The following is a 57,671-nucleotide window of genomic DNA, read 5'->3' on the forward strand; positions in this document are numbered from 1 at the left end:
ATGGAAGCGCAATGAAGCGAGAGCTTCACGTTGCGTTTTACGAGAATCTCAGGCTGAAATGCCTGGGTTTACTTACCAATGCCAGTTATATAGTATAGCATTTGTTCTTTGTTTGGGTTACTTAAAGATACCCGCCAGGGCACGGCAGCCCGGCGGGATATCTTTTTTCAAGATTAACGTGAGATGAGAAATACTTTTATAATAAAGTTGTTGACGGCGCTTATCCTGTGCTGTTCGTTTACATCAGAGGATGCCCCGCGCATCTTCCTGATCGGCGATTCCACCATGGCCAACAAGCCTGAGTCTGTGGCGCCCGAAACAGGGTGGGGCATGATCTTTCCCGACTATATCCGACTTCACGTCGAAAACCATGCAGTGAATGGCCGCAGTACAAAAAGCTTTCGCACGCTGGGACACTGGCGCACGGTATATGAAAAGCTGCGTCCCGGTGACTGGGTGTTTATACAGTTTGGACACAACGACTCGAAAGAGTCTGACACCACCCGTTATGCCCCTGCGCGCACCGACTACCGTAAGAACCTGGAGCGGTATATTGCCGAGATCCGGAGTAAGGGCGCAAACCCACTGTTGATCACACCCGTGATGCGGCGCAAGTTTGACGAGAAAGGCAACTTTGTGGACCAACACGGCGATTACCCGGCAGTAGTAAAAGAAGTCGGTAAAGCTCAGCGCGTGCCGGTACTCGACCTGCACGCCAGCAGCCGCGATGTGATCGTACAACAGGGGGTAGAGGAATCCCGGAAGATGTTTCTGAACGTGCCACCGCGTGTGTGGGAGCATTACCCCGAAGGCAAAGAAGACAATACACATTTCACCCGCTACGGTGCTGCCTGCATGGCGTCGCTGGTAGCCGCCGGCCTGCGCACGCTAAACCCCGACCTGGCGAAAGAGCTGATTCAGCTGCCGACCGGGAACAAGTATGTATATGAACTACCCAAGATCATGCACGTGGCTTTCCGCAAGGATACATTCAACATTGAAAAATATGGCGCGCGCGGCGATGGTCTTACTTCTAATACAGACGCTATACGCCGTGCGGTGGAGGCCTGTACTGCTGCGGGTGGCGGCACCGTGTTAATTCCGCGAGGCCTGTGGTTAACGGGCCCGGTGGTATTAAAAAATAACGTAAACCTGCACGTCACTGCGGGTGCCGTACTGCAGTTTACGAATCGTACTGAAGAATATCCCCTGGTAAAGACGAATTGGGAAGGATTGGAAGCTATCCGGGCACAGTCACCGTTGTATGCAGCGGATGTAGAGAACATCGCCATCACCGGTGGGGGCGTGATCGATGGCGCCGGCGACGCCTGGCGTCCGGTAAAGAAAAGCAAACTGCCACCGCCGGAGTGGGAACACCTGGTAAAATCGGGCGGCGTGTTGAACGAAGGTGCCAACACCTGGTACCCTACCGCGCGTGCGCTAAAAGGCTCATTGGCGAAACGCCCGGGCGTCGTCGCCGCAGGGTATGATATAGCAAGGGCCGAAGAGATCAGGGAATTCCTGCGTCCTAACTTGCTCAGTATCGTACGGTGTAAGCGCGTGCTGCTGGAAGGTGTTACGTTTCAGAACTCACCGGCGTGGTGCCTTCATCCCTTGCTGACGCAACATCTTACGCTGCGTGGCTTGACGGTGCGCAATCCGTGGAATGCCCAAAATGGAGATGGCGTCGATATCGAATCATGTCGGAATGTCCTGGTAGACAAGTGTACTTTTGATGTCGGAGACGATGGCATTTGTATTAAATCCGGCCGCGATGAAGAAGGCCGAAAACGCGGTGTGCCGACCGAAGATGTGATCGTACAACATTGCACGGTCTTTCACGGCCACGGTGGTTTTGTCATTGGTAGTGAAATGAGCGGTGGTGCCCGCAATATTTTTGTGTCCGACTGCAACTTCCTGGGTACCGATGTAGGCTTGCGCTTTAAAACAACCCGGGGAAGGGGAGGAGTAGTAGAGAAGATTTATGTTGACAACATACGTATGAGTGGGATTGGCGGAGCGGCCATCTTATTTGATATGTACTATATGGCGAAAGATCCGCTGGCCATGTTTGCCGGTGAAGAAAAACCTTCCATTGCATTTGAGCCGGTCACAGAAGCTACACCGCAGTTCCGCGACTTTTACATTCGTAATGTGGTGTGCAAAGGTGCTGAAACAGCAATCTTCGTACGCGGCCTGCCCGAAATGAATATACAGTCGATATCGCTTAGCGATATTGCGATTCAAAGCAAGATCGGCTTTGTCTGCACCGAAGGCAGTCACGTTACGCTGCGCAATGCCACGTTGCAGTGCACTAGTGAAAGCGTGGTAGAAGTGCACGATAGCCAGGGCCTGGTGCTGGAAAATGTACGCTCGGGCAATAACGACGTGTTTGTACAGGTGAGCGGTAACCGCTCTAAAGACATACAACTTACCGGCGCCAGTGGCGCCGGTACTAAAAAAGATATAGCATTAACCAACGGCGCATCGGCCAAAGCTGTGCGGCGTAAATAAGAGAAAAGAACAGTATGATGAAACGAGGGAATAACCTCATGCGATCAGTTGGGATCGTATGTATTTGTTTGGTCAGTATTTGCTGTAAAGCACAGGAGAAAGGGTGGGGGCAGCGCATGGCGGCTACTATTATGGCTACCCATGCCGACACACTCACCGTGAAACCCTACGTTACACACGGGAAAGAGACAGTCGATCAGAAACCCCGCCGGCCTGCCAACTGGAATTATGAGCAAGGCGTTACCTTAAAGGGCTTTGACGACCTGTGGCGTTACACTGGCGACAAGGTGTATTTCGACTACATGAAAAAGATGATGGATGCGTTCGTCCGCGCTGACGGCACCATTCGCACTTACGACCTAGTTGAATACAACATTGACCATGTCACACCGGGTCGTATTCTACTGACGCTGTACCAGGAAACCCATGAGGAGAAATATAAAAAAGCCGTAGACCTGCTACGCGAGCAGTTGCAATGGCAACCCCGGACCAAGGAGGGTGGCTTTTGGCACAAACATCGTTACCCCTACCAGATGTGGCTCGACGGCCTCTACATGGGCGGGCCGTTCTACACTGAATACACCCAGGTATTTAAACGCGAGAAAGAGTTCGACGACGTCGCTAATCAATTCATCTGGATGGAGGCCCATACCCGCGATGCTAAGACCGGCCTGCTGTACCACGCCTGGGATGAAAGCAAAAAACAACGGTGGGCCAATCCCACCACCGGCCAGTCGCCCGAATTCTGGGGCCGCGCCATGGGCTGGTATATGATGGCCCTCGTCGACATGCTCGACTACCTTCCCGCTAACCATGCCAAACGAAAAGACATCATCGCTATTTTTCAGCGCCTGTCCAGCGCGTTGAAAAAATATCAGGATGACACCGGTGTATGGTATCAAATCATTGACAAACCTACGGTTGCCGGTAACTACCGTGAAGCTTCGGCCAGCTGCATGTTTGTCTATGCCATAGCGAAAGGAACACGCCTGGGCTACCTTGATAAGCATTTCAAGGCGGTCGCCCGGAAAGGCTATGATGGACTGTTGAAGAACTTCATCGAGAAAGATGCCGACGGCCTCATCCATCTAACAAAAACGTGCAGCGGCGCCGGTCTCGGCGGTACGCCGTATCGCGATGGATCCTTTGCTTATTATATAGGGGAGCCTTTGCGGGTCGACGACCTGAAAGGTGTGGGGCCGTTTATACAGGCTTCTATTGAGTTAGAGCGTATGGCACCTTAGACTTGTGCCGGCATGCACACAAAAAATAAAGAATTTTATGAAAAAGTTATTCATGCTCATGTTGGTGCTGACTGCGGCAGTGCTACACGCCCAGGATCTTAAAAAAGATTTTCCTCAGTCCTTCGCTATAAAGGTGACCAATCCCGGCGTCCTCGGTCGAGGTCAGGTTCTTGTCTTAGTTTCTCCGGCACAATTAAAACAAGCCGCTCCTAAATTCAACTTCAAAGCGTTTGTAGTAATAGACGGCGCAAAAGAAATTTCCAGTCAATATAACCACGCCGGTGCTGACGCCGGCATAGCCTTCGTCCTTGATACACTGGCTCCTTCTGCCAGTCGCACATTCACCATTCGTTTTCACCCCACCGCCACCATCGCGCATGATTATCCCAAGCGTACGCAAGCGGAATTATCACACAAAGTAGATGGGGCCTGGCAAGGTCGTGAATATATGGGGGGGAAGTTCCAGCCGGTGACGTCGCTGCGCGTGCCGCCCGAGCACAAGGACCATTCGTGGTTTATTCGTTACGAAGGCCCCGGTTGGGAGTCCGACAAAGTCGGCTATCGCTTTTATCTCGATCAACGTAATGCCACCGATGTATTTGGTAAGAAGACAAAGAATATGGTATTGCAGCAAGTAGGCCTTGACGGGTTTGAATCATACCACCACCTGCAGCCTTGGGGCATGGACGTCATGAAGGTTGGTAAGGCCGTGGGCCTTGGCTCGCCTGCCATACTTGCCAATGGTCAGGCTGTGCGAATTGAAAAGACGGATAGTGTTAGTTGCCGTATTTCAGAAAATGGTGTTGTGTACTCCGCTATTCAAACACATTATGCTGGCTGGCAAGTGGAGGGAAAGAAGTACGATGTGAACGCAGATCTATCGATCCACGCGGGTACACGGTTGAGCCATCTGCGGTTGACGTTTTCGCAGAAGCCTGAGCAGTTTTGTACGGGGATTGTAAAAGACAAGGCGGCGCCGCTGGTTACGAAGAAGGGTGATGATTCGCATTGGGGGTATATGGCTACGTTTGGTAAGCAAAGTTTGAATGATGATAATCTAGGGCTTGCCGTGTTCTTCAGGCCGAAGGATGAGGCGGGGTTTACGGCTGACCCCTATAGCCACCTTGTGCAACTTAAGCCGGCTAATACGTTGGTTGAATATTATTTCCTTGCGGCGTGGTCGGGGGAGCCGGGGGGGATACAAACAGAGCAACAGTTTTATGCTTACCTCAACGGTGTTGCGGCACAGTTGGCTGAGCCGATTAAAGTGACCATTGGAATGTGAGTGCACCGTGCCTTGTGCCAGCAAAGCGAATAGCACTTAAGCAGTGATAGAGATAAGTTATAAGGATGGCGATTAAGAAATACATAGTAGTATATGCTCTGATCATGACAAGCGGGCCAACAACAGCCCAAGTCTGGCTCGCGGATCAAGGTAACGGCACGTATCGTAATCCCATACTTCATGCCGACTACTCCGATCCGGACGCTTGCCGCGTCGGTGAAGATTATTACATGACTGCCTCCAGTTTTGACGCCGTTCCTGGTCTGCCGCTGTTGCATTCCAAAGATCTTGTCAACTGGTCGCTCGTGGGGCACGCGTTGCCACGTCAGCCGCCGTACGATCATTTTGCTAAAACACAACATGGCAATGGCGTTTGGGCGCCCGCCATCCGCCACCACGATGGCAAGTTTTATATCTACTATCCCGATCCAGACTTTGGTATATACGTGACTATCGCCACGCAGATTGGCGGCCCGTGGAGCGAGCCTGTGTTGGTGGAGGCAGGCAAAGGCCTGATCGACCCGTGCCCGCTCTGGGATGACGATGGAAAAGTATATTTGGCGTATGCTTACGCCGGCAGCCGTGCCGGTATAAAAAGCATTCTTGCTATCAAACGCCTCAGTCCCGATGGTACACACGCGCTCGACGTTGGTACGTTGGTATACGATGGCCATGGCATAGACCCCACCATCGAAGGGCCCAAGCTCTATAAGCGGAACGGTTACTATTACATTTTTGCACCGGCTGGAGGAGTATCCACCGGATGGCAGTTGGTGTTGCGTGCGCGAAATATTTACGGTCCTTATGAGCGGCGCGTGGTGATGGATCAGGGTACGACTACCATCAATGGTCCGCATCAGGGCGCGTGGGTGAATACGCCAACGGGCGAAGATTGGTTCCTGCATTTTCAAGACAAAGGTCCTTATGGTCGCGTCGTACACCTGCAGCCCATGCAGTGGCGCGACGACTGGCCAGTTATTGGCATAGATAAGGATGGCGACGGTAAGGGTGAACCGGTGTTGGCGTATAGAAAGCCCACTATCGGGAAAACTAAAGTATCTGTCACCGCGCCACCTGAAAGCGACAACTTCAATACTGCTGCCCTGGGACCGCAGTGGCAATGGCAAGCGAACCCCGAGGCTACGTGGTCATTCTTGTATCCTGCGAAAGGCGTGTTGCGCCTGTATGCTGCCTCCATACCAGCGGATGCCAGGAATTATTGGGACGTGCCCAATATTCTGTTACAGAAATTCCCCGCAGAAGAGTTTACGATCACCACGAAGCTCACCTTTTCGCCACATCCTACTTTACCCGGAGAAGCCACCGGGCTGGTTATCTACGGACAAGCCTATGCTGCTCTTGCGTTACGCAATACACCTGAGGGGGTATATTTGGTGCAGACACATTGCGCCGACGCGCCCAGCGGCAAGCCGGAGACAGAAAAGTCGATTGTGAAAATGAAAGACAATACGGTATACCTGCGCGTTAGCGTGGCCAAAGAAGCACGTTGTCGGTTTAGCTATAGCACCGACGGTACAACCTATACACCGGCCGGTGAAGTATTTCAGGCCGAGCCCGGCCGCTGGATTGGTGCCAAGGCCGGTATTTTCTGCACCCGTACCCGCTCAACAAACGACGCCGGATACGCTGACTTCGATTGGTTTACCGTAACACCTGTAAAACCCTGAAGCATGAGAAGTCGTATGGCCTGGACGTTTGCATTGGTATGGCTGACCCTGCACATTGAAGCACAGTCGACTACGCAAGCGCTAGAAAAGGTGTCTTACGATTTTGCCGTAGCCCAGGACGGCTCCGGCGATTTCCGTACACTACAAGAGGCCTTTAACGCTGTACCCGATTTTCGTAAGAAACAGACCCGTATTCTGCTTCGACGAGGAACTTACAAAGAGAAGCTCATACTGGCCACGTCCAAAATCAATGTTCGGCTTATCGGCGAGGATGTAACCCGGACAATCGTGACCTACGACGACTATGCTGCAAAGAAGAATCGTTTCGGCGAGGAGATGGGCACGACAGGATCTTCTTCTTTCTTTGTATTTGCAGACGACTTCTTAGCCGAAAACATCACCTTTGAAAACAGTGCCGGACCGGTGGGTCAGGCGGTAGCCGTGCGAATTGCAGGTGATCGCGTAATGTTTCATCATTGCCGGTTTCTGGGCAACCAGGACACGCTCTATCCCTTTGGCGAGAAGAGCCGCCAATACTATAAGGATTGTTATATCGAAGGGACTGTAGACTTTATCTTCGGCTGGTCTACCGCGGTCTTTGATCATTGTACCATATTTTGTAAAAAGCCGGGTGGTTATGTTACGGCGGCCTCTACGTTGGAGAGTACACCCCAGGGCTTTGTCTTCCTCGACTGCAAGATCACCGGTGATGCTCCTACGGAATCCTTTTACCTCGGCCGGCCTTGGCGCCCCTGGGCGAGAACAGTATTTATACGTTGTGACCTCGACAGACAGATAAAAAAGGAGGGCTGGCACAACTGGGACAAGCCCGATGCCGAGAAGACGGCCTATTATGCCGAGTACGCTTCGACCGGTCCCGGTGCTGGCGGCACCACTCGTGTACCCTGGGCGCATACGCTGACGGCCGCCGAAGCAGCTGCCTACACCGTTGAAACGATTTTAGGAGATTGGAAGATAAGCGTACCTTGAAGCAGATTTTAACACACGCCATGTATGCCCGTGATTCACGCTGACAAAGCTGCCGTAACGCAGGTCAAAAATGGGGTAACCCGGTACCTCATTCATGAACAACAACTGATGACAGTGGTTATCGATTTTAACAATGGCCCCTGGGAAGCTCCCGACCCGCCGCATAGTCATGTGCATGAACAAACGACGTATGTTGCCGCGGGTGAAATTATATTCTTTTGCGAGGGTGAGCCGGATGAGCGCCTGAAAGAGGGGGATATGTTTTGTGTTCCTTCTGGTAAACTACATACTATTCAGGTGCTGTCGACGCATGTGCGGCTGGTGGACAGTTTTACGCCGCTGCGTACTGATTTTCTTGGTGTGTAGTGATGGGGAGTTAATGGGTGGCGCCGTCAAACCATGTTTTGAAGTCGCCGACTTTCTCGCGGCTTACGATGATCTCTTTATCGAATTCCTGGATCATTGTGATCTTGAGCCGGCTGTTGGAGTAGACCAGCACATCTTTGATCGCATTGATGTTGATGATATAGGTGCGGTTGATCCGGAAGAATATTTGTGGATCGAGCATGTCTTCCAGCGCTTCCAGCGTATAGTCTATGATAAACTTTTTATTCTGACCGGTCACCAGGTATACATCGCGGCCTTCGGCGTATAGCAGGTTGATCTGGTCGGCGGTGATGGAGCGGATGTGTTCACCGACCTTTACCATGAACCGACGTTTGTGTACCGTGGCAGAGGAGGTAGTGGCTATCTGGCTGATGCGCTGCACCTGTACTGCGGGGAATTGTAGCTGTTGCCGGAGTGATTCCATCTTCTTCAGGCTGGCGGCCAGATCGGTAAATGTGACGGGCTTTAACAGGTAATCAATGCTGTTTACTTTAAAAGCGTCGAGCGCGAATTCATTGTAGGCTGTTGTGAAGATCACCGGCTTTTGTACCTGCATCGCCTGGAAGATCTGGAAGCTTAACCCATCGATGAGCTGAATGTCCATAAAGATCAGGTCTACTTCGTCCTGGTGCTGTTGCAGCCAGGGTACGGCCGCCGCGACCGAATCCAGCCGGGCTGCCACGACAATCGTGGGATCGTATTTTGTGAGATAACGTTCCAGCTTCTCCGCCGCCGGCAGCTCGTCTTCAATGATCGCGACTTTCATAGTGCCTCCAAAGGGGTAGCTTCCTCTACGCGAAGCAGCGGTAATTTAATATAATTTTCCTGGTAGGCCTTCACTTTAATCAGCGGCAGGTCGCTGTAGAGCGAGTATGACCGCTGTAACCGCGTGAACGCCACTTCGCTGTCCGCATACGGTATCAACCGGTCATTCAGCTTGCTTTGTAATACCAGGTAATTGTCTTCGGTGTAGCAGGTTATGGTCAATGGTTCAAAACGTGTAACGATTGTGTTGCGCACAATATATTCCACTACGATCGGCAATGACCCCGGTATCAGCATGGCCTCCGTCAGGTCGTCGTCCTCGGTCACTTCCAGTGTAAGCTGGCCGAAGTATCGCTCGTTTAGTAGCCGTACCAGGTTTCGGGCAGCATCGATTTCGGCCTCCGCGGGGATCAGCTCCTGATGCCGGTTCGTCAGCACATACCGGTACGCCGTCGCCAGCGAGTCGATGTAGGCTTCCGCTTTCTCTACATCGCGGTACATAATGCCGATCAGGCTTTCGAGGCTTTCATACAGAAGTTCCGGATTGATGTCGTGCTGGAACTCCTGCATCTCTACCTCCAGGATTGCCTTGTTTTGCATTTCAGCCTGCAGCTTGAGCGTGTTCTCCTGGTGCAGATAATAGTCGCTGATATAAAGAAGATTGTAAAGCGCCGCGGTGACTGCAAAAATAGAACAGAAGGTCGCGAACTGTTCGTTGGTCATGCCAAAGCCGATCACGTACTGGAAGTACAAATGCAGCCCGATCATGACAAGCCCCGTCGATAGAATCAGCGTGGCCAGTACCTGGGTTGTGATCAGCCGCGACGTACGCCGGTCACGTTGAAAGCGATGTTGAATGACAATGACCAGTCGGCACGACTCAAAGGCCAGATAGGTAAGACCGATGCACAGGTATAATTCCTGGCTGTTAAAAAGATCGTTGATCTGGGCCACGGTGTCGTTGATCATCAGGACCAACAAATAGACCAGCGCGCCATAAAAGGCTGGCGCCAGGATGCGGAACACGGGGTGATGGATAAAATACCGTTTCATGCGTGTCCGTTTAGTTGAGGTTTCAGCTTGGGCGGAAAAAGGATGAGCGGAAGCGATACGGTGAATTTCTCGTCGTCGCGAATCTCAATCTTCTTATCCGTAAAGAAACGGTAGCGCTTTTGAATATTGTCCAGGCCGATCTGGAACGACGTAACACCATGGGCCGTGCCGGTCTTGGTGTTGATGACTTTCAGCCGCGTGTTATCTTGTGCCGTGATATAAATAAACAGCTTCTTATCCGTGTGCATCGGGTTGTGCTTTACTGCGTTTTCGATCAGCATCTGCAACGTCAATGGCGGGATCTTGCTGTTCATGACATTCGGGGGCAGGTTGATCTCGACGTGCAGCTGTTGTTGAAACCGGATGCGGAGCAGATAATAATACGACTCGACAAAGCTGATCTCTTCCTGCAGTGAAACATACGGCTTGCTGCGTGTCGTCAGAATAAACTGGTAGGTCTGCGCCAGGCGGCGGATAAATTGCTCGGCCGAAGGCAGATCTTTGTACAACAACGACGAGATGGTGTTCAGGCTGTTAAAAAGATAATGCGGGCTAATCTGGCTTTTCAGCGCTTCGAATTGTAGTTCCAGCTGGCGGCGCTCGCGTTGTAGCTTTTCGATCTGCGTGACTGTGTAATGCTGGTACGAAAAAAGCAACGCATAAATGACATTGTACATAAACAGCGCTGCCAGGTACAGGATCATTAACTTCCAGTACAGATCGGTGTCGCGTGCCGAGAAGCCAGGCCAGAGCACATTGCTGCCGGCCACGGAAAGAAACGCGGCGCCGGCGGCAACCGTCACGCCCATGGCGAGCAAGACATTGGCGCCATATCCCACCAGCAGCCGCGAGGTAAAGTACGTGCGCCAGGGAATCCACCGGTCCAGCGCGGTGTTGGTAAAGTACAGGGTCACGGCCAGTATACTTCCTGTCAGGATGCTGAAGAGGATACCCGAGCCGCTGTCTTGCAGGCCGGGAAAAGTTCCCGTCTCGCTCACGTGCAGGTACACGAAGAGCATGAAGAAAAACACAACGGCGAGCAGAATAATCCAGGTAAATCGGCGAAGCGGATGACGCATAAGGTTAAATTACGAAATCGCGTGATTAAATCAATCGATAGCCCGTAAGGCCCGTCCGTAGTATGTTTCCGACGAGATCGAACGCGCTATCTCGCGATAGGTATCTTTCAGCGGCGTGCCACCGGCCTTCACCCGGTTGGCCGCACGGGTCATCACCTCGGTTTTATAGTGGTCTGAATCCATGCTGCGCACCACTTGCAGTACAGACGCCAGTTGTCCGTCGGTTTTAGTTTCGACGATGGCCTGTTGTAATACTTGTGATTTGTAGTGGTCGTTGTCCATACCTTTGCAGAGGTCTAGCGTGGTCGCCAGAATGTTGTCATTCAGGGAAGGTTGTTTTAACAAGCGGCTCAATACTTCGGATCGGTAGTGATCCGACTCGATCGAACCCAGGATCTGTGAAGCGCTCGTGATGACCTCCGCGGTTAGCGGCCGCGACAGCAATTCACGGATGATCTCTGTCAGATAATGATCTGACTCCACATGGCGGGTCGACTCGATCAGATTATCGTACGAGCGCTTTGACAAGTTAGGTTTGTTCAGGGCTCGTTTTAGTATCTCCGTTTTATAGTGATCGGATTCAATGGCCTGTGTTGTTTCGATCAGTTTTTCCATGGCGGCATCCGTCAGGTTGGGCTTTTGTAAAAGGGCCGTCAATACTTCGGTAATATAGTGGTCCGATTCGATTTTGGATGCCGCTTGCAGTGCTGTTGTAATATTGTCCTGCGTGACATTGTCGCCGCGGAGCGCCTCTTTAATCACCCCCGCGCGGTAGTGGTCGGAGTCGATCTCCAGCGTCGCGCTGAACACTGCGGCCGATGCTTCTTTGTTCTGAATAAACTTGCCGATGTTGTTTCGTAAAAATTCGGCCTTGTAATGATCCGAGTCAATCTTGCTGCTCACCGAGCGGATGATGCCGGCATACTCTGATGCCGGTACGGGTTGCTTCATGAGCAGGGCCGCATATTGAGCACGTACGCCGTCGCCTTCCAACTGGCTGATTTCGTTTAGGACTCCCGTTGTACCGCCTTTCTTAAAAAACCGCTCCACACGGGCTTCCGCCGAGATAGTTGTCGAACGGACCACGCCGGGCAGGATGTCTGCCAGCCAGGCTTTGCCGCCGTCCTCCCACGACGCCAGCGTACGGCCTTCATAGTACGAACGTTTCAGTTTGCCGCCGCCTTGCGATTCGATGACCACCGAGCGTTTGCTGCCAAAAACAGTCTTGCTGATTTCCAGGTAGCCGCCGTCCGAAAGCGACTTGATATCACGGTCGTCGTCGGTTACTTCCACGCGGCCGCGAAGCTCGATGTTGAACTCGCTGCCGTTGGATTTATGCGTCCAGCGGTAGCGGTCGTTGTCGATTTGGAGAGAGGTTTGAGTATTGTTATTGCCGGAGGCAGTTACCGTCTGACCCGATACCGGGTGCAGCAGCGGAATAAGGACTGCCAGGATGAAGGAGGACAACAGGATGCGCGTTTTCATATGCCTGAATAAGTTTATGCCGTATTAACGGTACAAGGATGGGAAGAAGATTCAGGGTATAAAAGAGATGTGTCGCGAAGTGTTGAACGGGTGTAGTGAGTTGCCAGAAACGTGTTGTCGCCGAAAAGCTAAAAAATGCCCGTCCACAGGTCTTTGGATCTGTGGACAGGGTAGAAGATTACAAAGAAACGCCGCGTTTCCAGGGGATGAAGTCGTCCTGGCCGAGGGCTACCGACTTGGCGGTGACGCGGCCACTGGCTACTTCGATGATGAAGTCGAGGATTTCTTCGCCGACCTGGTCAATGGTTTTTTCGCCTGAAATGATCGAGCCGGTGTTGAAGTCGATGATATCGGGCATGCGGTCGGCCAGTTTGGTGTTGGTCGAGAGCTTTACGACTTGCGATACCGGGTTGCCTGTCGGCGTGCCCAGTCCGGTTGTGAACAGGATGATCTGCGCGCCGGAGCCAGTTGTGCCTGTCGTGCTTTCTACGTCGTTGCCCGGTGTGCAGAGCAGGTTGAGTCCGGGCTTTTTGATATACTCGGCATATTGCAACACATCGGCTACTGGCGCTGTGCCGCCCTTCTTGGCCGCGCCCGCCGACTTGATGGCGTCGGTGATTAAACCGTCTTTGATGTTACCCGGGGAAGGGTTCATGTCAAAGCCCGAGCCTACGGCTTCGGCGGCATTGGAGTAGGTACGCATCAGCTTGATGAAAAGCTCGCCGGCAGCGTCTTCTTCGCAGCGGTTGATGAGCTCTTGCTCGACACCACACAGCTCTGGGAATTCTGATAGGATCGTACTGCCGCCGAGGGTCACGAGCAGGTCGGATGTATGACCGATTGCCGGGTTAGCCGAGATGCCCGAGAAACCATCCGAGCCACCGCATTTTAATCCGACCACCAGCTTGCTGAGCGGTGCGGGTTTGCGCTCGATGTTATTTGCTTGCACCAACGCGGCGAACGTCTGGCGAATCGCTTGCGTCAGCAGCTCTTGTTCTGTGCCACTTTGTTGTTGGTCGAGTATAAACACCGGCTTGCTGCCTTTCGGATCCAGCTCTTTCAAGCGCTCTTGCAATGTTGTAATCTCGGCATTCTGACAACCGAGGCTCAGCACGGTTGCGCCTGCCACGTTAGGGTGGTGAATATACCCGGCCAGAAGTTTGCACAAAGTTTGTGAATCCTGCCGTGTGCCACCACAGCCGCCCTGGTGTGTTAGAAATTTTACACCGTCGATATTTTTGAAGAGACGGTTATCGGCCGCGGCACCCGCCGGGAGGAAAGGCACCGTTTCCAGCCTGGTGGTACCACCATTTCGGTATGCCTGCACCAGCTCGTGCACGTAATCTTTATAGGCTTCGGGTTTGCCAAAGCCCAGCTCGGTTGTAAATGCTTCGGTGATCACTTCCACATTCCGGTTCTCGCAGAATACCAGCGGAACAATAAGCCAGTAGTTGGCTGTGCCCACCTGTCCGTCGGCACGGTGATAGCCCATAAAAGTTTTGTCTTTAAAGGCTGAAACGTCAGGCGGCGCCCAGGAATAAGCCTTGGTGCGACCTGCGTAGGGAGCGGCTTTGTGTTTGAGGTTGTGTGTGCCGATGACACCGCCCTGGCGGATCGGCTGGACGGCTTTGCCCACCAGAGTGCCGTACATCAGCACTTCGTCGTCGGGCTGCAGGGGTGCCTCGGTAAATTTGTGTTTGGCAGGAACATCGTCTACCAGTGTCAGCGGCTTGCCACCATCCACGGTCAGTGTTTCACCGGCCTTTAGGTCTGTCAACGCTACATAGACGTTGTCAGCGGGATGAATTTTCAGAAATCTGTTTGACATATTAATTATTCACGTATCTTGCGCAATCGATTGCGCAATTTACATACTTTTCCATAACAACAAAATAAAATGTTGCGCATACAAATAACGACAATCCGATATGCTTTTCCGCCTACCATGCCATACCTTTTTCGTACGGTCGTTTCAGGATAAGAGCCTTTCTTTTTCGTCCTGTTACTGGTACAGTACTGGAAAAATAATGGTAGGTTAGAAAGAAACACCTTATGGCTTATACAACACCCATCGCAACAGCTATTCTGTCCTACGGTATGTCGGGTGAGGTGTTCCATGCGCCGCTGCTGGAAGCGCACCCCGGCTTTGCCTTACAGACGATCGTACAACGTCGTGCACGCACGGCGCAGTTGCGCTACCCGCAGGTAAGTATTGCCGGCAGTGTAGCCGAGGTGTTGCAAGACCCTGCGATCGAGTTGGTCATTGTCAACACTCCCAACGCCACTCATGCCGAATTTGTCGCGGCAGCACTTGCCGCCGGCAAACACGTGGTCGTCGAAAAACCTTTTACGGTAACCTCGGCCGAAGCCAGCCAACTGATTGCCGTGGCGCAAAAGCACCAGCGTGTGCTCACGGTATTTCAGAACCGTCGCTGGGACGGCGACTTCCTGACGCTGCAGCAGATTGTCAACAGCCAGGCCGTTGGCACTATCGTCGAGCTCGAAGTACACTACGATCGCTTTCGCAATTACATCGAGGCCAACACCTGGAAAGAAGAAAGCGGTCCCGGCACCGGCATACTCTACAACCTGGGCTCGCATATGCTCGACCAGGTTATCACACTCTTTGGCATGCCGCGGGCCGTCGATGCCCGGCTCGGCATACAACGTCCCGGCGGCAGGGTAGATGACTTTTATGACATCCGCCTGCAATATGACGGCCATCAGGCTATTGTCAAGTCCAGCTATCTCGTGCGCGAAGGCGGGCCGCGTTATAGCGTGCACGGCACCGAAGGCTCGTTTATAAAATACGGCCTCGACCCGCAGGAGCAGGCCCTTAAGGATGGCAAGACACCCGGCAGCGCCGGATGGGGCGTGGAAGATCCCAGCCAGTGGGGTAAACTGAATACGACGTTGCAAGGACTGCACATCACCGGCCAGGTGGAAACACGGCCCGGCAATTACCTGCAGTTCTATCACGGTGTATACGATGCGATTCGCGCGGGCAAGGAGCCACCCGTGTTGCCGCAGGAGTCGCTCGAAGGGATAAAATTGATCGAAGCGTGCTATGAGAGTAACAGGCTGCGCCAGTCCGTGCGCCTGTCTTAACACCACTTCGTAAAGCTTATTGATACATGAAGAACAAAGTCATTACACTCGGTGAAATCCTGCTCCGGCTCTCCACGCCGGGATTTGCACGGTTTACACAGGCCGGCAGCTTCCAGGCGCTCTATGCAGGCTCGGAAGCAAACGTTGCGGCGTCGCTCTGCCACTTTGGGATACCGGCCGCGCACATCACCCGCTTCCCCGACAACGACCTGGGCAAGGCGGCTGTCCAAACCCTGCGCCGGTATGGCGTTGACACGCAGCACATCGTCTTCGGTCCTGGCCGCATGGCGATATACTTTCTCGAGAATGGTTCGATGCAACGCGCCTCGCGTGTGATATACGACCGCTTCGACTCCGCCTTTGCGCACATCGAGCGGGGCATGATCGACTGGGACAAAGTCTTTGCTGACGCTACCTGGTTTCACTGGACGGGTATCACCCCGGCACTGTCGCAAGGCGCGGCCGATGTTTGCCAGGATGCCATTGCCGCGGCACACCGCAAAGGCCTGACGGTATCGGGCGACATCAACTACCGCCGCAACCTCTGGCAGTATGGTAAGACGGCGCAAGACATCATGCCCGCCCTCATTACCGGTACCGATATCGTGGTGGCAGGTATTACCGACATGGAGAACTGTGCCGGCATTACCGGAGCATCGTTCGAAGAAGCATGTCGCGCGTTTATGCGGGCTTTTTCGCAGGTGAAAAAAATTACCACCACCCTTCGCGATTCCGTCAGCTCGTCGCACAACCGTCTTACGGGCATGGTGTGGAATGGCCAGTCGCTCGTGTCGTCGCAACCGTATGAGCTTACACACATCGTAGACCGTGTAGGAGGAGGCGATGCCTATATGGCTGGTCTCATTTATGGTTTACTGACGCAAAAGAGCGATGCCGATGCCGTAGAGTTTGCCACGGCCGCCAGTACCCTGAAACATAGCATCGAAGGCGATGTAAACCTGGTAACAGTAGAGGAAGTAGAAGCCCTTGTCAAAGGCGAGAACGTAGGAAAATTATTACGCTAAGCGCATGAAGAAATTCACCCAACAACAAATTATAGATACCATGGCTCAATCTGGCCTGGTGCCCTTGTTTACACACGCCGACGCCACCCTTGCACAGGAAGTGATCGACGCTGCTTACAAAGGAGGCGTGCGTGTATTTGAATTTACGAATCGCCTTCCGAACTCATTTGACGTATTTCAATCCGTGCTGAAGTACTTCGAAAAATATCCGGACCTCATGTTGGGTATCGGTACCGTTATGGATGCTGCTACCACGCGTAGGTTTATCGATGCCGGCGTGCATTTTATTATTTCTCCCATCCTCAAACCCGAGATGGCCGCCGTATGCCGCGAGCAAAATATGTTGTGGATACCGGGCTGCGCGACCCTGACAGAGATCGTCACGGCAAAAGAGCTCGGCGCGGGAGTGATTAAAGTATTCCCTGGCTCGGTGCTCGGTCCTGGCTTTGTGTCGGCTATTACACCGGTGGTGCCGGGCCTGAAGCTCATGATCACAGGTGGGGTAGAGCCCACAGAGGCAAACATGTCGGCATGGCTCAACGCCGGTGCAACGTGTGTCGGACTGGGCTCACAGCTCTTCACCAAAGAGATTATCGCCGAAAAGAACTGGGCACAGCTGGAACAAAAGGTGGCCGCTGCGCTGAAGATCATCCGGAGCATCCGGAAAACATGACGGTACGCATACACACCCTCTCGTTATCATAAACAACTACTGAACAACCAAATCCCTTAATCCGTGGAAAACCTAAACCAAACCGTAGGGAAATACCGATGGACGATCTGTTCCCTGGTATTTTTCGCTACCACCATCAACTACCTCGACCGGTCGGTGATCAGCCTGCTGAAGATGGAACTAACCAGTGAGTTTAACTGGAACGATGGCGACTATGCCGATATCGAGATCGCCTTCAAGGTTGCCTATGCGTTGGGCATGTTGGGGGCGGGTCGTCTTATCGACAAGCTCGGCACCAAGCTCGGTTATCTTCTGGCTACGTTCCTGTGGAGCCTTGCCGCTGTCGGACACGCCATTGTACAAAGCACGTTTGGATTCATGGTAGCCCGCGCAGCGCTGGGTGTAACAGAGTCCGGTAACTTTCCTGCCGCGATCAAAACCGTAGCGGAATGGTTTCCCAGGAAAGAACGCGCCCTCGCCACGGGCATTTTCAACTCGGGGGCGAACATCGGTGCTATCGTCGCGCCGCTTACCGTGCCGTTTATCGCCGCCGCGTGGGGTTGGCAGTGGGCTTTTGTCATTACGGGTTCTTTCGGGTTTATTTGGGTTGTCGCGTGGTTCTTACTATATGAAGTGCCCGCCCGCAATAAGAAACTTACCGACGCTGAGCGCTTATATATTCAGACTGATGAAGAGGCAGGCGTGGTGGAAGTTTCGGACGACAATGCGCCGCGGATATCGTGGTTTACACTATTGAAGTTCCGCCAGACTTGGGCTTTTGTGATTGGTAAATTCCTGACAGATCCGATCTGGTGGTTTTACCTCTTCTGGTTGCCTGATTTCCTGAACAGCGAATACAAGCTCACGGGCACAGAAGTGGCCGTGCCGGTCGCCGTGGTGTATATGATCTCTACGGTGGGCAGTGTGTGGGGCGGATGGCTGCCGTTACGTTTTATTCGCACGGGGATGCCCGTATTTAAAGCACGTAAGACGTCGATGCTGCTCTATGCATTCCTGGTAATGCCCATTGTCTTTGCGCAGTTGTTGGGATCCATGAATATGTGGTTTGCTGTTATTATTATCGGCATCGCCACTTCGGCGCACCAGGCGTGGAGTGCTAATATCTTCACGACGGTGTCTGATATGTTTCCGAAACGAGCTGTTGGCTCTGTTACCGGTATTGGTGGGATGTGCGGTGGTATTGGCGGGATTTTTCTGACGCTTTTTGTGCAGAAGAATATGTTTGTGCACTATCGGTCTATTGGGCAGATTGAAACGGCTTATTACATCATGTTCGCTATTTGCGGATCGATGTATTTGCTGGCGTGGTTGATTATGCACGTGTTGGTGCCAAGGATGGAGCGGATTAAGGTGTAGCGGGGCTTGCTTGCGCCTGCAACCCAGTAAGAGAAAACACAGCAGTCACGCTGTGTTTTCTTTTTTACCTACAAGTACTAACTTCATCCTCATTAGGATCCGGATGAACATTATATTTAATGCACTGCTGTTACTGGCTTGTACGCCAATTTTTGCCCAAAAAACTGACGAGCCTGGGTACACTGTTTCCCCCAATATTTCGCTTCCCGACAATGGAGACCACACCATCCGGCTCAATCAAATAGGTTTTTATCCCACGGCTCCCAAAGTAGCCGTCATAGTCTCATCCAAACCCGCCCCGGCGTTTTATCTCATACGCCACCGCGACGAAACAAAGGTCTTCTCATCCAAGCTCACTGAAACACGCCCAACCGAGCTTTCGAAAGAGCCGACCCAAACGGCGGATTTTACTATCTTCCAAACCCCCGGCACCTATCGCCTGGTCGTGCCCGGCATCGGCACATCCTATCCTTTTGTCATTGCTCCTGATGTACACCGAGGCCTGGCAAAAGCTGTTTGGAAGGGCTTCTACTTTCAGCGTGCATCCACTGCGTTGCCGGAGCGATATGCTGTTGTTTGGCAACGCGCCGCCGGCCATCCGGACGACAGCGTAGTGATACACCCTTCCGCGGCATCAGCAAGCCGTCCCGCCGGGACGGTCATCAAATCTCCCCGGGGTTGGTACGACGCCGGCGACTACAACAAGTATATCGTCAACAGCGGCATTACCATGGGCACCCTGCTCGCGGCGTATGAAGACTATACTGCCCTGCTCGACACACTCGCCCTGAATATTCCTGAACGGAGCAACACGCTACCCGACGCCCTCGACGAAATACTGTGGAACCTTCGGTGGATGCTGACCATGCAAGACCCTGCCGACGGCGGGGTATACCATAAACTCACCAACGCACGGTTCGACGGCATGATCATGCCCGCCGCGGCACATACACCCCGATACGTTGTCCAAAAAGGTGCGGCGGCTACACTCGACTTTGCCGCGGTCATGGCGCAGGCCAGTCGCGTGTTGCGTCCTTTTAAACAACTACCGGGGCTGGCAGACTCGTGCTTGCAAGCCGCGGAGCTTGCCTGGCAGTGGGCGCAACAGCATCCACGGGAAGTTTATGATCAGGCGGCACTCAACAATCGCTACGATCCCGATATTGTTACCGGCGGTTATGGCGACAGGGATTTTGCGGATGAGCTTATTTGGGCCGCGGCAGAGCTTTATACCACCACACAAAAGACGGAGTATATACAGCTAACCAAATTATTCCCTGACAGAAAGAACCCGTTGCCGAGTTGGGGGCAGGTGCGATTGCTCGGGTACTATACACTCGCCCGCCATGCACAAAGGTTACCGGACTACCCGGGTAAAGAGAATGTCACGATGCGTATCATCAAGGTGGCCGACGAGCTATTGCGTAACTACGATCAACGATCTTACCGCATGGTCATGGGCGCTACGGCGAAAGACTACATATGGGGTAGCTCGTCTGTGGCGGCGAATCAAGGCATCGCGCTGGTGCAAGCTTACCGGCTCACGCAAGACAAAAAGTATATCGCTGCAGCATTATCGAACCTGGATTACCTGTTGGGAAGAAACAGCACAGGCTATTGTTTTGTCACGGGCTTCGGCTCTTTCTCCACACAGCACCCGCATCATCGTCCATCGATTGCCGATGGCGTACGAGCCCCGGTACCCGGACTATTGGCCGGCGGCCCCAATCCCGGAAAGCAAGACAAAGCGGACGGCTGTACCTACGGCCCGGGCACCGATGCGCCCGATAAAGCGTACCTGGATCACGACTGCTCTTACGCCTCCAACGAAATTGCCATCAACTGGAATGCACCGCTGGCGTACCTGGCGGTGGCACTCGAAGCGTACTACACCGGTGGGAAAAAATAACGGGCCACTGTAAAGGTGGCCCGCTTGAAAAAGATCGTAGTGGACGGAAGTCTTACGCGCCGGCTTCTTCTTTGATGATTACTTGCTCCATCACATCGCCCGGGCTGATGGCATCGATCACATCGAGGCCTTCATACACTTTACCAAACACGGTGTGGTTGCGGTCCAGGTGCGAGGTGTTCTGACGCGAGTGGCAAATAAAGAACTGAGAGCCACCGGTGTTGCGGCCGGCGTGGGCCATAGACAATACACCGCGGTCGTGGTATTGGTTGTCGCCCGTCAGCTCGCAATCGATTTTATAACCCGGACCACCACGGCCCGTGCCATCCGGACACCCGCCCTGGATGACGAAGTTGGGGATCACGCGGTGAAACGTCAGACCATTATAAAAGCCTTTCTCGGCCAGCGTAACAAAGTTTTTTACAGTATTGGGAGCGTCCTTCTCAAAGAACCGGATCTTCATAACGCCCTTTTTTGTGTGAATTTCTGCTACCTTCATGGTGAATTTTTTTATTGGCGCGCAAGTTAATAGAATAGCGGGAATTTAGCATGGCGCAGTGTGTAACCCATAAGAAGTGCTTCCCCTCGCGGGAATTTGCAGAGGATGTGCTCATAGAGGCACAAACTACGTATGAGTATGCCTTTGGCAGCGGTCCCATCGCCGTGTACCAGTGTGAGGATTGTGGTTATTTCCACCTCACATCCCGCGGCCCCATGAGCGAGCGCCTGGCCCAACACCTGGCCAATGGCTCCATCCGCCGCCAGCGGGAGGCCAACCAATGGTTGGATAAGCTAAAACGGAAATGAGCAGAGCATTCTTTGCTTTTCTGAAACGCATTGGACTCGACGGTTTTATTCTGGCACCAGGCAGCGCCATCTTCCTGGCATATCTGTGGCCTGCTCCGGGCGTTATGGAGCATCCCGTATCACTGGCTGTGATAGCCGATTACGGTGTTACGCTTATCTTCTTTTTTTACGGACTAAAGCTTAGCCCTAAGACACTAAAGGCGAGCCTGGGCAACTGGCGGCTTCACACGGTTGTACAGGCATCTACCTTTATGCTCTTTCCCCTCATCGGATTCGCTTTATATTTCCTGGCAGGCACGTGGGGAGAGCCGCTGTTGTGGCTGGGAATATTATACGTCACTGTACTGCCTTCGACAGTATCGTCATCCGTCGTTATGGTGTCGATGGCGGGTGGTAACATACCTGCGGCCATCTTTAATGCCAGCATCTCCGGTTTACTCGGCGTGATCATCACACCCCTGTTCATGAGCCCGGTTTTGGAAAACCAGGTGCACAGCTTTGACGCCGGCGCCGTCATTATTAAATTAGGTATTCAGGTATTGGCTCCCGTAGGCCTGGGCATTGTACTGCATTCTACGCGGTTGGGAGCCTGGGCAGTGCGCAAGCGTGCGTCCCTGCGCATCATGGATCAAAGCGTGATCCTGCTTATTGTCTATATATCGTTCTGCGAGTCCTTTGCCGGCCACATGTTTAGCGCCTTGCACCCGTCGGCACTGCTGTTGTTGCTTGCCGGCATGGCCGTTCTTTTTGCCGTCGTCTTCCTATTGACCGGCAATATCAGCCGGTGGATGGGCTTTGCCGATCAGGACCGCATCACCGCCGTATTCTGCGGCACAAAAAAATCATTGGTACACGGCACGGTCATGTCGAAGATTCTTTTTGCCGGTATACCCGCCGCGGGATTGGTGTTGTTACCGATCATGGTATACCATGCCATCCAACTGATTCTCTCCAGTATGATCGCCAAACGTATAGCGTCGCAGGCTGCTACGAAGCCGTCAGGCGCACAACCGCCTGCCTGATCAATTCCTGCATGTGTGCTGACACCGGTATTTTACCTGCTTCCTGTAGACCGCGGGCGGACATCTTTTTCATCGTCTTGAAAAGAATGTCGACAACTTTCTCGTCTTCGTGACGGGAAGCGAACTCCTCTAAATAATATTCAATAAAGACAAGGCAGATAACATCTTCCAGCAATTGCGTATCCGTATTGGTGCGCAGCTCTTTTTTCAACAATAGAAACTGTACCTGCTCGATCGTGGCGGCATTAAAACCCTGACGTGTCAGGATGTCGTCGGCAATTTTCGCGTGATGGCTCTTCTCCGCATTTCGCCACTGTAGATAACCCTTCTTATCCATGGTGTACGTACTGCGCGGTATTTCCCACCGGCCAATGTGCTGGCTTCGTGCGGCCAGCTGCACGGCGTCAGAGGCATCGGGTTGGAAATCGTTTAGGCGCGCTGTCATGCGTTGCGCATACAATAATTCTTTGGGATAGGGCGTGCCGTCAAAAACCTCCAGTGTCGGGTCGTTGGCGTTGTACGCATCAAAGGCTGCAAAGGCCTGGGAAAGCTTCTCGGAATTGGACATGGACAAAAATGAGAAATAATTTGATTTTTTTTCAATGTCATAGGGGTATCGCGCAAGTGGGATGTCCTAAGAGCATAACGACATACACGAAACAACACAATATAATCTTCTATAGCGTATGAAAACGAAATTTACAATTCTGATAGTAGTGCTTCTGGCGTGGACCGGCAGTACGTATGCACAAGATATCGAAACCGTTTTTCACGGGAGTGGCAACGGCATCAGCATCGGTGGGTATGGAGCCTTGTCAAACAAGTTCACAAAGATTCGCGGCGAGTATGCCAACTACGTGGAAGCTTACGGTGGTGTATACCTGAACCATCGCTTCTTAATAGGAATAGGCGGGGGCGCTACGACAAACAATTTGCCGGTGCCACTTCAATACAGCACCATGCCCGACGCCAAGTTGAGCTATCAATATGGCCAATGCGGTTTGGTGACCGAATATGTCCTTGCCTCCAATCGTGCTGTACACCTGGTGGCGCACTTGTTTACCGGTGCAGGCTTTACGCTGCAATATGATCGTCACGATTGGTCTGATGAGCGTTTTGATGACCTGGATGATCACAGAGATGAGAATTGGTTTGTGGTAGCAGAGCCCGGTATACAAGTAGAGATAAACTTGTTCCGTTGGGCACGTCTCAGTCCGGGTATTTCTTATCGCAAGGCATTTGGTAGTGAAGGCCGCGGTCTGGACGACGGCGACCTGAGCAGTATATCGTATAATGCCACCTTGAAATTTGGTGTCTTCTAAATCAACTCACTCAATCGTGGCGACACCTGTACGCGTGGGGGGAGCACAGTGCACGGTTTGCACAGCTTTCTCTTGCGGTGCGGGTGTTGCCTTTTTCTGTTCGGCACGTTTCGTCAGCATATAGACGAGAATCATCAGAGTGATAATCAGAAAATAAACCAACGCGATGATCGACCGCTTCATTTTCAGGTAACGATCGTGGCGGCGCATCAGTTTGCCATAATTCCGGTGACGCGCAATGTCGCCTGGACTTACCCTATTCTTTCTGATCCGTATTTCATTCCTAGACATCGTACTTGATCCGTAAGTTAAAATTCTTTCTTAATCTGTCCAGCGCCCGGTAGGTACGCATCTTTGCGCCGCTTTCCGTGATGTCGAGGATAAAAGCGATCTCTTTAAAATCCTTGTCCTCGAAAAAACGCAGCTCTAATACTTGCAGCATGTCAGTGGGAAGGCTCTTGAGGTAAACCAGCAGCTTTTGCAAGACTTCTTCGTCCCATGGCTCGTGCGCCTGCTCGATAAGCTCGCGCACACGCACCTCTTCCAAACTAAAGACGTTGTCGCGTTTTTTCTTGCGGTAGTACTTGTTTACCTCGTTGCTCGCAATGCGATACAGCCATGCCGAAAAGGGCACCCCCCGGAACTCATACCGGTTTACGTTGCGCAGCGCGCTAAGAAAGGTCTGGGAGCAAAGATCGGCCGTGACATCTTCGTCGTCGATCTGTCGGTAGATAAAGTTGAAGATCCGGTCGAAGTAGCGTTCGTAAAGCTCTCCAAAAGCCCGCGGATTGCGCTTGGATCGTTCGAGGATCGCATACTCTTGTTGTATTTCGGCTTCTGACATACGGTGCAAATACATCACTATAATGCAAAGAAGGACCGGAAGTCACAAATAAACATGCTGGCTTCCGGTCTTTGTGCCCGAACGGCTCGGGCGCAACGGTTATTCGTTGCGCAGAGTATTCACGGGGTTGGCCAGCGCTGCCTGTAGCGCCTGCACTCCGGCGGTAACAAATGCAATCAGCGTTACCGTAAAGAATGCCAGTACGATAGGGCCTGCGCCTACCGAAACACGATAGGCAAACCCTTGCAGCCAGGAATCCATCAGCCAGTAGGCCAACGGTAATCCCACGACCACGGCGATCAGCACCAGGCGCGTAAAATCTTTTGTAATCAGCAACACAATGCTCGGTACGGTAGCACCCATCACCTTGCGGATACCGATTTCCTTCGTCTTCTGTGCTGCCGAGAATGCCACCAATCCAAACAACCCCATACACGCAATGACGATCGCGAGTATGGCAAACACCGTACTGACAGTGCCCATGCGTTGTTCGTTCTGATACAGGGCATCGTATTCCTGATCCAGGAAGTGATAATCAAATGGCCGGTGGGGTGTAAGACGTTGACAGATGGCTTTCAACGTAGCCAGCTCCTGCTGAATGTCGTGGCCCTTTAATTTAACAAACACATTGCCGCGATAGATTTTTTCGGTGAACAATACCAGCGGCCCGATCTCGTGTTGCAGCGATGCGAAGTGAAAGTCGTGCACGATGCCCGTTATCGTCCCACTTCGCCCGTTCAGGCGTACCGGTGTGCCGATGGCTTTGTCAGGGTCGAAGCCTAATTGCTGTACAGCGTTTTCATTTAGAATGAAAGCATAGGTGGTATCGTGTGCCAGTTGTTCATAATCACCTTCGCTGATATTACGCCCTGCGACCAGCTCCATTCCCAGGGTCGGGATAAAACCCGTGTCGATGGCCATGGCTGTTACGTTCATACCTTCCTGTTCGCTCCCGTTTTGTTTGTGAAGGGAATAGCCGCCACCGATCAGGGTGGGCGACTCCATCGCCCGGCCTATTTGTTGCGAAACGCCCTGCCGTTCTATTTCGGTCTTTAAGGCTGAAAAGACTTCCTGTGTTCGCGCGTCCGCCGTCAGTACAACAACACGTTCTCTATCGAAGCCCAGCTTTTTATCGCGGATGTATGACAGTTGATGGAGTACCACTACCGTGCCTACGATCAATACAATCGAGGCACAGAACTGAAATACCACCAGCCCCTGCCGCAACCAGAGCCCTTTGCCGGAGGTCTTGAAATTACCCTTCAGTACTTTTACAGGCGTGAATCCCGTAATGACGAGTGCGGGGTAGGCACCGGCCAGGAAGGCCAGCAGGGTCGTAAAAACAACGGCCACTCCCAACGCCGCGGGATTCAGGAACAACGACGAATCGAACGCTACACCGGTCATGTAACTAAACAAGGGCAGCGCTAGCCGCGCCAGCATAAAGGCCGCGACAAGTGCAATCCAGGTAATGACCAGCGACTCGCAGATGAACTGAAAGAACAACTGCGTGCGTACGGCGCCGGCTACTTTACGTACGCCCACCTCGCGGGCCCGGTCGGTGGCGCGGGCGGTCGCCAGGTTGACATAGTTGATACAGGCAATGACCAGCACGAGCAATGCCACGAAGCCAAAAATATATACATACTGCAGGTTGCCGACGGGCACCTGTTCATTGTCCATGTCCGAGCGCAGGTGAATGTCGGGTAGCGGTAAGAAATTATACCGCACGTAATTGCCTTCGCCGGGGATGTCGCCGGCTACTTCTTTTGCTACGCGCTCATTGAGTTTGTTTGTCAGCGCTGCCACGTCGGCCTGGTCGCGCAGCAGCACGTATGTGGTGTAGTTGGCGCTCCACCAGATCGGAGGCTCGTGGGCTTGCCGCAGCGTAGTAAAAGACGCGACAAAGTCGTAGGGCAGCATGGTATAGTCGGGCTGGTCGCGGAGGAGGCCCGTGACCTGATATTCTTTGCCATTGACTTGCAGTGTCTTGCCCACCACGTCTTCGCTGCCGAAATATTTTCTGGCCATCGACTGTGTAAAGATCACGGATTGCGGCTGCGTCAGTGCCTTGTCGGGGTTGCCTGCCATTAGCTCCAGACCAAAGACCTTAAAAAACGTGCTGTCCGCGTAGTAGAAGCGTTGTTCTTCAAAAATCTTGTCGCCGTGCTGCAGCACGCAGGCATTATTGGAGAGACGGACGCCGGCTTCGACCTCGGGAAATTCGCGCGTCAGGGTCGGCAGCAGGGCGGTCGGCGATAGGGCGATTTTGGATGCCTGTCCGCCCGCGGCGTATTCCAGCGACACCCGATAGATTTCCGACGCACGCGGGTAGAACCGATCGTAGCGTAGCTCGTGCCCGATCCATGTCACCAGCAAAATGCACGTGGCCAGCCCCAGGCTCAGGCCGAGGATGTTGATGGTGGCGTAGGAGAGATGCTTGCGAATCGACCGTAGGGCGATAATAAAGTAATTCCTGATCATGATCTTCCGGGATTTAGGGCGAATAGGTTAAATTATCGTTCCGTAATTGTGCTAGAGACGCGCGTGGACCCCTGCGGGTTGCACGGATACGGCTCTGGGAGCAAATACCGTAATTTAAGGGATAACGGAAAGCATATGAAATGCGTTATTTGTAGCGTGAAGGTCCGTGCAAAGGGATATCTGCCTGGTTTGTTGCTTTTCCTGGTCGTGCTGGGGGTACAGGCGCAGCATGCAAGGTATTCCACACGCAATTACACCGCCATCGACGGCTTGCCACAGTCGCAGGTCATGGCCTTGCGCGAAGACCAATACGGCTACCTCTGGATCGCCACCCAGGGCGGTGGCCTGGCCCGCTTCGACGGCCGCGAATTTAAAGTCTATACCACCCGCGACGGCCTTTTATCCAACGACATCCTTGCCCTCCACATCGACCGCCGCCAGCATATCTGGATCGTTCACCCCAACGGCATGTCGAAGTTAGAAGGCACCACCTTCAAACGCTTTTATAACCCCGACGGCCGCCAGCGCAATAGACACCATATGCGCTACGTCCTGGAGCGCGGCGACACCGTCTTTGCCGTCAATGCCACGGGCACACTTACCAAGATCTTCCGCGACACGGTCGTGTATTGGGATAAAGCCATCGCACCCGGCAAGAGCATCTGGCGACACATCAAAACTCCCGATGGCACCAGCTGTTTTTTCCTCGACGACAACTCGTTCCTGATTCAAACTGCGAAAAATTCATTTACCTTCTCTTCCGAAGAGCCTACCGGTAAAATCTATAATGTGTTTCTCTACAGAGGCCAGGTGCTGTTTAAAAGCGAGCGCGGGCTCTTTAAATTAAATTACAGCGACCACAGCGTTGAAAAACTAGCCTGGAATCTGGGAGATTACGTGCTGCTGTACGACGAAAAAGAAGACATCTTCTGGACCTCCAATGGGATGAATTTCGTGCGTCAAAAGCTGACGCAAGGCAAGATTCACGCCGATACCATCCTGCAGGACATCACCATTCAGGAAGTCATCGTCGACTCCGAAGGAAACACGTGGCTGGCTTCCAATGGCAACGGGTTGTACCGTTACTCCATGCAGGACTTTCAGCGGACCAATGGCGAATTTGGCGGCGTCATGGCGATACTCAACGCGCGCGATGGTTCCCAGTGGTTTGGCTCCATGTACAAAGGGCTTTGCCATGTGCGCGGGGGCAACGTTAAATATTTTGCTGATCCGACGGAGCACTACCGTAACGATATACGCACGGTCAAACAAGCGCCTGACGGTACCGTGTGGGTAGGCTCAGGGTATGGTCTGGGCCGCTACAGCGAAGCCGATGACGACTTCACCTGGTACGGCCGGAAGGAGGGCCTGGCCGGCTATAGCGTCATGGCGATCGACTTCGATGAGCAGGGCGGTATGTGGATTGCGACGACCAACGGGTTATCGTACTACGATGGCCACAAGTTTCGGAATTATACCACCGCGGATGGCCTGGCCTCCAACTCCGTTCGCTATGTATACTACTCTCGCTATCATAAAACGGTTTTTGTCTCTAACGATGTAAACGGCCTGCAACGCCTGCGTGAAAGTGGTCGGTTCGAAGCCGTGCCCATTCCCGGCTTTCAGCATACTGCTGCCTTCGGCATACAACCCTATCGCGACTCGTTACTGGTGATCGCCTCCGGAGGCGCCGGTGTTGTCATTGCCGATCCGGTTCACGGCCAGTCGCACTTTCTCACCCTGGAAGAAGGACTTGCATCCGACTTTATTTACTTTGCTACCGAAGACGAGCGCCGGAATATTTGGATTGGCAGTGAAAAGGGGATCAATCGCGTCAAGCTGAATGCACAGTTCGAAATGGTGCAAAACCTGTATTACGGCTATGACAACGGACTGCTCGGTGTCGAGACAAACTCCAACGCCTTCGACCTGACGCCACACGGCAAATACTTTGGCCTTGTAGACGGTCTATACCAATACAATGACATGAGCGACAAACCCTGGCGTTCGTTCGACTTACACCTGACCTCGCTACAGGTCTTTTATGGCGAATACTCGCCATTACAATACGCGCAATCCAGCGAAGGTTTCTTTAACCTGCCTGTGAATCCGCAGTTCCCACCCGACCGCAATCACCTGACGTTTACGTTCAACCGCGTGGACAAACGTTACCCCAAGTCCGTAAAGTTTCAATACTATCTCGAGAACTTCGACAAAAAGTGGTCGCGCCCTTCCTCCATTGGTCAGGTAACGTACAGCAACTTGCCCCCCGGCAATTACGTGCTGCACGTGATGAGCACCGACAAGCGCGGCAGCTGGGGCCAGGTGCGCGTCAACTATCCCTTCGCGGTGAAAGCGCCGTTTTACCAGACGGCGGCATTTATCGTGGGTGCATTTATCCTGCTGGCCGGGGTTGTTACACTTGTATTATACCTGCGTGTAAAACAACGCGTCAACAAAATGATCTTGCTCGAGCGCATTCGAATTCGCGAGCAGGAAAACCTGCGGAAGGAAATTGCGCGTGACTTTCACGACGAGATGGGCAACCAGCTGACACGCATTATCAATTATATCAGCTTGCTGAAGCTCAATAGCAACGGCAATGGCCACGGTAACAACAACGATCTATATACCAAGGTCGAGAATTCTGCCAAGTATCTATATACGGGTACCCGCGACTTCATTTGGTCCATTGATCCTGTAAACGACGAGCTGTCCAAGCTCTTCCTTCACATTCGCGACTTTGGCGAAAAGCTGTTTGAAGAAAAATCTATCCAGTTCCGGGCCTTCAACGACGTGCGCGAAAAGATCAAATTGCCCTACGGCTTTAGCCGCGACGCCAACCTCATCTTCAAAGAAGTGATGACCAACGCCTTCAAATATTCAGAGGCCAAGAACGTTAAGCTATCGCTGACGCGTGCCGGCGAAGACGGGTTTGAGCTCAGTGTGGAGGATGACGGCGTTGGCTTTAAGGCCGCAGAAGCACAAAAAACCAATGGTCTGCAAAATATTCGCGACAGAGCCGATAAGCTCGGGTCTGTTTTGCGTATACACAGCGTACCGGAGCAAGGCACCCGCATATCGCTAACCTTCAAAATCACCAAAAAACCGCACTATGGCATTACCCTTTAAAAAACGCGTTCTGCTGATCGAAGATGATCAGGAGATCCGAAACAGCTTCAACCTGATCGTCAACAGCTCGCAGAAGTTTATGGTCGTCAATGCCTATGGCAACTGCGAAGACGCCATCGACAACATCAATCGCGACAAACCCGAGATTGTCCTCATGGACATCGAGTTGCCGGGCATCAATGGTATACAGGGCGCTAAGATCATTAAAGAGAAATTCCCCCACATTGATATCGTGATGGTGACGGTGTACGAAGACAGCGAGCTGGTGTTTGAGGCGTTGAAGGCCGGCGCTTCCGGATACATCACCAAGAGCGCTAACTACATGGAGCTGCTCGCGGCGCTGGAAGAAATTGTTAAGGGCGGTGCACCGATGAGCAGCCGCATTGCGCGGATGGTAATCGACAACTTTCACGTGAATCCCAATTCGCCGCTCACGCGTCGCGAGACCGAAATACTGCAGCTGATCTCAGAGGGCAAGACGTATACACAGATCTCCGAGGAGCTGTTTATTTCGAAGGAAACAGCAAAGACACACATAAAAAATATCTACTCCAAACTGCAGGTCAACAGCAAGTCGGAGGCAATCGCCAAGGCAAACCTGGAAAAACTGATTTGACCAAATATAATTTTTTTGATCGCTAACGTTTCCAAATGTCGGTGTCGTGAGAATAGTGACACCTACCGGTTTATGCGGGAAGAAAGCACGCTTTTTAAAATCAACCTATCCGGGGGATGGAATTTAGTGCGGCAGATACCAATTTTACTGCACGATCCTACCTCGTCACGAAAGAGAAATTTATTCATAAGTTTAGGTTAATGGAGAAAATTTCGGCAGGATCAGCCCCTCAGATGGAGGGGCTTTTTTTTGTCCATAGGTAAAGGAGATTTATAATTACCCCAAATAGTGGTATAACATTACATGTAATATACCCTCTCCTTCGTCATTCTTTTACCCCGTGCTTTTGGGAGTTTTGAAAAAGTAACATACCGGTAATCCCTGCATAACGATTTACCGGCGTGGGGTCAATTTCAAAAATCATTAACCTAACAAGTATGAGGAAATTTCTACAAATTGGATTCCTTTGCCTGCTGCATATAAGTGTAGCCTGGGCACAGGAACGAACCGTTACCGGCAAGGTAACAGGAGCAGAAGACGGTTCCACGCTGCCTGGCGTGAACGTCTTGCTGAAGGGTACCACAAACGGTACCACGACTGACGTAAACGGGGTGTATACACTCACTATCCCCGCTACCGGTGGCACGCTGACATTCTCGTTCATCGGCCTGGTCACACAAGAGATCGAAGTGGGGCAGCGTTCGGTTATCGACGTACCGATGCAACAAGACATGACGCAACTAAGCGAAGTGGTTGTTACCGCCCTCGGGGTGGAACGCAGCCAGGCAGCGCTGGGTTATTCCGCGTCTACTGTCAGCAGTAAAGAGGTATCACAAGGACGTTCCTTCAGCCCCATCAACGCGCTGCAAGGTAAAGTTGCCGGTGTGATTGTAAACTCGTCTTCGGGTCAGCCCGGTGCAGCGACGTTCGTTACTATTCGTGGTGTAAACTCCATTGGTGGTAACAACAACCCGCTGTATGTTGTAGACGGTGTGCCGATCAACAACGGCTTTAACAACTTTACTTCCGACAACAACAACGCCAACCGCCAGCAGGACTTCGGTAACCGCGCGAACGACATCAACCCCGACGACATCGAGTCGGTTACGGTGTTGAAGAGCGCCTCGGCGACTGCCCTTTACGGTTCACGTGCGGCGAACGGTGTAATTGTTATCACCACTAAGAAAGGTAAGACAGGCGACCGCCTCCGCGTAAGCCTAAGTAGCTCGGCCACCTTCAGCACACCGCTGCGCTTACCCGAAGTACAACAAGAATTCGGTCAGGGGTGGAACGGTATCAACGATTACACACAGAACGGAAGCTGGGGGCCGAAATTCGACGGTCGTACCCGGATTTGGGGTAACGTTGTAGACAATTCGCAATTGATCAAACCCTATGTGGCCCTGGAGGATAATGTTCGCGACTTCTATGATGTCGGCACTGCCTTCATGAATACCATTTCGGTTAGTGGTGGTACCGATAAGTTAACCTACTACTTCTCCTATGGTAACACGGCGGAAGATGGTATCATTCCCACCAATGCCGACTCCTACAAACGTAATACTTTCTCGTTTCGAGGTTCCTACACAGGCAAGAAGTTAAGCGTTTCATCGTCCATCAACTACTTTCTCAAGAATGCCAAAGCTGTAACGGTAGGGCAGGGCGCTAATGGTGCGACGATGTTCCAGGAAATGATCCAGATACCCAACGATCTGAGCGTGGTGGACATGAAGGATTACAATAACAAGTTTTACAACCTGGACAATTTCTATACGCCGTACAACCAGAACCCCTGGTTTGTACTGAAAGAAAACGGCAACGACTTTATCGAAAACCGTATTCAGGGTAACCTCAACTTCGACTATCAGTTGACTGACTGGTTGAGCGCAAAATGGCGCATCGGCACGGACGTTGCTAACTCGCAGGTAAAGGACTGGATCGCGATTGCGAACTTCAACGATGCAGGATACAATGCGAGCCAGGTCGATGTGCCGGGTACCGTGTTTAACCGTTCGCGTTATTCACGCGAGGTAAACAGTGACCTCATTATTTCGTTCAACAAGAAGATTTCTTCTGACGTCAATTTTGATGGTTTCATCGGGCATAACGTGAACCAACGCAGCCTGGATGAGTACGATGCCTATGCCAGCAACCTCAGCGTTCCCCGCTTTTACTCATTAGCCAACAGCGCCAATCCACCGACGGTAAATACTTTCGAATCGCTGCGTAGGCTTATAGGCGTATATGCGCAAGCTTCCTTCTCGTATAAGGATTACCTGTATTTCAGTGCTTCAGCGCGTAACGATTGGTCCTCGACATTGCCTAAAGGCAACAACTCATATTTCTACGGGGGGGCAAATGCCAGCCTGGTGTTCTCGGACATGTTCCCGTCTATCTCCGGTCCGCTCTCTTTTGGTAAGGTGCGCGTAGCCGTAGGACAGACAGGCCGCGACGCCGATCCCTACGGTGTATACAATGTATTTGTACCGGGCAATGTACAGCTGTCATTCGGCGAGCTTGACTTTCCGGTCAAAGGCATCAACGCGTTCGAGGTAGCCAACCAGCTGGGTAACCCCAACCTGAAACCTGAGATCACGACCGAAGTCGAAGTAGGGACTGAGCTGAAATTTTTTCAGAACCGTCTCGGTATCGACCTGACCCTCTACAACAAAAATACTAAAGACCAGATTTTGCCGGTACAGTTGGCCAACTCGACTGGCTACACCACGTTTTTCAACAACCTCGGCAAAGTGCAGAACAAAGGTCTTGAGTTGTTAGTAACCGTGACGCCGATCGAAGTAGGTGATTTCAGCTGGACGCTGTCAAGCAACTGGACATTCAACCGCAGCAAAGTAATTGCCCTGGCGGATGGTCTCGACGAGTTCCTCATCAATAGCATCTATGGTATCGACTTCGTCGCTGCCAAAGGCCGCCCGGTGGGTGCTTACAAGGCTGTTGATTACGCACGCGATCCGGATGGACGCATTATTGTCAACGCACAAGGTATTCCGACAGCATCTGCTGAGAAAGAGTTCATTGGTAACATGCAGCCCGACTTCATTACCGGTCTGAGCAACCAGTTTACCTACAAAGGCCTGAGCCTGGCATTCACCTTTGACTACCGTCGCGGTGGTGACATGTATTCATACACCAAGCGCCTGATGGAATTCGTGGGCAATTCGACTAACACGCTGTACAATGACCGTAAGCCGTTCATCGTACCGAACTCGGTGAAACAAGTAGGCTCAGACGATGCACCGGTATATGTAGAGAACGACATTCCGGTATCGGTAAACAACTTCTCCGAATACATGAACTCGTCGACGAACCTGTACCAGGAGCGCGGCCACGTACTCGACAGAACCTTTGTTAAGCTGCGCGAAGTGGTGTTGAGCTACAACCTGCCTTCATCGCTGCTGCAGAGCACACCGATCTCCAGTCTCAATGTGAGCCTGGTCGGTAGAAACCTGTTCTTGTGGACACCGTCATCCAATAACATCGTCGATCCGGAGATTACCGGTTACAATGGTTCTCAGGTAAGCGCATTTTCAGGTGAGTTTGCCGTAGGCCCCACTGTAAGAAGCTATGGTATCAGCCTGAAAGCCGGATTCTAAAACATTAGACAGATTAAGATCATGAAAAAGATAGCGATATTCTTAACGACATTTGCCGTCGTGCTCGCGTCCTGCAGCGATTTCCTGGACGTGAATAAAGATCCGAACAACGCACCGACCAATACTCCGGCGTTGGCACTCCCTGCTGGGATTGCATCAGCCGGTGCCAGCCTGGTAACCAACTATAACATCATGGGTGGTATGTGGGTACAGTATTGGGCGCAGAACAACGGTTCGAACCAATACAAAAACCTTGACGCCTACATCGTTCAGCAATCTACGCTGAACACAGACTTTAACGAGGTCTATAGTGGCTCCTTGCAAGATCTGCAATTCGCCCGGAATGAATCAAAAAAGCAAGGCGATTGGAATCTGTACCTCATGAGCACCGTGATGCAGAGCTATGTGTATCAAATGATGGCTGATATTTATGATGAGATACCGTTTGATGAAGCGCTACAAGGAAATCTAGTTCAGCACCCGCACTTCCGCCCAGGGCAGGAAGTGTATGACTCACTCATTGTGCGTATCGACGAAGCGTTGAGCAAGGACTTTGACGTAAGCACCAATACGGATCCGGGCACGCAAGATTTGTTGTTTAATGGTGATGTAGATCGGTGGATTCAATTTGCTAACACGCTAAAATTAAAAATATACCTGCGCCAGATCTATGCTCGCCCTGCGTTAGCGCAGAGTGGTATCGAAGCGCTGTATACTGGGAGCGCAAATTTCCTGACAACGAGCGCGGCCATGTCGCAGTTTGATAACGTCGAGAACAAAAGCAACCCGCTCTTCGAAGCAGACCGCCGCAAGCTGAACTCAAAAGAAAACATCAAGGCGAGCCGGACCTTCATGGAATACCTCGAAGCTAACGATGATACACTGCGCCGTAAGGCGTTGTTTACAAAACCCAAGAATGGCTACAGGGGCATCGAACAGGGAAATTTCGGTGAATCTACGGTGAGCATCGTTCCCGACGATATTTCTACAGCGATTATAAATGCCACCGATACATTGTATTTCATGTCTCTTCCGGAAATACTTTTCATTCGGGCAGAGGTGGCTGCCCGGGGCATGGGCCCTGGTACAGCAGCAGCCCAGGGTCTGTATGAAGCCGGTATTCGCGCCGCCTTCGATCGTATGAACCTGCCTGATACATTGGCTCCCAAGTATTATGAGGACGATGGGCCTTATGCATATCCTAACGGTGCAGAGGAAGAGAACCTGCGCGCTATTGCCATGCAGAAGTGGGTGGCGCTGGCAGGCATTGAAGGTTTGGAAGCATTCTTTGAGCGTAACCGACTGGGATATCCTGAATATACTACAGAAACCTACGGTGAAACTTACACACCGGGTAACCTGGTATATCCTATCGGAGGGGTAACCGGCAAGGGTAACTATCCAAAACGCCTGTTGTTCCCTGAGACGGAGCAGAACAGAAACCCGAATACGCCAGCTCAAGTGCCGGCAACAACGAAAATTTGGTGGGATCAGAAGTAGTGGCAGTACAAAAAAAGAAAACAACAATGAAACATAGATTTTATATAGTTTCAGCCCTGGTCATGGTCGTGGCGTTCTTGTATGGATGCGACGATGAATCGACGGAAGGCGTGTCAAAGGTGACATTTTATGCAGCGCTCACGATGAATGGTGAGCAGTGGAACAGTATACCCCAGGGTGGTAGCTGGACAGATCCAGGTGTGACAGCGGTTGAAGAAGGAAAGAATATTGAAGTGCAAGTGGCCGGAGATCAGGTAAATCCCAACGTTCCGGGCGTGTATACGATCCAGTACATTGCCACGAACAAAGATGGTTTCCCCGCTAGAGCATTTCGGTATGTAGGTGTAATTTCGCCAAACGTCGCGGATGTTGACATCAGCGGTGACTATAAGCGTAATGCTGGTGTAGGTGGGGTTACCACCGTGGCGCCGGTGCCAGGTATCCCGGGCCTGTACACATCGAGTAACGTGGGTGGTGTCGCAACCGACGAAGCCGACGAATCGACTACCGTTCGTTTCTATCACTACGACACGCATAGAATCGATATGCCTTACCAGCTCGTGCAAAGCAGTCCTTTCTATGGCAATCTGGAGGAGATAACCGAGGGTACTTCCTTCTCCTGGGTTGTAATCAATGGTGGATATGGTGATGCCTTCAGAACTTTTGTCAAACAATAGACTTCAATTGATAAGATATGAAAAAGATACTAACAGGCGCTTTTTTGCTGGCCGCTTCAGGTATGGCTCTACTCAGCTGTGATTCTGATGATCCATCCATTGGCCGCACCGCAGGACAGGAGATAGCAGGGGAATGGTGGATTACGTATTCGGTTGATGGCGAAGACGTCAACCGTGGCTATTCGGAAATTATTACATCGAATACAGCTGCTAACGTGAACACGGAGATGCTTATTTCTGACCTGGTAAATCCGAACGCGGCGGGCGGCAATTTCTGGACCTATAAGATCAAGGCGCAGGTTGACCCTACTGCGAAAAAATTTGCAGCAGATGACGCACCTAACGCGATTGGTGATGAAATCGAAGTGAACATTGTGAACGGTCAAATCTTCCCCAAAGGTGGTTTCTCTAAAACACGCGTTGTTACCGATAGCATTTATTTTGAGATCGAATTCTCCGATGATCCAGGTACTATATATGTGGCGCATGGCCACAAACGTACCGGCTTTACTGAAGATGATTTTTAGTTGATTTAAATCACTCCATTATTATGTGGGAAAGGGGCTATTTCGGTAGCCCCTTTTTTTAATACCTTTGAACTATGCGTTTATTGATAATTCTACTCTTAACCGTTCTCTCACTTGCGACCTTTGCCCAGGGTGACATGCGCGTTGATCAGATAGTAGACCGTACCTCCGGTCGCTATAACGAGTTTCAACCTAAACCAGAAAAGATCGAAAGCGTCTACCTGCACGAGGACTGGACCTATGGAACTCTCATGCTGCTATCCGGTGATACACTAGCGGACCTGTCGTTAAAATATGATATCAAAAACAGCCTGCTTGAAATCAATACTCCGGCGGGTATCAAAGTGGCCAGCCTCTCCAAGATCAAAGGCTTCGAGCTCGCCGCGATGCCCCGTAAACAACTCTTTTTAAACGCTAATCGCCAGCAGGTCCCAGGCCTCACAGGCCTGGTTGAAGTATTGGCCACAGGCAATACTTCCCTTTATGCGAAACCTTCCGTAGAGATTATTGCGGGCAATTACAATGCGGCCCTGGATGTTGGGAGCCGTGGTGATAAAGCCGTCAAGAAAGAAGATCTATTCCTGGTAAAGGACGGAAAAGCTACTGATGTCACCCGGGCAGGGAAAAAGGTCGTTAGTCAATTCCAGGGACGTGAGGCCGACATTGAAAAGTACGCTGAAGACAACCGCCTTTCGTATAAAAAAAAAGAAGACCTAGCGAAGATTATCCGCTTTGCTAATGAAGCACCAGCGAAGTAGTCGCTGAATAGTATAATTCGATACACTAAAGCCACGGATTTATATCTGTGGCTTTTTGCTTTCGAAAGGGGCACGGTGGGGATTAATCGAGGAAACCAGGTCGCTTGTTGTTTAAAAGCGTTATGAGTAACTGCTATCGCTTATCCACTCGCTTGCCAACGGCAGGAGCCAGAATCTGAATAGCGCCCGGCAATACTTCAATCTTAAACTCAGTATTGTGCCCACTGGGCTCACCATCCACGTGGTAGGCTACTGGCTTCGATGTACGAATTACGAGCGAAGGAGCTTCTTGCACATCACAGAACGATGTCTTACCAACATCGCCTGCAAACATGTTATAAATAAAATCTACACGGTATACCGGCACCTTCTTCATGGTGTTGATGTGCAATAACCCATCAGTCACCGAAGCGCGCGGAGCGATGCGGGCATTGTTGCCATATTGCGAAGAATTAGCAATAGCAATGATGAAGGCGTTGACTGTATTCCGCTTGCCTGCGATCTCGATCTCTGCTTGGAACTCACGAAAGGTAAAAAACTCCTGCATCGTAAGTTTAGCATACCCCGCCAACCCACGTTTGCTGGTACCACCGAAGAGGTTGGCTATGTGCCCGTCAAAGCCTATGCCTGATACATTAAGAGAAAGTTTGCCATTGACGGTAAAAGCATCCATCGGCACGATGGTGCTTTGAAAGAGCGACTGGGCAGCGTCGGCTACGCCCAACGGTATACCCAAATGGCGTGAGAGGCCGTTGCCGGAACCGCGGGGGATCAACCCCATCGGTATGTTGGCTTTCAATGCCCCGCGGGCTACTTCATTGATGGTGCCATCGCCGCCGACGGCGACGACGAAGTCGAAACCTTGTTGGGGGGCTTGCTCGGCCAGCTCGACGGCATGGCCGGGGGCGCGCGTGAACTCGATGGAGCACTCGGCATCGGCACGCTCGCAGGCGTCGATGATGCGTCCTTCCACCGCGGGCTGGTAGCCCGTGCCGGCGTACTTGTTGACGATGAAGAGTACCTTCTTACCTGGAGTGTTCACGGCGCAGCAGGGTAGGACCGTTGCTATATTCCCAAAGACGGGAACGAACGGAAATTATTTTTTGCTGACCTTGTCCTGGATGTACTTTACCGCCTGTCCATAGGTCTGGAGTTTTTCGGCGTCGTCGTCCGGTATGCGGATGTCGAACGTTTGCTCAAACTCCATCACGATCTCGGCATAGTCCAGGGAGTCGATGCCCAGGTCTTTTACAAAGTTTGCTTCGGGGGTAATTTCCGACGCTGCAATGCCGAGTTTTTCCGTCAATATCTTGGTGACTTTCTGGGGGATGTCTTGCATAGCGGATTCCAAATGTTTGGCAAATGTATTAAATACGGATTTTGCCTACAAATCTTTATGGGAGGCACCCTGGAACCCGGCTGAGGAGGTCAGAAACGCATAAAGAACTCGGTGCCCTGGCCGACAGTCGATTTTACGCTTAACGTACCCTGGTGCTGGCGCATAATCTGACGCGACAAGCTGAGCCCAATGCCAGAGCCCGTCTTTTTCGTGGTAAAGAACGGTATGAAGATCTTCTCCAACGCTTCCGGATCAATGCCTGTGCCGTTGTCTTTGACGGCGATCACCGCCCGCGACTTGTCGTTCAGGTAAGCGCGTAGGGCAATCGTCTTTTGCTCCTGGTCTTCGAAGGACTGAATGGCATTCTTCAAGAGGTTGATGGCCACCTGCTCGATCATGTTTTTGTCGGCAGTAATGGTGAGGTCCTCCGGGTAAACGGAGATGCTCAGCTGAATGCCGCGGTCGCTCAGCTCCCTGCGGTGAAGCATTGTGAGCTCTTCCAGCATGGTGCGCACGTCGATCTGCGAAGGGCGCGGCTTCGGTATAGCCGTCAGGCTGCGGAATTCTTTTACGAAGTGTATGAGGCCCTCGCTGCGCTTGCTGATGGTCTGGAGTGACAGGTGAATATCGCTGAGCTGGTCCTTGGAGAGCGGTGGCGCAGTGTTCTCTTCACCCTCGAGGATGATGTATGGCTTCAGCTCTTCTTCCACGACGCCGGCCAGCGACGAAATGGGTGTCACCGAGTTCATGATCTCGTGCGTCAATACACGCACCAGGTTTTGCCACGCTTCCATTTCTTTCTCTTCCAATTCGTTCTGGATGTTCTGGAGAGAAATAAGCTTGACGTTCTCACCGCGCAAGGTCAACTCGATGGCGTAGATGGAAAGCTGTACAATCTCTTCGCCGATCTTGAGGCGCGTCAGCTCACGGCCACCCGTCTTGAGGCGGGTGAAGACATTGACCAACACTTCGCTGACGCTGTTGAGGTCGCCCAGATGTGTGATGCGGTTGACGCGCAGCAGCTTGCGGGCCGCGCTGTTGAAGATCTCGACGGTGCCGTCTTCGCGAAATACCATGAGTCCGATTCCGACGTGCATGACGATGTTCTTGAAGAAGAGAAATTCCGAGTCTTTCTCGCGGCGGGCGCTGCGCATGCGCAGCATGGCCTGGTTCAGCTCCTGGTGCAGGCGCCGTATGTCGGGGTCTTCGCTGGAGGTCTTGAAAGAATAGGAGAGGTCGTCGAACTGGATGGAGTCGAAAAACGACGCCATGCTGGTTCGCGTGCGATCGAGGTATTCTACCAGCAGCTTGATCTGCACCAGGCTGATTCCGATGAACACGACGGCGTACAGCCAGTTAGTGTCGTTGAGTATAAAAACACAGCTCAGGAATAGCGAGGCGGCCAGAAAGGCTACCCGGGGAATTACTGCCGATCGCCAGTTAAATTCCATACTTTTCCATTCTCCGGTATAGCGAGGCGCGCGTCAACCCAAGCTCGTCTGCTGCTTTGGATATATTCCCGTTGTGCATGTTGAGTGCTTTTACAATCGCGGTTTTCTCCACCTCGTCCAGGTTCAGGGTATTGTTGGCGGGGCCGGTAGACAGCGCACGGCTCAGCAGGAAGTCGCTGTCTTGTAAACTGCTCAGATCGGTCATGATCACGGCACGCTCGATGGCGTGCTGCAGCTCGCGGATGTTACCCGGCCACGCATAGCGCTTGAGCTTGTCCAGGGCGTCGGGTGCAATGGTGTTCACGAGCTTGTGATATTTTTTGGCGTAATAGTTCAAATAGTGTTGTGCCAGCATCGGGATGTCTTCCACACGGTCGGCCAGCGGTGGTACCTGGACTTCCACGGTGTTGATGCGGTACAGCAGATCTTGCCGGAATGTGCCCTCTTGCACCATCTTGTGCAGCGGCATGTTGGTCGCACAGATCAACCGGATGTCTACCGGCAGCGCCTGGTTGGCGCCGACGCGCGTTACCTGGCGTGATTGCAGTGCGCTCAGCAACTTGCTTTGCAGCGCCATGCTGAGGTTGCCGATCTCGTCCAGGAACAGCGTACCCCCGTTGGCCAGCTCGAAGCGGCCGGGGCGGTCTTCGCGGGCGTCGGTAAAAGCACCTTTCTTATGACCGAACAGCTCGCTTTCGAAGAGCGTCTCCGTGATCGCCCCCATGTCCACCGACACAAAGCTGTTGTCTTTACGCAGGGAGCGTTGATGAATGGCGCGGGCAATCAGTTCTTTACCCGTACCGTTCTCACCCAGGATAAGCACGTTGGCATCGGTCTTGGCAACCTTGTCAATCAGCTGGAATACATCCTGGATGGCTTTGCTTTGGCCGATGATCTCCGCGAAGGGACGGCTGATCTGCTCTTCCAGCATCTCTTTAGCCTTCTTCAGCTTGTCTACTTCTTTATAGGACTGTTTCAGGCGGATGGCCGTCGAGATCGTGGCGATGAGCTTTTCGTTCTGCCAGGGCTTGAGAATAAAGTCGGTAGCACCGGCCTTCAGCGCCCGCACGGCCATCTCGACATCACCAAAGGCGGTGATCATAATCACTACCGACGAGGGGTCGTGCGCCAGGATCTGCTCGAGCCAATAAAAACCTTCTTTACCGCTGGTGATGTCCTTGCTGAAGTTCATGTCCAGCAGAATGACATCGTACGTATCGTTGTTGAGTAGAAAAGGGATCTTCTTTGGGTTCTTTTCGATAATCACATGATGTCCCTGCTTTTTAAGCAACATCTTCGCCGCCAGGAGTACATCTTCATCGTCATCGATCATTAAAATTTTGCCGCCTTCATTCACGTGAGTAAGGATGATTTAGGTGTGGATAATGCTTGTAGGAAAATCTATGCCAGTAACAAAAACTGCCATTTGGGGTGTTTTAAGCCTGTGCAGGTGTTCTGCGATGCACAAATATGTTCAAAAATGAACAGTTAAAAAAGCCATTCCGGGCATTGGCGGCCGGAATTGGACGTCGTACAACAAACCGGCCTCTGCGACGCCATAACGCGCTGAAGAGGCCGGTGAATAGAGGCGGACGCCGGTTGGGTTAGTCCTGCTCTTCCAATGTAAATGCGTAGGAGCCGTTTTCCTGCGTCCTTTCGAACCGTGTCCGTAACATATTATTTTCAGGGACGAATACCGTCATTTGGTAGGTTTTATTCGGTGATAGGGTGTAGACATTGTCTTTGGTGTCGACGAAGATGTGAAACGTTTCTGCCGTCTCCTCCAGGAGCGCAATGGTTCCGCGCAGCGTTCTGACATTACCGGCAGTGTCGAGCACACGGATCTTTCCGTTTCCGGTATCGGCGATATAAATCTTACCATCGGCCGCCATGAACAATCCGGTTACGTTGCTGAAACGCGCCTCCGACACCTCACCGTCGACGTTGCCGGCCTGGGCACTGCCGGCGAGTGTTGTCACGACCCCGCCGGGCGTGATTTTCCGGATGTATGAACCGTCTGCCACGTACAGGTTATCGGCTTTGTCGATCGCCATCGCCGAGATCCGGGTGAACTGCGCGGCGGCGCCCGTGCCGTCTGCGTGTCCGGCAGTAGTAGCGCCGGCAAACGTGCTGACGCTGCCGGTATCGTTCTTGCGGATAAAGGTCTTCCCGGATTCAATTGTATACATGATCCCTTTGCTGTCGATCTCTACATCGATGATGGTATTGAAGTCTGCGGTTCCATACCCTTCGACATACAGGGCATGCTCGAAGTCGCTTGCTGTTGAGATCAGCTCGTTGCGGATGTTGGAGCTGCCGGTGATGGAATATCGCTGCGCAAAAAATACGTCCTGGTTAGGCGCCGTGGCCATGCCAATGTTGGGGATCATATGATACCTCCCTTCGCTTTTATCCGGAATGGTCAGCGGCCGGCTTTGCTGGAGAAGTCTTGCGGCCGGAGCGCTGGCATTATTCGGATCGTCGCCGACGCCGGCGAATTCGATAATGTTGAACCGGTCAAAAAACAGCGGATCCCAGGCGATCACCGTGCTGTCTGTAAAGCGGGTGAGTGATGCTACGCGGCCGAAATGGCGGGAGACCTTACGTGAATGAGATACAGTTCCGGATTTGGTCACAACGGATGCTGTGACGGCGGTCAGGGTTTCTGCAGGGGGTGAACTTCCAGCCTCTTCCCGTCAATGATGTATAGGCGCTCATCACTCTGGAGGACAAAACCCTGGGATACCCGGCTGTCGGCATCATCGTATTTGGCGCTGAACAGGTTGAACATCTGGCGCCGGTCGTTGGTGTCGAAATATACCTCTTCTCCCAGGAAGTTAAAATACCGAATGCCCGGTGCTGTCAGTGTGCGCAGATGCTTGCCCATGCTGCTGTACATGTGCAGCGCTTTGCCGCGTTCGAGTAAGAAAAGGAAGCCCTGGTATTCGCGCATATAGGTGATCGCTTCGTGCTTGTCTGCAGTAACTCCTGCTACGGGGGTTTCCACCAATACTATACCTTTCTGTGTGTCGATCTTCTTCAGGCTCCAGTCGGCGACATCCAGTATCCACACGTTGTAATCGCCGGAGGCGCAGACCAGCCAGGGTTCTGCGGCGAAGGCTGCGTCGATGGAGATGGAGTTGTTAATGTCTGCCTCGAATGACGGGTTGAGATAGGCATAATGTTGTGTGGGGCGGTAATACGCAAACAGGCGAGCGCCGTCACGTGGGTCGAAGAGTGTGAGCCGGGGGAGGTTATCAGGTGAGGTAGCACGTAGGTTGCCGTCTTTGTCGTAACGCTGTAAGCGCCCGCTGCGCAGCTGCAGGTAAAGCTCGCCGGGACGATCGATGAACGCTGCCGTGACGCTATCCGGTAACGTGATAGCTATAGGCTTGGGCGTCTGGGCCAGAAGGGACGTGCCCGCCAGCAACAGCATGATTACATATAGGGTTAAAAGGCGCATTATTTCACGATCATCAGGTACACACAAACCTACACAAAAATTATGCTGCGACGCGCGCGAGTATGTAGAATTGTACAAATCAGCGAAAAATTTATACTCCGTTTTATGCTGAACGAGCATATCCTGTAATAACCTAAAGTTTCTTACATGACGTCAACCTCCATCTGCTTTCTCGCGGTACTATTAAACCAAAGTGCGTTACTTTAACGCACGATAAACTCCACACTATCATGCGAAAAATTCTTATCCTCTCGTTCGTGCTGGCAGCCAGTATAAATGGCTTTAGCCAGTTCGACATCAAAAAAGACGTGCTGCTAAAGGATAAACAGCCCTATGCGCAGATCACGGGTACCTCCAAGTTTATGGAGCCCGCCAATCTGGCGGTAAGCTCTCTCAACGGTGACTCGCTTTTTACTATCAAGACCTGGAAGTACACCAACGCTAATCCCAAGTTCAGAAACCTGTTCGGCTACACGGTTCGTTTTGTTGGCAGCGGTACGTCAATGGTTCGCTTACATGACGAGGCCTATCCGCCGACGCGCAAAGACAAGATCTACAACTTGGTGGTAAAGGGCTTCACACAGGACTTGGTGGTAAACAACGCTATCAACCCGGCGGCTGAAGCAGAGTTTCTCAAACTTGATGGTGTTCCCACCATTGCGAAAGCAGCGGAATATGAGAAGAGCATGGCTGATTATCTGAAGGCTTATTACCCAATTTCCCGAACAACCGAAGCGAAAGTAACGCTGAAGAATGTAAAGGAGGTTAAAGAGAAAGATGGCTCCATTACGCGTACGCAGGATGCATATCAGAGTGATGTATACCTGGTAACGATTGTCACACGTCTGACAGGCGAAGCAGTATATACACTGCAACGTAAGAATGATAAACCATTTGTACACGGTGACGAGAAGCTGGAAGAGGCGCCGGTGGCGTTTGGTTTGGTGGCTTCGTCGGTATTTAGTTACCCTGTAGGGAACAGCTTTCCGGTGACGATCCATTCGAACCTGGCGGTGAAAGATTCCGAGATCAAGGTGGCTGTGCCGAATAAGGCGGAGGTGGAGATCGCTCAATACCTGGTCGATAACAAATTGTTGTAAGAAATAAAAAGCGCCAGTCGGGAAGCTGGCGTTTTTTTATTTAATCTCTTGGGAAAGTCTTCAACACCATCGTCTCCCCATCGTATACCCCATACGTATTGAAGTTCACCCACTCGCCGATGTTAATATACCGGGCGTGCTCTCCGATCGGTAGATCCAGCGGCAAATGCCGGTGGCCGAAGATGTAGAAGTCGTGATGGGCCTTTTGCTCGACTTCGGTGCAGTATACCCAGAGGTATTCGTTCTCGGCTTTTTCGAATTTGTCTTCCTGTTTCTCTATGTTGCTGATGCGGCTCTTGCGCGACCAGTAGTTGGCGAGTCCGATGCCGAAGTTGGGGTGGATGCGGGCGAACAGCCACTGGCACAGGCGGCTGTTAAAGAACTTTTTGAGGAACTTATACGTGTGGTCGCCGGGCCCCAGGCCATCGCCGTGGCCGATCATCAGCCGTTGTGTGCCCACCGTCAATATTTGTGGATCGCGGTAAATCGGGATGCCCAGCTCTTCTGTGAAATAATCGAACATCCACATGTCATGGTTGCCTGTGAAGAAGATAATGGGAATGCCTGCATCGCGCAGCTCGGCCAGCTTGCCTTGCAGGCGAATGAAGCCTTTGGGGATGGCGTGGCGGTACTCGAACCAGAAGTCAAAGATGTCGCCGAGCAGGTAAATGCTGTGGGCCTCGTCTTTGATGGAATCCAGCCAGCGGACGATGCGCCGCTCGCGCTGCAGGCTATCCTCCCGGGTGGGAACACCCAGGTGAAAGTCGGAGGCGAAGAAAATCTTCTTGTGGTGGAGCGAGGGGATATTATTCATAAAAAAACTCAGAACCTGTGGGGTCCTGAGTTCAAAAATAAGCGGATTATTTTAGTTTCTTGTTTACGACAGTGGCGAAGTGCGCAGCTCGTCAGGCCTGTCGCCTTCCAGCGTCGGCGTAGGGTCTACACCGGGCTGCTCGTTTTCCTGAGCCTGTTTTTCATACTTGCCTGTGCCGTTGGTAAATTGTTGGTAAGTCGTTTGTTTTTCAAACGGACGTTTGCCAATCAACCTTTCCAGGTCGGCCTGGAAGAGAATCTCTTTCTCCAGCAGCTCTTTGGCGATCACATCCAGATAGATCCGATGTTTGCTCAGCAGGGCTTTTGTGCGCTCATAGGCTTCGTCGATGATACCCTTCACTTCCACGTCGATCCTCTCCGAAGTAGCTTCGGAGTAAGGCTTTTGGAAGGAGTAGTCGTTGGCTTTTGAGTCGTAGAACGACATATTGCCAATCTGTTTATTCATACCATAGACGGTCACGATGCTGTACGCCAATTTGGTGATGCGTTCCAGGTCGCTTAGGGCACCCGTGGAGACCTTGCCGAATACCAGATCCTCCGCCGCACGTCCACCAAAGGCCATACACATTTCGTCCAGCAGTTGCTCGGTTTGATACAGGAACTGCTCTTTGGGCAGGTACTGTGCATACCCCAGCGCGGCTACGCCGCGCGGTACGATGCTGACCTTCACCAGCGGATCGGCGTGCTCCAGGAACCAGCCCGCTACCGCGTGACCGGCTTCATGGAAGGCCACGATCTTTTTCTCTTCCGGCGAAATGATCTTGTTCTTCTTCTCGAGGCCACCGATCACACGGTCAATGGCGTCCTGGAAGTCTTGCATGTCGACGGCTTTCTTATCACGACGCGCGGCAATCAGCGCGGCTTCGTTACATACGTTGGCGATCTCCGCACCCGCAAAGCCCGGCGTCTGCGCCGAAAGCTTTTTCGGATCTACGGTAGGATCCAGCTTGATAGGCTTGAGGTGTACTTTAAAGATTGCCTCACGGCCTACGATATCGGGTTTGTCAATGCTGATCTGGCGGTCGAAACGGCCCGGACGCAGCAGCGCAGAGTCGAGCACGTCAGGGCGGTTGGTTGCGGCCAGGATGATCACACCCGAGTCGGTAGCAAAACCGTCCATTTCCACCAGCAGCGAGTTCAGCGTATTCTCACGCTCGTCATTCGCACCGGGCAACTGACCACGACCGCGTGACCGGCCGATAGCGTCGATCTCATCGATGAATATGATACACGGGGCTTTCTCTTTGGCTTGCTTGAACAGGTCACGTACCCGCGCAGCGCCCACGCCCACAAACATTTCCACGAAGTCGGAACCCGACAGTGAGAAGAAAGGCACAGCGGCTTCACCTGCGACAGCTTTCGCGAGCAAGGTCTTACCGGTACCCGGAGGGCCTACCAGCAACGCACCTTTCGGAATCTTACCACCCAGCTTGGTGAACTTGCTTGGCGTCTTCAGGAAGTCTACAATTTCTTTTACTTCTTCTTTGGCTTCGTCCAGGCCGGCGACGTCCGAGAAGGTGATCTTTACTTTGTTCTCGGCATCGAACAGGGCAGCCTTCGATTTGCCGATGTTAAAGATCTGTCCACCGGGACCTGCACCGCCGGTCATGCGGCGCATCAGCATCCAGAAACCGAAGAGGAGCAGGAACAACAAGCCCCACTGGAACAGTTGACCTACATAGTCGCCACGGTCTTCCGACTTATATTCGGGCTTCGCGCTGTCGGGCAACTTGTCTTTAAAGATCCGGAACTCCTGATCGAAGTTGCCGGCGTCTACCACGCGCACAATAAAGTGCGGGCCGGAGGCGCTGGAGCCACCGATCGGGTTGCTGTTAAGGTCTTGCTTATATTTAGCATTTTGCAATGCGTCGGAAGTAAGTGTTACTTCTACGAATTTTTGATTTTGCACGAGGATGACTTTCCGTACATCGCCCGCTTTTACCATCTGTTTGAAGACGTCGTAGTCGACTTCCTTTAAACCATTCGTGGAGTTGAAATACATCACGCCGAAGATGACAGCGATGGTAGCCAGGATCACCCAGATCTGGTAATTACCACGCGGTGGCTTAGTAGGTAACAGCGGTTTATTTTCTTTTTGTTTGTCGGCCATTTCTATTTACGATCAGTGTTTTCAAATATCTACTCAATAACGTGGTGCAGGACATTTAGTTCTTTAGTCCTCGATTTCCGTTATATCGGCATCGCCCCATAAGCGCTCCAGCGCATAGAACTCACGCCGGTCCTTTTTAAAGACGTGTGCTACCACATCAATATAGTCGAGGAGCATCCACTCTTTATTGTTTTTTCCTTCGATGTGCCAGGGATTTTCTTTCAGAGTTTTGAAGACTTCTTCGTCAATAGAGTCAGCAATGGCATCTATCTGTTTATCGGAGTTACCGGAACAAACGATGAAGAAATCTGCGACTGCATTCTTTACTTTGCGGAGGTCCATCACAACGATGTCCGCTGCCTTTTTTTCCTGCATGCCTTTTACGATCACCTCACTCAGTTTTTCCGAACTGGCCCCCTTCCGTTTTTTTACCATTAAACTATCTTCGTTTTTGGATTAACCCTCAAAACTAAACAAAATACCTTGTATAAAATCCCTACCAATACGCTTTTCATCGGCAAGAACCTTGTTTTTATGCCGGAATGTCACTCCACCAACACCCATGCCCTGCAACTTTGCCAGGAGTCGTCAACCCCGGAAGGTACGTTGGTGATCACGGATAACCAAACCGCCGGCCGTGGTCAGATGGGCAACACCTGGGAGGCGCACGCCGGTCAGAACCTCACGTTTTCGTTCATTCTGAAGCCTACGTTCCTGCGCCCGCACGAGCAATATTCACTCAATATGGCAATTTCGCTGGGTTTATACGATTTCCTATCCGCTTTTCTACAACAACCCGTCCACATCAAGTGGCCCAACGACTTGCTGGCAGACGACCGGAAAGTGTGCGGGATTCTCATTGAAAACAGCATTCAAGGCTCTACGCTAGCCCATGCTGTAGTGGGCATAGGTTTAAACGTAAACCAGGCTACTTTCGGTTCCCCGCGCGCGGGCTCGCTGCGCACGGTTGGCGGCCAATCGCATGCGCTCCAGGAGGTGCTCGACGTCCTTTTGGTTGCGCTTGAACAACGCTACCTGTCGCTGCGGCAGGGTAAAACCGTACAACTGAAGCAAGAGTACGAACAGGTGCTTTTTGGATTGAATGAGCTCCGGCCTTTTAAAGCAGCAGGAGAGGAGTTTGAGGGGAAAGTGAAGGGGATTGACGAGGCGGGAAGGTTGTTGTTGGAGACGATTGAGGGGATGAAGGTGTTTGCTTTGAAAGAAATTGAGTTCATTTATTGAATTCCCGTAATTTTGCGGCCTTATGAACGTATTTCAGGAATCTCGCCGCATCATTATTACCTGTAACAAGCGCTTGTCGCCGTACCTTGAAAAAGAGGTTCGCGATCTGGGGTTTGAGCCGGAGCGGGTATTCCAAACAGGCGTGGAGCTGCTGGGCACTGTACGCGATTGTATTCGGCTGAACCTCAACCTGCGTTGCGCCAGTCAGATTCTTTATTCCTTGCACGAGTTTCGTGTCAACAGCCCCCAGGAGCTGTACGATGTGGTGTTTAAATTTCCGTGGGAAGACATCATGGCGGGCGAAGGCTACTTCTCGGTTACCAGCAATGTCGACCACTTCACTATCAATACACCTCTCTTTGCTAACGTAAAGGTAAAGGACGCCATTGCCGATCGCTTCCGCCGCAACACGGCCCGCCGCCCGAACTCGGGTCCCGATCTCGACCAGACGGTGGTGCACTTATACTGGAAGGAAGATCGTGGCGAGCTCTTTGCCGATACATCAGGGTACACGCTTGCCAAGCACGGCTACCGCAAGGTGCCGGGTAAGGCGCCTATGCTGGAGGCGCTGGCAGCCGCGACGTTAATGGCGGGTAAGTGGGATCGTCAGTCACCATTCGTTAATCCCATGTGTGGTTCGGGTACCCTGGCTATCGAGGCGGCTTTGTTGGCGACCGATCGTCGCCCGGGTTTGTACCGCGACAATTATGCTTTTATGCACTTGCTGGGGTATGAGGAAAGCTTCTACCGCGAAGAGCGCGAGCAGCTCGACGCCCGGGTACACGATGTGCCCGGCCTGCAGATTATTGCCAGCGACATCAGCGACGATGCCGTGAACGTTGCACAGTCCAATGCCGGCATGGCGGGCGTTGCTAACCTGATTCGTTTCGAGCGTGGCGACTTTGCGAAAACGACCGTGCCGCCGGCGCCGGGGGTGGTATATTTCAACCCCGAGTACGGCGAGCGTTTGGGTGAAGTGCAGGCGCTGGAGGAAACGTACGGCCGCGTCGGCGATTTTCTCAAGCAGCAATGCAAGGGCTACACCGGCTACATCTTTACCGGTAACCTCGATCTGGCCAAAAAGATCGGCTTGCGCGCCAGCCGTCGCATCGAGTTTTATACGGCCAAGCTGGACTGTCGATTGTTGGAATACGAGCTGTATGCAGGCACCCGGCAGAAGAAACAGAGTGAGAGTGAGAGCGAGAGCGGTGTGTGAGTGTGGGAGTGGGTGTGAAGAGACCGCGTGCAGAGAAAGCGAAGGCGGCCTCGTAAAAGCTTAACAAATTCTTTCCGCTTATCCCCGGTGGTTTTTTTAATTTGCGGGCTCCGTTTACCTTACGGATCTTAACAAATTCATCGGTATGATCTCCGTGCGCAATCTTTCTTATCAATATGACGGAACATCCCGGGCCATACAATTCCAGGATTTTTCCATTCCCCAGGGCGAGCACGGCCTGCTGCTCGGTGAGTCGGGCAGCGGCAAGACCACGCTGCTGCACGTCATCGGCGGACTGCTGCGCAAGTATAGCGGCACGGTGTCCATTCAAGACACTGCGCTGAACGCCTTATCGGAAGCGGCCCTCGACGGTTTCCGCGGCCGCCACATCGGTTTCATCTTCCAGCGCAATCATCTTATCAGCGCCCTGACGGTGGAAAAGAACCTCGCATTGTCGCCTTACCTGGCGGGACTGCCTCCGGACGCCGCGCGCATCGATCAGGTGCTGGCCAGCCTGGGGTTGCAAGAGAAAAAGAAAAGCCGCATCAGCGAGCTCAGCCACGGCCAGGCCCAGCGGGTAGCCATTGCACGGGCTGTGCTGAATAAGCCATCCATCATTCTGGCCGATGAGCCTACGTCGGCACTCGACGATAAGAACTGCGAGCGTGTCATCACGTTGCTGACCGACGTTGCCCGGCAGCACGGCGCCACACTGTTGGTTGCGACACACGACCAGCGCCTCAAAGACCGCATCAGCAACCGCATCGACCTCACTACAGCTCCGTAACCCGCGATACCACACCCATGAGCTTATTGACACTTGTCTGGAATTACCTCAAAGCCCGGCCGCTGAACACGGCCATCAATATTCTGTTGCTCTCGCTGGGCATTGCCGTCATTACCATCCTGCTGCTTTTCAGTCAGCAGCTTGAAAAAAAGATTACCGAGAATGCCAAAGGCATCGACCTGGTGGTAGGGGCGAAGGGCAGTCCGTTGCAAATCATCCTTTGCAATATCTTTCACATCGACTTCCCCACCGGCAATATCAAGCTCTTCGAAGCCGAGCGGATCGCCAAAAATCGCCTTGTTAAAAAAGCTATACCGCTCGCGTTGGGCGACAGCTATAACACCTACCGCATCATCGGTACCAACAGGGCCTATGCCGATCTATACCACGGCGAGCTCGCCACCGGCGCGTGGTGGGACAAAGATTTGCAAGTAACACTCGGCGCGAACGTCGCGGCCCTCACAAAACTCAAGCCCGGTGACCACTTTGCCAGCGCACACGGTCTGACAGAGGGCGGGCATGCACACGAAGAACATCAATATGTAGTCGTGGGTATTCTGAAACCTTCCAACAGTGTATTGGATAACGTCATCCTGACCAACGTGGAGAGTGTGTGGACGGTACACGAAGAGCATGGCGAGGAAGATGAGCACGAAGAACATGCGGAGGAAGCGCCTGTGCGCGATTCTACGTTTGTGCCGTCACCGCTTATCCCCTCCGTGGCAAAGGGCGATTCTACAAAAGAGATTACGGCGATGCTGTTGCAGTACCGCTCGCCGATGGGGGCGATCCAACTGCCCCGCATCGTGAATGCACAGAGCAGTCTGCAGGCCGCATCTCCCGCCTTTGAAACAGCGCGCCTGTTCTCGATCCTTGGGGTGGGGGTGGACATCCTGATGGGCTTCGCGTATGTGTTGATTGTCATATCGGGGTTAAGCATCTTTATAGCCTTATATAACTCGCTGAAAGAGCGTCGCTACGACCTGGCCATTATGCGGTCGATGGGCGCCACGCGCACCAAGGTGTTTATTTCGATTTTACTGGAGGGTGGTTTCCTGACGCTGGCGGGCAGTGTGCTGGGGCTATTGGCCGGGCATGGCGCCGTGATGTTGCTGGCCGGCATGGCTGAACAGGCCCAGCGCACGGGCATTAGTGGACTGGTGTTTTATCCGCAGGAGTGGATCATTCTGGTCGGAAGTTTGTTGTTGGGGTTGGTATGTGCCGTGATTCCGGCGGTGCAGGCCTATCGTACCGATATATCAAAGGTATTGGCCGGGCACTAGGCATGGATGTTTAATTGAAAACTGTAAATTCATAGACATGAAAAAGTGGAGTATGTTTGGTGTTTTGTTGTTGCTGGCGGGCAACGTGTTGGCGCAGGCAAAATTTGATGCCTGGCATGAATTTGCCAAAACGAAATTCGAGCCTAAATACAATGAAAAGCTGGGAGAATACATTTTCTTCCCCAACTTTCCTGCCGAGCTTAAGGCCCTGGCTGGAAAGGAAGTTACCGTAGAAGGATTTTATGTGCCCTTTGCTCCTGAGGATAGTCAGTACATCATCCTGTCGAAATATCCGCAGAGCCAGTGTTTCTTCTGCGGCGGCGGCGGACCCGAGTCGGTGATCGAGGTGAATTTCACCAAATCGCCGTCGCGCTTCAAGGTAGACGACGTGATCACGGTCAAGGGTAAGCTCGTGCTGAACCCCGACGATATGGACCACGTGAATTTTATCTTAAAAGAGGCTGCCGTGGTGAGCAAATAGACGCGACGTTATTTTCAAATCAACCCCTATATATACTATGAAAAGAAGAGCAACAGCCGTTTGGAATGGCTCCGGAAAAGAAGGCAATGGCAACCTGTCCACGCAAAGCACTGTGTTGAACAAAACACAATACTCGTTTAACTCTCGTTTTGCGGAAGGCGTAGGTACCAACCCCGAAGAACTGGTGGCTGCCGCACATGCCGGCTGCTTCACCATGAAGCTGAGCTTTGTATTGGGCGAAGCAGGCTTTACTCCCGAAGAGCTCACCACCGAGTGTGTTATCACCTTCGAGAACGGTTCTATTACCGAGTCGCACCTCGTGCTGAAGGCCAAAGTGCCCGGCATCAGCCAGGAGAAATTCGACGCCGCTACGGCGGATGCAAAAGCGAACTGTCCCATTTCGCAGCTGCTGAAGACCAACATCACGCTCGAGGCTTCACTGGTATAACCCATGGCCTCACGCGCGTACACGCCTGTTACCGGCACTGTGGTGATCTCACCCGGTGCCGGTGCTGTTTCGGTGCGGGCCATCATTCCGCCCGACATGATAGCGTTATTGGTACTCGGTCATGGTGCCGGGGCGGGCATGCTCCATAGCTTTATGGAGTCGCTGGCGCAGGCGCTTGCGGACCAGGGAATCGGTACGGTGCGGTATAACTTTCCGTATATGGAGCAGGGGCGCAAGCTGCCGGATAAGGCGCCTTTGGCAACGGAGACAGTTGCTCGCGTGGTGGATTATGCACACAAGCAGTATCCAGGCGTGCCGTTGTTGGCCGGGGGCAAATCCTTCGGCGGGCGCATGACGTCGCATTATGCTGCGGCGGCGTCTGGGGAGCTTCTACGCGGTATTGTGTTCTATGGGTTTCCGTTGCACCCGGCCAAGAAGCCTGATACGAGCCGGGCTGACCATTTGCCTGCGATTACGTTGCCGATGTTGTTCCTCCAGGGTACGCGCGATGCGCTGGCGGAGTGGCCGTTGATTGAAGCAGTTTGCAAGACGTTGCCCACGGCCACGCTCGTGAAGATCGACGGTGCGGACCATTCGTTTGCCGCGGGGAAGAAGGATGTTATCAGTATACTCGCTGCCGAGACGCGTCAGTGGTTCGACGGGTTGTAGTATTTGCTCTGCGTGCACGAGTGTCATGGGGTTGTGTTCATTGCTTTGTAACGGGCAGTAGACGCCGTTCACGCGTTGTAGGAATTCGATGCCCAGGGTTATAAAAAGTCCTTCTCCGGCCGCGGTTGCCAGTGGGCTTGTGAGTTTGACGGGTGCGTCTACATCTGTGCCTTGCCGAACGGTCATTTCTTCTGATCGTATGGTATCGAGTATATAGTTACCGGTTTTAAAATCTATTGCGGCCATGCCGGCGATGAGGCGGAAGTGTGTGGCTCCCTTCGGGGCTTTTACCATCTTTTTGCGATCGGGCGGTGTGATCGTTACAGTGCATTTTCCTTCTGTTGGATCAAAGCCTGCCTGATAAGGAGCGTGTAGGATAGTTTCTACGGATGCGTGCTTATTAAACTCAAATCCTCGCATTACCTGGGCGTCACCATTTTCCGGTTTCCGCATACCGGCACCGCTGGTCATATCTGATCGCATCATCGCGAAGGCTGCTTTTGTCAGTCGGGCGGTCATACGGGTGTCGGCTATACCGTCGAATAATGGTTTAAACGCTGCCCGTAGCAGTTTTACCATCCAGGCGCAGTGGCCGAATTCGGCATTATTCTCGCGTACCCGGGCGAATGCGGGGTCGGTACGGATACGTTCTGCATCTACCGATGTAACCTTTCGCACCAGGTATCCGCGGATTCTGTCGTAGTAATATACCCTGTCGCCGAGCTTGCCGATCAGCTTGATAATGCCTTTTTGTTTTGCCATGCCCTATCGTTTGTGTACACAAGATCGCTTTCCTTGCGCGGAAAAGCCACTGGAATCCTGTGAGCTGCCATTAGGGGATTTGGCATTGCTCTCGACTGTCCATGAATGGAAGATAATACCATTAAATGGTGTGCAAAATACTCCGGATTACCCGTATCAACTCCCGGGATTACCCGTATCAAAGCCGTGCCTAAAGCGTACCAAAGGTATGGTTAAGGCATACTCACCGCGAGTCTTAACTCCGCAGCGGGCAGAGGAGAGTTAGTGGGGTGATTCCCCGCCCGGGACGAGCTAAGACTTGTATCCGCTGCTATGCCTTGCGATTATAGTTGCATAGCAGAAAATTGCAAATATTAATAAATAGCTGTTTATTAGATGTACAATGTTGTTTTTCTCGTTGCCTGTAAGACTGTTGTATGATAGAGAGGAAATATTCTTTCAGACGGGAGTATGATCCCGAGTCACAAGCCTACCTGTACATATTTTTGAGCCGAAGTAGGAAGAGATCTATTCCGAAGGCAGTCTTGTATTCACCGAGGGAGTCAGATGGCGATTTGTATTATAATGTTGGCTTTGGTGATTTAATTATAGACCCTGTAACAAATGAATTTGTGGGGCTTGACGACGTGACGGAAAGTAATAACGGTGATATGCTAGCGATTTTCTACACGGTGGTCTCGACATTTGATGATTTTTTTGAGCAACATCCAAATGCTACCTTATATTTTAAGGGTAGCAACGAACAACGCAGTAAGGTTTATAGCAGTTTGATAGCCAAACATTGGAGACATATTGCGCCATTGTATACAGTTTGGGGAATTAAGAGGGAGAACAAGGAGTATTTTATGCCAGATGTTTCGTATGAGAGTATTTTTTGTAAACGGAAATAGATATTTTTACAAAAAAAAGTTATGGTAAGAATCGTAAAGGACATGCAGGAGGACAAAGAGCTTCTCGAGCGGCTTGCCAAACAGGTAATGCAAAAGATAAAATCCGGGCAAATCGATCCGTTTAGAGAAAAACGAGAAGAAGCTTGGGAGAGCCTCAAACGTGCAGGCGTGGTGAAATAAGAAACGAAATCACAGAATAAAAAAAGCAACCCGATAAAAGGTTGCTTTTTTATTGTCGGAAAATGCAGTCAGCGCTTTCACGCACGCTTCATTCTTCTCTCATTATCTCCAATACCGCGGGTACCGGCGCGTTCTGAAAATGTTATTAAACAGCAGCGCAATGATTACGATCACCAGCGAACCCGTGAGCACCGGGTAGAAGATGAAGGTCCAGTGCGGCTGCGCGAAAATTATTACCAGGGGCGTGGCACCCGCAGGCGGGTGCACCGTTTTGGTGATTTGCATGGCGGCGATAGAAGCGCTTACGCCAATCGCCAGCGAATACCAGGTATTACCCAGGAGGTATGCGCAAAGTACAGCGATGACGGCAGCAATCACGTGTCCGCCGATAATGTTACGGGGCTGGGCTAACGGGCTGTCGATCACACCGAAGGCCAGTACGCAGGTGGCGCCGAAGGGGGCCATCATAAAGGGAATTTCGGTGGTCTGTGTCAGCAGTGTTACGGCGGAGATGGCGATGAGCGCGCCAAGGGCCGAAGAAAGGATGTGTGATGGTGGTGGCGAGCCTGGGACTTGCTCCCGGGTTCTGAATTTAACGATATAGCGTTTCATGGTTGTATAGTATAAAAATTTGGCGTCTGTGAAATGAGCGATCAGGCAAAGAGCCGGTCCGCGATGGTGTTGGCGCGGTCCACCGGCCAGGGATCACGAAAGACCTGGCTTTCCACCAGCGCGCTTTCGAATAGGAGGTATATATGGTCTGGCAGCGCCGGATAGTCGGCGCGTAGGATGTCCTGAAAAAATATGCGCAGGTCTTCTTTGTGGCGTTGAATGACGTGCCGGATGGAAACGGCGTCTTCTGTGATTTCGGATACGATGTTAAGAAAGGCGCAGCCGCGAAAGTTCTCGCGTGTGTTCATGTCGTGGAGGAATTTGAACGCGGCGGCTATTTTGCTCCTGGGCGTCCTAGCCTTGTCCGTAAAGCCGTGTAAAGCAGCAAACCAAAAGTCATGACGCTGGTTTAAGAACTCCACGCAGAGCTCTTCCTTCGAGCGGAAGTGCTGGTAGAGGCTGGCTTTTGAGACATCGGCTTCTGCGATGATCTGGTTGATGCCGGTGGCATTGTACCCTTGCCCGTGAAATAAGCGAAAGGTGGTCTTTAAAATCCGGTCGCGCGGCGACAGCGCAGAAACATCGTACGTGGTCATAAATAAGAATCGCCGGCAAAAGTAGGGTAGGGATTGTGAACAGACAAGTCTGTTCATTCTTATTTTATAAATACCTGCAACGATGTGCGTTACATCGTTTGCAGGTATTTAATTCTTTCACCAAACCTGAAAGATTTCGCGCGATCCGCTTTGATACATTTCGGTATAGCCTTTCATCTTTTCCTGCATCTTCTGCGATTCCTCCTGGCTCATGCTGTCCCAGCTTTTTTCGTATGCTGTCAGGCTGTCGTGACGTGTAACGACAACAACGCGGTTGAAGGACCCCGTCATGTCACTCATGATGTTGACCACCTCCGGGCGGC

The 57,671-nt window shown here is 52.2% G+C and carries 53 protein-coding genes (1 of these 53 running past the window's edge); 31 read left to right on the plus strand and 22 right to left on the minus strand.

The features are described 5' to 3' along the window. The first annotated feature begins 183 nt into the window (after positions 1-183). The 6 genes from KK062_RS22545 (at position 184) to KK062_RS22570 (ending at position 8,087) form a co-directional block, all read left to right on the plus strand. Positions 184-2,514 carry a glycosyl hydrolase family 28 protein gene (locus KK062_RS22545; protein ID WP_254086621.1) on the plus strand — a complete coding sequence of 777 codons (2,331 nt, stop codon included), beginning with the start codon at positions 184-186 and terminating at the stop codon, positions 2,512-2,514. Positions 2,515-2,630: 116 nt separating this feature from the next. Beyond that, positions 2,631-3,758, plus strand: coding sequence for a glycoside hydrolase family 88/105 protein (locus KK062_RS22550; protein ID WP_254086622.1), 1,128 nt, complete (start codon positions 2,631-2,633; stop codon positions 3,756-3,758). Positions 3,759-3,795: 37 nt separating this feature from the next. Then, the gene (locus KK062_RS22555) at positions 3,796-5,043 is read left to right on the plus strand and encodes a DUF4861 domain-containing protein (protein ID WP_254086623.1); all 1,248 of its coding nucleotides are present in this window, start codon (positions 3,796-3,798) and stop codon (positions 5,041-5,043) included. A 65-nt stretch (positions 5,044-5,108) separates the two neighbouring features. Beyond that, on the plus strand, positions 5,109-6,731 hold the full coding sequence (locus KK062_RS22560) for a glycoside hydrolase family 43 protein (RefSeq protein WP_254086624.1): 1,623 nt from the start codon (positions 5,109-5,111) through the stop codon (positions 6,729-6,731). Between the two features lie 3 nt (positions 6,732-6,734). Beyond that, positions 6,735-7,721: a pectinesterase family protein gene (locus KK062_RS22565; RefSeq protein WP_254086625.1), complete on the plus strand. Its 987-nt coding sequence runs from the start codon at positions 6,735-6,737 to the stop codon at positions 7,719-7,721. Between the two features lie 24 nt (positions 7,722-7,745). Next, positions 7,746-8,087, plus strand: a complete 342-nt coding sequence (locus KK062_RS22570) for a cupin domain-containing protein (protein WP_254086626.1) — start codon at positions 7,746-7,748, stop codon at positions 8,085-8,087. A gap of 10 nt (positions 8,088-8,097) precedes the next feature. On the opposite strand, the gene KK062_RS22575 is transcribed toward KK062_RS22570, so the two are convergent. The 5 genes from KK062_RS22575 to KK062_RS22595 all read right to left on the minus strand — a co-directional run bounded on the left by KK062_RS22575 (position 8,098) and on the right by KK062_RS22595 (position 14,318). Beyond that, the gene (locus KK062_RS22575; RefSeq protein WP_254086627.1) at positions 8,098-8,874 is read right to left on the minus strand and encodes a LytR/AlgR family response regulator transcription factor; all 777 of its coding nucleotides are present in this window, start codon (positions 8,872-8,874) and stop codon (positions 8,098-8,100) included. Further along, positions 8,871-9,926 carry a histidine kinase gene (locus tag KK062_RS22580; RefSeq protein WP_254086628.1) on the minus strand — a complete coding sequence of 352 codons (1,056 nt, stop codon included), beginning with the start codon at positions 9,924-9,926 and terminating at the stop codon, positions 8,871-8,873. Before KK062_RS22580 ends, KK062_RS22575 begins: the two co-directional genes overlap by 4 nt. Continuing rightward, complete coding sequence (locus KK062_RS22585; RefSeq protein ID WP_254086629.1) at positions 9,923-11,005, minus strand: sensor histidine kinase; 1,083 nt, start codon at positions 11,003-11,005, stop codon at positions 9,923-9,925. Before KK062_RS22585 ends, KK062_RS22580 begins: the two co-directional genes overlap by 4 nt. Before the next feature lie 30 nt (positions 11,006-11,035). Continuing rightward, the gene (locus tag KK062_RS22590) at positions 11,036-12,490 is read right to left on the minus strand and encodes a hypothetical protein (protein ID WP_254086630.1); all 1,455 of its coding nucleotides are present in this window, start codon (positions 12,488-12,490) and stop codon (positions 11,036-11,038) included. Positions 12,491-12,668: 178 nt separating this feature from the next. Next, positions 12,669-14,318 carry a UxaA family hydrolase gene (locus KK062_RS22595; protein WP_254086631.1) on the minus strand — a complete coding sequence of 550 codons (1,650 nt, stop codon included), beginning with the start codon at positions 14,316-14,318 and terminating at the stop codon, positions 12,669-12,671. A gap of 224 nt (positions 14,319-14,542) precedes the next feature. Here KK062_RS22595 and KK062_RS22600 point away from each other — a divergent pair, with 224 nt between their 5' ends. The 5 genes from KK062_RS22600 (at position 14,543) to KK062_RS22620 (ending at position 20,582) form a co-directional block, all read left to right on the plus strand. After that, the gene (locus KK062_RS22600; RefSeq protein ID WP_254086632.1) at positions 14,543-15,598 is read left to right on the plus strand and encodes a Gfo/Idh/MocA family oxidoreductase; all 1,056 of its coding nucleotides are present in this window, start codon (positions 14,543-14,545) and stop codon (positions 15,596-15,598) included. Between the two features lie 26 nt (positions 15,599-15,624). Next, entirely contained in the window at positions 15,625-16,623 is a 999-nt protein-coding gene (locus KK062_RS22605; RefSeq protein WP_254086633.1) for a sugar kinase, read from the plus strand. A gap of 4 nt (positions 16,624-16,627) precedes the next feature. Next, on the plus strand, positions 16,628-17,296 hold the full coding sequence (locus tag KK062_RS22610; protein ID WP_254086634.1) for a bifunctional 4-hydroxy-2-oxoglutarate aldolase/2-dehydro-3-deoxy-phosphogluconate aldolase: 669 nt from the start codon (positions 16,628-16,630) through the stop codon (positions 17,294-17,296). A gap of 63 nt (positions 17,297-17,359) precedes the next feature. Beyond that, positions 17,360-18,673 (plus strand): MFS transporter, encoded by a 1,314-nt coding sequence (locus KK062_RS22615; protein ID WP_254086635.1) that lies wholly within the window; start codon positions 17,360-17,362, stop codon positions 18,671-18,673. 103 nt (positions 18,674-18,776) lie between these two features. Beyond that, positions 18,777-20,582: a glycoside hydrolase family 9 protein gene (locus KK062_RS22620; RefSeq protein WP_254086636.1), complete on the plus strand. Its 1,806-nt coding sequence runs from the start codon at positions 18,777-18,779 to the stop codon at positions 20,580-20,582. A 52-nt stretch (positions 20,583-20,634) separates the two neighbouring features. On the opposite strand, the gene KK062_RS22625 is transcribed toward KK062_RS22620, so the two are convergent. Next, entirely contained in the window at positions 20,635-21,081 is a 447-nt protein-coding gene (locus KK062_RS22625) for a peptidylprolyl isomerase (protein ID WP_254086637.1), read from the minus strand. A gap of 50 nt (positions 21,082-21,131) precedes the next feature. On the opposite strand from KK062_RS22625, the gene KK062_RS22630 reads away from it, so the two are divergent. Then, positions 21,132-21,389, plus strand: a complete 258-nt coding sequence (locus KK062_RS22630) for a hypothetical protein (RefSeq protein WP_254086638.1) — start codon at positions 21,132-21,134, stop codon at positions 21,387-21,389. Continuing rightward, positions 21,386-22,411 (plus strand): bile acid:sodium symporter family protein, encoded by a 1,026-nt coding sequence (locus KK062_RS22635; RefSeq protein ID WP_254086639.1) that lies wholly within the window; start codon positions 21,386-21,388, stop codon positions 22,409-22,411. The genes KK062_RS22630 and KK062_RS22635 overlap by 4 nt, the downstream gene beginning before the upstream one ends. Here the strand turns inward: KK062_RS22635 and KK062_RS22640 are convergent. Beyond that, positions 22,377-22,979, minus strand: coding sequence for a DUF4202 domain-containing protein (locus KK062_RS22640; protein WP_254086640.1), 603 nt, complete (start codon positions 22,977-22,979; stop codon positions 22,377-22,379). The genes KK062_RS22635 and KK062_RS22640 overlap by 35 nt on opposite strands. 118 nt (positions 22,980-23,097) lie before the next feature. Here KK062_RS22640 and KK062_RS22645 point away from each other — a divergent pair, with 118 nt between their 5' ends. Further along, a complete protein-coding gene (locus KK062_RS22645) occupies positions 23,098-23,733 on the plus strand; it encodes a hypothetical protein (protein ID WP_254086641.1) in 636 nt (211 codons plus the stop codon). A gap of 6 nt (positions 23,734-23,739) precedes the next feature. Here KK062_RS22645 and KK062_RS22650 read toward each other — a convergent pair whose 3' ends face one another. The 3 genes from KK062_RS22650 to KK062_RS22660 all read right to left on the minus strand — a co-directional run bounded on the left by KK062_RS22650 (position 23,740) and on the right by KK062_RS22660 (position 27,061). Next, complete coding sequence (locus KK062_RS22650) at positions 23,740-24,024, minus strand: hypothetical protein (RefSeq protein WP_254086642.1); 285 nt, start codon at positions 24,022-24,024, stop codon at positions 23,740-23,742. Then, entirely contained in the window at positions 24,017-24,577 is a 561-nt protein-coding gene (locus KK062_RS22655) for an RNA polymerase sigma factor (RefSeq protein ID WP_254086643.1), read from the minus strand. The genes KK062_RS22650 and KK062_RS22655 overlap by 8 nt, the downstream gene beginning before the upstream one ends. Positions 24,578-24,676: 99 nt before the next feature. Then, positions 24,677-27,061, minus strand: coding sequence for an ABC transporter permease (locus KK062_RS22660; protein WP_254086644.1), 2,385 nt, complete (start codon positions 27,059-27,061; stop codon positions 24,677-24,679). 135 nt (positions 27,062-27,196) lie between these two features. Here KK062_RS22660 and KK062_RS22665 point away from each other — a divergent pair, with 135 nt between their 5' ends. From KK062_RS22665 to KK062_RS22695, 7 genes are all read left to right on the plus strand, one after another. Then, entirely contained in the window at positions 27,197-30,193 is a 2,997-nt protein-coding gene (locus tag KK062_RS22665) for a ligand-binding sensor domain-containing protein (RefSeq protein WP_254086645.1), read from the plus strand. Next, positions 30,177-30,809, plus strand: a complete 633-nt coding sequence (locus KK062_RS22670; protein ID WP_254086646.1) for a response regulator transcription factor — start codon at positions 30,177-30,179, stop codon at positions 30,807-30,809. Before KK062_RS22665 ends, KK062_RS22670 begins: the two co-directional genes overlap by 17 nt. A 437-nt stretch (positions 30,810-31,246) precedes the next feature. Next, entirely contained in the window at positions 31,247-34,423 is a 3,177-nt protein-coding gene (locus KK062_RS22675; protein ID WP_254086647.1) for a SusC/RagA family TonB-linked outer membrane protein, read from the plus strand. Positions 34,424-34,444: 21 nt separating this feature from the next. Further along, on the plus strand, positions 34,445-35,923 hold the full coding sequence (locus KK062_RS22680) for a SusD/RagB family nutrient-binding outer membrane lipoprotein (RefSeq protein ID WP_254086648.1): 1,479 nt from the start codon (positions 34,445-34,447) through the stop codon (positions 35,921-35,923). A 26-nt stretch (positions 35,924-35,949) separates the two neighbouring features. Continuing rightward, positions 35,950-36,600 carry an immunoglobulin-like domain-containing protein gene (locus KK062_RS22685; protein WP_254086649.1) on the plus strand — a complete coding sequence of 217 codons (651 nt, stop codon included), beginning with the start codon at positions 35,950-35,952 and terminating at the stop codon, positions 36,598-36,600. A 17-nt stretch (positions 36,601-36,617) separates the two neighbouring features. Then, positions 36,618-37,127 (plus strand): lipid-binding protein, encoded by a 510-nt coding sequence (locus KK062_RS22690; RefSeq protein ID WP_254086650.1) that lies wholly within the window; start codon positions 36,618-36,620, stop codon positions 37,125-37,127. 74 nt (positions 37,128-37,201) lie between these two features. Continuing rightward, positions 37,202-37,885, plus strand: coding sequence for a hypothetical protein (locus KK062_RS22695; RefSeq protein WP_254086651.1), 684 nt, complete (start codon positions 37,202-37,204; stop codon positions 37,883-37,885). 133 nt (positions 37,886-38,018) lie between these two features. Here KK062_RS22695 and KK062_RS22700 read toward each other — a convergent pair whose 3' ends face one another. The 6 genes from KK062_RS22700 to KK062_RS22725 all read right to left on the minus strand — a co-directional run bounded on the left by KK062_RS22700 (position 38,019) and on the right by KK062_RS22725 (position 44,138). Further along, the gene (locus KK062_RS22700) at positions 38,019-38,927 is read right to left on the minus strand and encodes a diacylglycerol/lipid kinase family protein (protein WP_254086652.1); all 909 of its coding nucleotides are present in this window, start codon (positions 38,925-38,927) and stop codon (positions 38,019-38,021) included. 54 nt (positions 38,928-38,981) lie between these two features. After that, entirely contained in the window at positions 38,982-39,224 is a 243-nt protein-coding gene (locus tag KK062_RS22705; protein WP_254086653.1) for an acyl carrier protein, read from the minus strand. An 89-nt stretch (positions 39,225-39,313) separates the two neighbouring features. Continuing rightward, positions 39,314-40,675, minus strand: a complete 1,362-nt coding sequence (locus KK062_RS22710) for a sensor histidine kinase (protein ID WP_254086654.1) — start codon at positions 40,673-40,675, stop codon at positions 39,314-39,316. Further along, complete coding sequence (locus tag KK062_RS22715) at positions 40,665-42,008, minus strand: sigma-54-dependent transcriptional regulator (RefSeq protein ID WP_254086655.1); 1,344 nt, start codon at positions 42,006-42,008, stop codon at positions 40,665-40,667. The genes KK062_RS22710 and KK062_RS22715 overlap by 11 nt, the downstream gene beginning before the upstream one ends. Before the next feature lie 271 nt (positions 42,009-42,279). Further along, positions 42,280-43,311 (minus strand): NHL repeat-containing protein, encoded by a 1,032-nt coding sequence (locus tag KK062_RS22720; RefSeq protein WP_254086656.1) that lies wholly within the window; start codon positions 43,309-43,311, stop codon positions 42,280-42,282. 20 nt (positions 43,312-43,331) lie between these two features. Further along, complete coding sequence (locus tag KK062_RS22725) at positions 43,332-44,138, minus strand: hypothetical protein (protein ID WP_254086657.1); 807 nt, start codon at positions 44,136-44,138, stop codon at positions 43,332-43,334. A gap of 230 nt (positions 44,139-44,368) precedes the next feature. On the opposite strand from KK062_RS22725, the gene KK062_RS22730 reads away from it, so the two are divergent. Next, entirely contained in the window at positions 44,369-45,238 is an 870-nt protein-coding gene (locus KK062_RS22730; protein WP_254086658.1) for a hypothetical protein, read from the plus strand. 40 nt (positions 45,239-45,278) lie between these two features. Here KK062_RS22730 and KK062_RS22735 read toward each other — a convergent pair whose 3' ends face one another. The 3 genes from KK062_RS22735 to rsfS form a co-directional block, all read right to left on the minus strand. Then, positions 45,279-46,052 carry a UDP-2,3-diacylglucosamine diphosphatase gene (locus tag KK062_RS22735; RefSeq protein WP_254086659.1) on the minus strand — a complete coding sequence of 258 codons (774 nt, stop codon included), beginning with the start codon at positions 46,050-46,052 and terminating at the stop codon, positions 45,279-45,281. Positions 46,053-46,115: 63 nt separating this feature from the next. Beyond that, entirely contained in the window at positions 46,116-48,182 is a 2,067-nt protein-coding gene (ftsH, locus tag KK062_RS22740) for an ATP-dependent zinc metalloprotease FtsH (protein ID WP_254086660.1), read from the minus strand. Between the two features lie 63 nt (positions 48,183-48,245). Next, the gene (rsfS, locus tag KK062_RS22745; RefSeq protein WP_254086661.1) at positions 48,246-48,617 is read right to left on the minus strand and encodes a ribosome silencing factor; all 372 of its coding nucleotides are present in this window, start codon (positions 48,615-48,617) and stop codon (positions 48,246-48,248) included. 48 nt (positions 48,618-48,665) lie between these two features. On the opposite strand from rsfS, the gene KK062_RS22750 reads away from it, so the two are divergent. The 9 genes from KK062_RS22750 (at position 48,666) to KK062_RS22790 (ending at position 56,140) form a co-directional block, all read left to right on the plus strand. Next, positions 48,666-49,424 (plus strand): biotin--[acetyl-CoA-carboxylase] ligase, encoded by a 759-nt coding sequence (locus KK062_RS22750; RefSeq protein ID WP_254086662.1) that lies wholly within the window; start codon positions 48,666-48,668, stop codon positions 49,422-49,424. Between the two features lie 22 nt (positions 49,425-49,446). After that, on the plus strand, positions 49,447-50,640 hold the full coding sequence (locus KK062_RS22755) for a THUMP domain-containing class I SAM-dependent RNA methyltransferase (protein ID WP_254086663.1): 1,194 nt from the start codon (positions 49,447-49,449) through the stop codon (positions 50,638-50,640). A gap of 145 nt (positions 50,641-50,785) precedes the next feature. Beyond that, a complete protein-coding gene (locus KK062_RS22760) occupies positions 50,786-51,427 on the plus strand; it encodes an ABC transporter ATP-binding protein (RefSeq protein WP_254086664.1) in 642 nt (213 codons plus the stop codon). A gap of 17 nt (positions 51,428-51,444) precedes the next feature. Then, positions 51,445-52,710, plus strand: coding sequence for an ABC transporter permease (locus tag KK062_RS22765; protein WP_254086665.1), 1,266 nt, complete (start codon positions 51,445-51,447; stop codon positions 52,708-52,710). Positions 52,711-52,747: 37 nt separating this feature from the next. Then, positions 52,748-53,191 (plus strand): hypothetical protein, encoded by a 444-nt coding sequence (locus KK062_RS22770; RefSeq protein WP_254086666.1) that lies wholly within the window; start codon positions 52,748-52,750, stop codon positions 53,189-53,191. A 37-nt stretch (positions 53,192-53,228) separates the two neighbouring features. After that, positions 53,229-53,639, plus strand: coding sequence for an OsmC family protein (locus KK062_RS22775; protein ID WP_254086667.1), 411 nt, complete (start codon positions 53,229-53,231; stop codon positions 53,637-53,639). Between the two features lie 3 nt (positions 53,640-53,642). Then, positions 53,643-54,308 carry an alpha/beta hydrolase family protein gene (locus tag KK062_RS22780; RefSeq protein WP_254086668.1) on the plus strand — a complete coding sequence of 222 codons (666 nt, stop codon included), beginning with the start codon at positions 53,643-53,645 and terminating at the stop codon, positions 54,306-54,308. A 1,178-nt stretch (positions 54,309-55,486) separates the two neighbouring features. Next, complete coding sequence (locus tag KK062_RS22785) at positions 55,487-55,960, plus strand: DUF6934 family protein (RefSeq protein WP_254086669.1); 474 nt, start codon at positions 55,487-55,489, stop codon at positions 55,958-55,960. A gap of 21 nt (positions 55,961-55,981) precedes the next feature. After that, a complete protein-coding gene (locus KK062_RS22790) occupies positions 55,982-56,140 on the plus strand; it encodes a hypothetical protein (protein WP_254086670.1) in 159 nt (52 codons plus the stop codon). Between the two features lie 102 nt (positions 56,141-56,242). Here the strand turns inward: KK062_RS22790 and KK062_RS22795 are convergent, their stop codons facing one another. The 3 genes from KK062_RS22795 to KK062_RS22805 all read right to left on the minus strand — a co-directional run. Then, the gene (locus KK062_RS22795; RefSeq protein WP_254086671.1) at positions 56,243-56,752 is read right to left on the minus strand and encodes an HPP family protein; all 510 of its coding nucleotides are present in this window, start codon (positions 56,750-56,752) and stop codon (positions 56,243-56,245) included. Between the two features lie 41 nt (positions 56,753-56,793). After that, on the minus strand, positions 56,794-57,348 hold the full coding sequence (locus KK062_RS22800; RefSeq protein ID WP_254086672.1) for a TetR/AcrR family transcriptional regulator: 555 nt from the start codon (positions 57,346-57,348) through the stop codon (positions 56,794-56,796). A gap of 117 nt (positions 57,349-57,465) precedes the next feature. After that, a protein-coding gene (locus KK062_RS22805) for a hypothetical protein (protein WP_254086673.1) crosses the window boundary here: on the minus strand, positions 57,466-57,671 show its 3' portion. It continues 82 nt past the right edge of the window; only the last 206 of its 288 coding nucleotides appear in the window; the start codon falls outside the window, past its right edge; its stop codon occupies positions 57,466-57,468.

It is taken from the genome of Dawidia cretensis, assembly GCF_018598175.1.
In the GTDB taxonomy this organism is placed as follows: Bacteria; Bacteroidota; Bacteroidia; order Cytophagales; family Cyclobacteriaceae; genus Ohtaekwangia; species Ohtaekwangia cretensis.

Coding starts and splice junctions, on each gene's coding strand:
- KK062_RS22620 (WP_254086636.1), top strand. CDS start 18,777: ATGAACATTATATTTAATGCACTGCTGTTACTGGCTTGTACGCCAATT.
- KK062_RS22610 (WP_254086634.1), top strand. CDS start 16,628: ATGAAGAAATTCACCCAACAACAAATTATAGATACCATGGCTCAATCT.
- KK062_RS22660 (WP_254086644.1), bottom strand. CDS start 27,061: ATGATCAGGAATTACTTTATTATCGCCCTACGGTCGATTCGCAAGCAT.
- KK062_RS22635 (WP_254086639.1), top strand. CDS start 21,386: ATGAGCAGAGCATTCTTTGCTTTTCTGAAACGCATTGGACTCGACGGT.
- KK062_RS22795 (WP_254086671.1), bottom strand. CDS start 56,752: ATGAAACGCTATATCGTTAAATTCAGAACCCGGGAGCAAGTCCCAGGC.
- KK062_RS22550 (WP_254086622.1), top strand. CDS start 2,631: ATGGCGGCTACTATTATGGCTACCCATGCCGACACACTCACCGTGAAA.
- KK062_RS22585 (WP_254086629.1), bottom strand. CDS start 11,005: ATGCGTCATCCGCTTCGCCGATTTACCTGGATTATTCTGCTCGCCGTT.
- KK062_RS22605 (WP_254086633.1), top strand. CDS start 15,625: ATGAAGAACAAAGTCATTACACTCGGTGAAATCCTGCTCCGGCTCTCC.
- KK062_RS22695 (WP_254086651.1), top strand. CDS start 37,202: ATGCGTTTATTGATAATTCTACTCTTAACCGTTCTCTCACTTGCGACC.
- KK062_RS22670 (WP_254086646.1), top strand. CDS start 30,177: ATGGCATTACCCTTTAAAAAACGCGTTCTGCTGATCGAAGATGATCAG.
- KK062_RS22640 (WP_254086640.1), bottom strand. CDS start 22,979: ATGTCCAATTCCGAGAAGCTTTCCCAGGCCTTTGCAGCCTTTGATGCG.
- KK062_RS22665 (WP_254086645.1), top strand. CDS start 27,197: ATGAAATGCGTTATTTGTAGCGTGAAGGTCCGTGCAAAGGGATATCTG.
- KK062_RS22590 (WP_254086630.1), bottom strand. CDS start 12,490: ATGAAAACGCGCATCCTGTTGTCCTCCTTCATCCTGGCAGTCCTTATT.
- KK062_RS22685 (WP_254086649.1), top strand. CDS start 35,950: ATGAAACATAGATTTTATATAGTTTCAGCCCTGGTCATGGTCGTGGCG.
- KK062_RS22655 (WP_254086643.1), bottom strand. CDS start 24,577: ATGTCAGAAGCCGAAATACAACAAGAGTATGCGATCCTCGAACGATCC.
- KK062_RS22690 (WP_254086650.1), top strand. CDS start 36,618: ATGAAAAAGATACTAACAGGCGCTTTTTTGCTGGCCGCTTCAGGTATG.
- KK062_RS22680 (WP_254086648.1), top strand. CDS start 34,445: ATGAAAAAGATAGCGATATTCTTAACGACATTTGCCGTCGTGCTCGCG.
- KK062_RS22575 (WP_254086627.1), bottom strand. CDS start 8,874: ATGAAAGTCGCGATCATTGAAGACGAGCTGCCGGCGGCGGAGAAGCTG.
- KK062_RS22675 (WP_254086647.1), top strand. CDS start 31,247: ATGAGGAAATTTCTACAAATTGGATTCCTTTGCCTGCTGCATATAAGT.
- KK062_RS22570 (WP_254086626.1), top strand. CDS start 7,746: ATGCCCGTGATTCACGCTGACAAAGCTGCCGTAACGCAGGTCAAAAAT.
- KK062_RS22555 (WP_254086623.1), top strand. CDS start 3,796: ATGAAAAAGTTATTCATGCTCATGTTGGTGCTGACTGCGGCAGTGCTA.
- rsfS (WP_254086661.1), bottom strand. CDS start 48,617: ATGGTAAAAAAACGGAAGGGGGCCAGTTCGGAAAAACTGAGTGAGGTG.
- KK062_RS22580 (WP_254086628.1), bottom strand. CDS start 9,926: ATGAAACGGTATTTTATCCATCACCCCGTGTTCCGCATCCTGGCGCCA.
- KK062_RS22780 (WP_254086668.1), top strand. CDS start 53,643: ATGGCCTCACGCGCGTACACGCCTGTTACCGGCACTGTGGTGATCTCA.
- KK062_RS22725 (WP_254086657.1), bottom strand. CDS start 44,138: ATGCGCCTTTTAACCCTATATGTAATCATGCTGTTGCTGGCGGGCACG.
- KK062_RS22545 (WP_254086621.1), top strand. CDS start 184: ATGAGAAATACTTTTATAATAAAGTTGTTGACGGCGCTTATCCTGTGC.
- KK062_RS22705 (WP_254086653.1), bottom strand. CDS start 39,224: ATGCAAGACATCCCCCAGAAAGTCACCAAGATATTGACGGAAAAACTC.
- KK062_RS22760 (WP_254086664.1), top strand. CDS start 50,786: ATGATCTCCGTGCGCAATCTTTCTTATCAATATGACGGAACATCCCGG.
- KK062_RS22560 (WP_254086624.1), top strand. CDS start 5,109: ATGGCGATTAAGAAATACATAGTAGTATATGCTCTGATCATGACAAGC.
- KK062_RS22710 (WP_254086654.1), bottom strand. CDS start 40,675: ATGGAATTTAACTGGCGATCGGCAGTAATTCCCCGGGTAGCCTTTCTG.
- KK062_RS22650 (WP_254086642.1), bottom strand. CDS start 24,024: ATGTCTAGGAATGAAATACGGATCAGAAAGAATAGGGTAAGTCCAGGC.
- KK062_RS22730 (WP_254086658.1), top strand. CDS start 44,369: ATGCGAAAAATTCTTATCCTCTCGTTCGTGCTGGCAGCCAGTATAAAT.
- KK062_RS22625 (WP_254086637.1), bottom strand. CDS start 21,081: ATGAAGGTAGCAGAAATTCACACAAAAAAGGGCGTTATGAAGATCCGG.
- KK062_RS22645 (WP_254086641.1), top strand. CDS start 23,098: ATGAAAACGAAATTTACAATTCTGATAGTAGTGCTTCTGGCGTGGACC.
- ftsH (WP_254086660.1), bottom strand. CDS start 48,182: ATGGCCGACAAACAAAAAGAAAATAAACCGCTGTTACCTACTAAGCCA.
- KK062_RS22755 (WP_254086663.1), top strand. CDS start 49,447: ATGAACGTATTTCAGGAATCTCGCCGCATCATTATTACCTGTAACAAG.
- KK062_RS22735 (WP_254086659.1), bottom strand. CDS start 46,052: ATGAATAATATCCCCTCGCTCCACCACAAGAAGATTTTCTTCGCCTCC.
- KK062_RS22790 (WP_254086670.1), top strand. CDS start 55,982: ATGGTAAGAATCGTAAAGGACATGCAGGAGGACAAAGAGCTTCTCGAG.
- KK062_RS22770 (WP_254086666.1), top strand. CDS start 52,748: ATGAAAAAGTGGAGTATGTTTGGTGTTTTGTTGTTGCTGGCGGGCAAC.
- KK062_RS22565 (WP_254086625.1), top strand. CDS start 6,735: ATGAGAAGTCGTATGGCCTGGACGTTTGCATTGGTATGGCTGACCCTG.
- KK062_RS22715 (WP_254086655.1), bottom strand. CDS start 42,008: ATGATCGATGACGATGAAGATGTACTCCTGGCGGCGAAGATGTTGCTT.
- KK062_RS22630 (WP_254086638.1), top strand. CDS start 21,132: ATGGCGCAGTGTGTAACCCATAAGAAGTGCTTCCCCTCGCGGGAATTT.
- KK062_RS22775 (WP_254086667.1), top strand. CDS start 53,229: ATGAAAAGAAGAGCAACAGCCGTTTGGAATGGCTCCGGAAAAGAAGGC.
- KK062_RS22595 (WP_254086631.1), bottom strand. CDS start 14,318: ATGTCAAACAGATTTCTGAAAATTCATCCCGCTGACAACGTCTATGTA.
- KK062_RS22765 (WP_254086665.1), top strand. CDS start 51,445: ATGAGCTTATTGACACTTGTCTGGAATTACCTCAAAGCCCGGCCGCTG.
- KK062_RS22785 (WP_254086669.1), top strand. CDS start 55,487: ATGATAGAGAGGAAATATTCTTTCAGACGGGAGTATGATCCCGAGTCA.
- KK062_RS22600 (WP_254086632.1), top strand. CDS start 14,543: ATGGCTTATACAACACCCATCGCAACAGCTATTCTGTCCTACGGTATG.
- KK062_RS22800 (WP_254086672.1), bottom strand. CDS start 57,348: ATGACCACGTACGATGTTTCTGCGCTGTCGCCGCGCGACCGGATTTTA.